At 52.5% G+C, this 57671-nt stretch carries 47 protein-coding genes (1 of these 47 running past the window's edge); 26 read left to right on the top strand and 21 right to left on the bottom strand.

Annotation, left to right across the window (positions count from 1 at the left end):
- From infB to pnp, 5 genes are all read left to right on the top strand, one after another.
- Positions 1-1478 carry the 3' portion of a translation initiation factor IF-2 gene (gene infB, locus MWU62_RS04960; protein ID WP_247113823.1) on the top strand. Its footprint begins 1078 nt before the window's first position, so 1478 of the gene's 2556 nt are visible here — the last part of the coding sequence; its start codon lies off the left edge, out of view; it ends in the stop codon at positions 1476-1478.
- On the top strand, positions 1478-1912 hold the full coding sequence (gene rbfA / locus MWU62_RS04955) for a 30S ribosome-binding factor RbfA (protein ID WP_247113822.1): 435 nt from the start codon (positions 1478-1480) through the stop codon (positions 1910-1912). The genes infB and rbfA overlap by 1 nt, the downstream gene beginning before the upstream one ends.
- Positions 1909-2838 carry a tRNA pseudouridine(55) synthase TruB gene (gene truB / locus MWU62_RS04950; RefSeq protein ID WP_247113821.1) on the top strand — a complete coding sequence of 310 codons (930 nt, stop codon included), beginning with the start codon at positions 1909-1911 and terminating at the stop codon, positions 2836-2838. The genes rbfA and truB overlap by 4 nt, the downstream gene beginning before the upstream one ends.
- Before the next feature lie 78 nt (positions 2839-2916).
- Positions 2917-3186 (top strand): 30S ribosomal protein S15, encoded by a 270-nt coding sequence (rpsO, locus tag MWU62_RS04945; protein WP_200362048.1) that lies wholly within the window; start codon positions 2917-2919, stop codon positions 3184-3186.
- 307 nt (positions 3187-3493) lie between these two features.
- Entirely contained in the window at positions 3494-5608 is a 2115-nt protein-coding gene (gene pnp / locus MWU62_RS04940; protein WP_227714139.1) for a polyribonucleotide nucleotidyltransferase, read from the top strand.
- Between the two features lie 247 nt (positions 5609-5855).
- Here the strand turns inward: pnp and MWU62_RS04935 are convergent, their stop codons facing one another.
- The 8 genes from MWU62_RS04935 to MWU62_RS04900 form a co-directional block, all read right to left on the bottom strand.
- The gene (locus MWU62_RS04935; protein WP_247113820.1) at positions 5856-6734 is read right to left on the bottom strand and encodes an alpha/beta hydrolase; all 879 of its coding nucleotides are present in this window, start codon (positions 6732-6734) and stop codon (positions 5856-5858) included.
- Positions 6704-8569: a DUF4105 domain-containing protein gene (locus MWU62_RS04930; RefSeq protein ID WP_247113819.1), complete on the bottom strand. Its 1866-nt coding sequence runs from the start codon at positions 8567-8569 to the stop codon at positions 6704-6706. The genes MWU62_RS04935 and MWU62_RS04930 overlap by 31 nt, the downstream gene beginning before the upstream one ends.
- Before the next feature lie 85 nt (positions 8570-8654).
- The gene (locus MWU62_RS04925) at positions 8655-9119 is read right to left on the bottom strand and encodes a DUF3015 domain-containing protein (RefSeq protein WP_247113818.1); all 465 of its coding nucleotides are present in this window, start codon (positions 9117-9119) and stop codon (positions 8655-8657) included.
- A gap of 268 nt (positions 9120-9387) precedes the next feature.
- A complete protein-coding gene (locus MWU62_RS04920) occupies positions 9388-10089 on the bottom strand; it encodes an ABC transporter ATP-binding protein (protein WP_247114119.1) in 702 nt (233 codons plus the stop codon).
- An 8-nt stretch (positions 10090-10097) separates the two neighbouring features.
- Positions 10098-10853: a high-affinity branched-chain amino acid ABC transporter ATP-binding protein LivG gene (gene livG / locus MWU62_RS04915; protein WP_247113817.1), complete on the bottom strand. Its 756-nt coding sequence runs from the start codon at positions 10851-10853 to the stop codon at positions 10098-10100.
- Positions 10854-10859: 6 nt separating this feature from the next.
- Positions 10860-12131: a high-affinity branched-chain amino acid ABC transporter permease LivM gene (livM, locus tag MWU62_RS04910; RefSeq protein WP_200362042.1), complete on the bottom strand. Its 1272-nt coding sequence runs from the start codon at positions 12129-12131 to the stop codon at positions 10860-10862.
- The gene (gene livH, locus MWU62_RS04905) at positions 12131-13054 is read right to left on the bottom strand and encodes a high-affinity branched-chain amino acid ABC transporter permease LivH (RefSeq protein ID WP_247113816.1); all 924 of its coding nucleotides are present in this window, start codon (positions 13052-13054) and stop codon (positions 12131-12133) included. Before livH ends, livM begins: the two co-directional genes overlap by 1 nt.
- Before the next feature lie 159 nt (positions 13055-13213).
- Complete coding sequence (locus MWU62_RS04900; RefSeq protein WP_281494806.1) at positions 13214-14326, bottom strand: branched-chain amino acid ABC transporter substrate-binding protein; 1113 nt, start codon at positions 14324-14326, stop codon at positions 13214-13216.
- Between the two features lie 335 nt (positions 14327-14661).
- Between MWU62_RS04900 and MWU62_RS04895 the strand changes: the two genes are divergently transcribed.
- Positions 14662-15156, top strand: coding sequence for a MarR family transcriptional regulator (locus MWU62_RS04895; protein ID WP_200362039.1), 495 nt, complete (start codon positions 14662-14664; stop codon positions 15154-15156).
- A 19-nt stretch (positions 15157-15175) separates the two neighbouring features.
- Here the strand turns inward: MWU62_RS04895 and lon are convergent, their stop codons facing one another.
- A complete protein-coding gene (lon, locus tag MWU62_RS04890) occupies positions 15176-17626 on the bottom strand; it encodes an endopeptidase La (protein ID WP_247113815.1) in 2451 nt (816 codons plus the stop codon).
- A gap of 164 nt (positions 17627-17790) precedes the next feature.
- Here lon and trxA point away from each other — a divergent pair, with 164 nt between their 5' ends.
- Positions 17791-18654 carry a thioredoxin gene (gene trxA, locus MWU62_RS04885; RefSeq protein ID WP_247113814.1) on the top strand — a complete coding sequence of 288 codons (864 nt, stop codon included), beginning with the start codon at positions 17791-17793 and terminating at the stop codon, positions 18652-18654.
- 81 nt (positions 18655-18735) lie between these two features.
- Here trxA and MWU62_RS04880 read toward each other — a convergent pair whose 3' ends face one another.
- Positions 18736-20100 (bottom strand): lysine 2,3-aminomutase, encoded by a 1365-nt coding sequence (locus MWU62_RS04880; protein WP_247113813.1) that lies wholly within the window; start codon positions 20098-20100, stop codon positions 18736-18738.
- 680 nt (positions 20101-20780) lie between these two features.
- On the opposite strand from MWU62_RS04880, the gene aceE reads away from it, so the two are divergent.
- From aceE to astB, 10 genes are all read left to right on the top strand, one after another.
- Entirely contained in the window at positions 20781-23444 is a 2664-nt protein-coding gene (gene aceE / locus MWU62_RS04875; protein ID WP_247113812.1) for a pyruvate dehydrogenase (acetyl-transferring), homodimeric type, read from the top strand.
- 10 nt (positions 23445-23454) lie between these two features.
- On the top strand, positions 23455-25122 hold the full coding sequence (gene aceF / locus MWU62_RS04870) for a dihydrolipoyllysine-residue acetyltransferase (protein ID WP_247113811.1): 1668 nt from the start codon (positions 23455-23457) through the stop codon (positions 25120-25122).
- 273 nt (positions 25123-25395) lie between these two features.
- Entirely contained in the window at positions 25396-26655 is a 1260-nt protein-coding gene (locus tag MWU62_RS04865) for an NADH:flavin oxidoreductase/NADH oxidase family protein (protein WP_247113810.1), read from the top strand.
- A gap of 33 nt (positions 26656-26688) precedes the next feature.
- Positions 26689-27207: a DUF2478 domain-containing protein gene (locus tag MWU62_RS04860; protein WP_247113809.1), complete on the top strand. Its 519-nt coding sequence runs from the start codon at positions 26689-26691 to the stop codon at positions 27205-27207.
- Positions 27208-27268: 61 nt separating this feature from the next.
- Positions 27269-28732: an exonuclease domain-containing protein gene (locus tag MWU62_RS04855; protein WP_247113808.1), complete on the top strand. Its 1464-nt coding sequence runs from the start codon at positions 27269-27271 to the stop codon at positions 28730-28732.
- A gap of 99 nt (positions 28733-28831) precedes the next feature.
- Positions 28832-30046, top strand: a complete 1215-nt coding sequence (locus MWU62_RS04850; RefSeq protein ID WP_247113807.1) for an aspartate aminotransferase family protein — start codon at positions 28832-28834, stop codon at positions 30044-30046.
- An 8-nt stretch (positions 30047-30054) separates the two neighbouring features.
- Positions 30055-31107 carry an arginine N-succinyltransferase gene (locus MWU62_RS04845; RefSeq protein WP_247113806.1) on the top strand — a complete coding sequence of 351 codons (1053 nt, stop codon included), beginning with the start codon at positions 30055-30057 and terminating at the stop codon, positions 31105-31107.
- Positions 31101-32165 (top strand): arginine N-succinyltransferase, encoded by a 1065-nt coding sequence (gene astA / locus MWU62_RS04840; protein ID WP_247113805.1) that lies wholly within the window; start codon positions 31101-31103, stop codon positions 32163-32165. Before MWU62_RS04845 ends, astA begins: the two co-directional genes overlap by 7 nt.
- 36 nt (positions 32166-32201) lie before the next feature.
- Positions 32202-33680, top strand: coding sequence for a succinylglutamate-semialdehyde dehydrogenase (gene astD, locus MWU62_RS04835; RefSeq protein ID WP_247113804.1), 1479 nt, complete (start codon positions 32202-32204; stop codon positions 33678-33680).
- Between the two features lie 52 nt (positions 33681-33732).
- Entirely contained in the window at positions 33733-35073 is a 1341-nt protein-coding gene (gene astB / locus MWU62_RS04830) for an N-succinylarginine dihydrolase (protein ID WP_247113803.1), read from the top strand.
- 15 nt (positions 35074-35088) lie between these two features.
- Here astB and MWU62_RS04825 read toward each other — a convergent pair whose 3' ends face one another.
- Positions 35089-35730, bottom strand: coding sequence for a TetR/AcrR family transcriptional regulator (locus MWU62_RS04825; protein ID WP_247113802.1), 642 nt, complete (start codon positions 35728-35730; stop codon positions 35089-35091).
- Positions 35731-35911: 181 nt separating this feature from the next.
- Here MWU62_RS04825 and MWU62_RS04820 point away from each other — a divergent pair, with 181 nt between their 5' ends.
- A complete protein-coding gene (locus tag MWU62_RS04820) occupies positions 35912-36997 on the top strand; it encodes an efflux RND transporter periplasmic adaptor subunit (protein ID WP_247113801.1) in 1086 nt (361 codons plus the stop codon).
- The gene (locus MWU62_RS04815) at positions 36997-40023 is read left to right on the top strand and encodes an efflux RND transporter permease subunit (RefSeq protein ID WP_247113800.1); all 3027 of its coding nucleotides are present in this window, start codon (positions 36997-36999) and stop codon (positions 40021-40023) included. The genes MWU62_RS04820 and MWU62_RS04815 overlap by 1 nt, the downstream gene beginning before the upstream one ends.
- Before the next feature lie 22 nt (positions 40024-40045).
- On the opposite strand, the gene MWU62_RS04810 is transcribed toward MWU62_RS04815, so the two are convergent.
- The 5 genes from MWU62_RS04810 to MWU62_RS04790 form a co-directional block, all read right to left on the bottom strand.
- Positions 40046-41083 carry a succinylglutamate desuccinylase gene (locus MWU62_RS04810; RefSeq protein WP_247113799.1) on the bottom strand — a complete coding sequence of 346 codons (1038 nt, stop codon included), beginning with the start codon at positions 41081-41083 and terminating at the stop codon, positions 40046-40048.
- Positions 41084-41252: 169 nt separating this feature from the next.
- Positions 41253-41978, bottom strand: a complete 726-nt coding sequence (locus MWU62_RS04805; protein WP_247113798.1) for an ABC transporter permease — start codon at positions 41976-41978, stop codon at positions 41253-41255.
- Between the two features lie 2 nt (positions 41979-41980).
- Positions 41981-42685 carry an ABC transporter permease gene (locus tag MWU62_RS04800; RefSeq protein WP_247113797.1) on the bottom strand — a complete coding sequence of 235 codons (705 nt, stop codon included), beginning with the start codon at positions 42683-42685 and terminating at the stop codon, positions 41981-41983.
- 69 nt (positions 42686-42754) lie between these two features.
- Positions 42755-43507 (bottom strand): transporter substrate-binding domain-containing protein, encoded by a 753-nt coding sequence (locus MWU62_RS04795; protein WP_247113796.1) that lies wholly within the window; start codon positions 43505-43507, stop codon positions 42755-42757.
- An 84-nt stretch (positions 43508-43591) separates the two neighbouring features.
- The gene (locus MWU62_RS04790) at positions 43592-44362 is read right to left on the bottom strand and encodes an ABC transporter ATP-binding protein (protein ID WP_247113795.1); all 771 of its coding nucleotides are present in this window, start codon (positions 44360-44362) and stop codon (positions 43592-43594) included.
- Positions 44363-44591: 229 nt separating this feature from the next.
- Between MWU62_RS04790 and MWU62_RS04785 the strand changes: the two genes are divergently transcribed.
- On the top strand, positions 44592-45035 hold the full coding sequence (locus MWU62_RS04785) for a DUF4124 domain-containing protein (RefSeq protein ID WP_247113794.1): 444 nt from the start codon (positions 44592-44594) through the stop codon (positions 45033-45035).
- A gap of 71 nt (positions 45036-45106) precedes the next feature.
- On the top strand, positions 45107-46336 hold the full coding sequence (locus tag MWU62_RS04780) for a multidrug effflux MFS transporter (RefSeq protein WP_348645626.1): 1230 nt from the start codon (positions 45107-45109) through the stop codon (positions 46334-46336).
- Positions 46337-46358: 22 nt separating this feature from the next.
- Here the strand turns inward: MWU62_RS04780 and sulP are convergent, their stop codons facing one another.
- The 3 genes from sulP to MWU62_RS04765 form a co-directional block, all read right to left on the bottom strand.
- Positions 46359-48104 carry a sulfate permease gene (gene sulP / locus MWU62_RS04775; protein ID WP_247113792.1) on the bottom strand — a complete coding sequence of 582 codons (1746 nt, stop codon included), beginning with the start codon at positions 48102-48104 and terminating at the stop codon, positions 46359-46361.
- Positions 48105-48184: 80 nt separating this feature from the next.
- A complete protein-coding gene (locus tag MWU62_RS04770; RefSeq protein ID WP_247113791.1) occupies positions 48185-48577 on the bottom strand; it encodes a globin in 393 nt (130 codons plus the stop codon).
- Between the two features lie 127 nt (positions 48578-48704).
- Entirely contained in the window at positions 48705-49820 is a 1116-nt protein-coding gene (locus MWU62_RS04765) for a sterol desaturase family protein (RefSeq protein WP_247113790.1), read from the bottom strand.
- Positions 49821-50033: 213 nt separating this feature from the next.
- Here MWU62_RS04765 and MWU62_RS04760 point away from each other — a divergent pair, with 213 nt between their 5' ends.
- The 5 genes from MWU62_RS04760 to MWU62_RS04740 all read left to right on the top strand — a co-directional run bounded on the left by MWU62_RS04760 (position 50034) and on the right by MWU62_RS04740 (position 55459).
- A complete protein-coding gene (locus MWU62_RS04760) occupies positions 50034-50474 on the top strand; it encodes a universal stress protein (protein WP_247113789.1) in 441 nt (146 codons plus the stop codon).
- A 1027-nt stretch (positions 50475-51501) separates the two neighbouring features.
- Entirely contained in the window at positions 51502-51954 is a 453-nt protein-coding gene (locus MWU62_RS04755; protein ID WP_247113788.1) for a helix-turn-helix domain-containing protein, read from the top strand.
- Between the two features lie 6 nt (positions 51955-51960).
- Positions 51961-52473, top strand: coding sequence for a PIN domain-containing protein (locus MWU62_RS04750; RefSeq protein WP_247113787.1), 513 nt, complete (start codon positions 51961-51963; stop codon positions 52471-52473).
- A gap of 313 nt (positions 52474-52786) precedes the next feature.
- Entirely contained in the window at positions 52787-54502 is a 1716-nt protein-coding gene (locus MWU62_RS04745) for a diguanylate cyclase (protein WP_247113786.1), read from the top strand.
- Positions 54503-54760: 258 nt separating this feature from the next.
- Positions 54761-55459, top strand: coding sequence for an integrase arm-type DNA-binding domain-containing protein (locus MWU62_RS04740; RefSeq protein ID WP_247113785.1), 699 nt, complete (start codon positions 54761-54763; stop codon positions 55457-55459).
- Between the two features lie 12 nt (positions 55460-55471).
- Here MWU62_RS04740 and MWU62_RS04735 read toward each other — a convergent pair whose 3' ends face one another.
- Entirely contained in the window at positions 55472-57100 is a 1629-nt protein-coding gene (locus tag MWU62_RS04735; RefSeq protein ID WP_247113784.1) for an IS66 family transposase, read from the bottom strand.
- Between the two features lie 42 nt (positions 57101-57142).
- On the bottom strand, positions 57143-57499 hold the full coding sequence (gene tnpB, locus MWU62_RS04730) for an IS66 family insertion sequence element accessory protein TnpB (protein ID WP_247113783.1): 357 nt from the start codon (positions 57497-57499) through the stop codon (positions 57143-57145).
- Positions 57500-57671 lie beyond the last annotated feature (172 nt).

Raw genomic sequence — 57671 nt, 5'->3', positions numbered from 1 at the left:
ACGGTAAAACGTCACTGTTGGACTACATTCGCCGTACAAAAGTTGCTTCCGGCGAGTCTGGTGGTATTACCCAGCATATTGGTGCCTACCATGTAGAAACCGATCAGGGCATGATTTCTTTCTTGGATACACCGGGCCACGCGGCGTTCACCGCAATGCGTGCTCGTGGTGCCCAATGCACCGATATCGTTATTCTGGTTGTTGCATCCGACGACGGTGTGATGCCACAAACCAAAGAAGCCGTGCAACACGCCCGCTCTGCAGGTGTTCCTATCGTGGTGGCAATCACCAAGATGGATAAGGAGCAGGCCGATCCGGACCGCGTGAAGAACGAATTGGCAGCGATCGAAGTTATTCCGGAAGATTGGGGTGGCGACGTTCAGTTTGTGCCCATTTCTGCGCACTCTGGTGAAGGCGTTGATACATTGCTTGAAGCGGTTCTGCTGCAAGCCGAGATCCTTGAGCTTCAGGCCTCGCCTGATGCACCGGCCAACGGCGTTGTGGTTGAGTCCAGTCTCGAGCGTGGCCGTGGCTCTGTTGCCACTGTTCTGGTTCAGAACGGTACTCTGCGTCAGGGTGATATGGTTGTTGCAGGCTCCTTCTTCGGTAAAGTTCGTGCAATGACCGATGAGGCTGGCAAACAAGTTAAAGAAGCAGGCCCGTCTATTCCGGTCGAGATTCTTGGCTTGAATGGAACGCCAAACGCTGGTGACGAGTTCTTTGCAGTAGCTGATGAGCGTAAGGCCAAAGAACTTGCAGAATTCCGACACATTCGTGAGCGTGAACAGCGTTTGCAGCGTGCACAAGCAGCTAAGCTTGAGAACCTGTTTGAGAATATGGGCAAAGATGAGGTTAAAACCCTCAATGTTGTTCTGAAAACCGACGTTCGTGGCTCTCTGGAAGCAATAACCAAGTCGCTGCAAGATCTGGGTAACGACGAAGTTCAGGTGAAAATCGTCTCGTCCGGCGTTGGTGGTATTGCCGAGACAGATGTGAGCCTTGCAATGGCAACCAGCGCTGTTATTTTCGGCTTCAACGTGCGTGCCGATACAGCATCCAAACGTCTTGTTGAGCAAGAAGGCCTCGACCTACGCTACTACAGCATCATCTATAACCTGCTTGATGATGTGAAAGGCGCCCTGACAGGCATGTTGGCACCGGAATTCCGCGAAGACATAGTTGGTATTGCCGATGTTCGCGACGTATTCCGCTCACCGAAGTTTGGTCAGGTTGCTGGCTGTATGGTGACTGAAGGTAACGTATACCGGAACAAGCCGATTCGTGTACTGCGCGACAACGTGGTTATTTTTGAAGGCGAGCTGGAATCACTGCGTCGCTTTAAGGATGACGTACCCGAAGTTCGCAACGGTATGGAGTGTGGTATCGGTGTTAAAGGCTACGACGTGAAGGTCGGTGACCAGATCGAAGTCTTCGATCGGATTAGAGTCGAGCGTAAACTCGAATCTACGGGGGCCTAATGCCTAGAGAGTTCAGTCGTATTGATCGCATTGGCGATCAGATGCAGCGTGAGCTTGCCCAGCTGATTCAGCGTGAGGTCAAGGATCCGCGTCTAGGCATGGTAACGGTGAACGCAGTCAAGGTTAGTCGTGACCTTGGCTACGCCGATATCTATGTCTCTCTGTTGACCACTGAGGAGCTCACTGCTGATTCTCCCGAAGTAAAAGATTCGATTTCGGTATTGAATCGAGCGGCCGGGTTCCTTCGCGGTCAAGTGGGAAGGGCAATGAAGCTACGGGTTATACCTCAGCTTCGCTTCCACTTTGATGCGCTTCAAGGCTACAGCCGTAGAATGGACAGTTTGATCCGTGAAGCGGTTGGTGATAAGCCGGCCGTCGAACGGAGCGGCGATAGCCCGAATGATGATGGAAATGATCCGGAGTCAAACGCTTGAGCCGCAGACGCAAAGGCCGTGATGTTAATGGCATTCTGGTCATCGATAAGCCGTTGGGTATAACCTCCAACGGCATTTTGCAGGAGGTCAAGCGCCTCTATGGCGCAGCGAAGGCTGGTCATACCGGTGCTCTCGACCCCCTAGCAACCGGAGTGCTTCCCTTGTGTTTCGGCGAAGCCACAAAATTCTCCCAAATGATGCTGGATAGCGATAAGGCCTACATTGCCACTGCACGACTCGGTGAGCGCACCGAAACCGGTGACAGTGAGGGAGCTATAGTCGCCACTAAACCAGTGCCAAACGACCTTACACCGGAAGTGCTTGAGCCAGTGCTTGAACAGTTCCGTGGCAATATCCAACAAGTCCCCTCTATGTACTCCGCGCTTAAGCACAACGGACGACCGCTTTATGAATATGCGCGTGAAGGCATAGAAGTTGAGCGGCCTGCGCGCCCGGTAACCATCTACGAGCTTCAGCTTCTGGATATACGTGAAAATGAGCTGGATATCGCCGTAAAGTGCACCAAAGGTACGTACATTCGCTCACTCGTTGAGGATATCGGCGAGGTGCTTGGGTGTGGTGCTCATGTGGTTGAGCTTCGACGCACACTGGCTGCCGGGTTCACTTTGGCGGATGTGCATGCAGTGCCTGATCTAGAGGCAATGCGCGAGCGCGGTGAAAGTCTCGATGGCCTTTTAGTGGCACCCGATGCGGCGCTTTCCATGTTCCCTGAGCACCGCTTATCGGGCCAACCTCTGGTGTCGATATTGAACGGACAACCGGTTAGAATACCGGGCCGAGCATATGATGGCTTCGTTCGAGTTTATGGCAACGAAGGCTTTGTAGGTTTGGCAGAAGCATTGCCAGAAGGCGAGGAAACCAAATTGGTTCCCCGTCGATTGGTGAGTGACAGCGGTAAGCGTTAGGCAAGCCGCTGTCTAGCCGGGCTGTAGAGATGCGCGGTTCGGCCGGATTTGACAGCATCGCAAACATTGAGGTGAGTTATGGCATTGTCTGCCAATGAAAAAGCACAGATCGTTAAGGACTACCAGCAAGCTGAAGGTGATACCGGCTCCCCGGAAGTGCAAGTTGCACTACTGAGTGCCAACATCAACAAGCTGCAGGATCACTTCAAGGCCAACAAGCAGGATCACCATTCCCGCCGTGGTCTTATTCGGATGGTAAACCAGCGTCGTAAGCTGCTGGACTACCTTCGTAAGAAGAATGGCGATCGTTATCTAGAGCTGATCAAGCGTCTGGGTCTGCGTCGCTAAATCTGGTCTTACGACCTGAGGGCTACACCGGTTATTTCGGCTGTAGCCAACAGCCGGTGGGTTCCTTACGGGGCCTGCCGGTTGTGCTTTTCATAACTACCATGAATACGTTAGTGAATCTGAGCTTTTCTGTCGTATTGGAAAGCTGAAATTGATAGCAGGTTGTTGAAAGCCCGGGCGTTACGCATTAGCAGCGTATCGATTATCTGGCCGGGGTTTTACAACAGCCTGTTAGCTTTCAGGCAGAGTGTCTTCAGAATCACGTTACAATCATTCTGAACAGATAACGCAGGAGTTCGTTGTGGATCTGCAACCGCGTAAAAAATCATTTGAGCTGGGCGGCGAAACCGTCACTCTGGAAACGGGTCGTATTGCCCGTCAGGCTACGGGTTCCGTTCTTGTCACTATTGGTGATATTTCGGTTCTAGGCACCGTTGTTGGTGCCAAAGAAGCCAAGCCGGGTCAGCCGTTTTTCCCGCTGACCGTTAACTATTTCGAAAAAACCTATGCCGTGGGAAAAATCCCCGGCGGTTTCTTCAAGCGTGAAGGTCGTCCTTCCGAGAAAGAAACCCTGACATCCCGTTTGATCGACCGTCCGATTCGTCCGCTCTTCCCGAATGGCTACATGAACGAGACGCAGGTTATCTGTACGGTTATGTCTTCAAGCAAGCAGCAGGATCCGGATATCGCCGCTATGCTGGCTGCTTCAGCCGCTTTGTCAATTTCCGGAATTCCTTTCGCTGGCCCAATCGGCGCGAGCCGGGTTGGCTACACCAACGAAAGAGGCTACTTCCTTAACCCGAGCTTTGAAGATCTGGAAACCTCCTTGTTAGATATGGTGGTCGCCGGTACCGAAGACGCGGTTCTGATGGTTGAATCCGAAGCTAAAGGCCTGAGCGAAGATCAGATGCTCGGTGGCGTTCTGTACGCGCATCAGGAAATGCAGGCTGCTGTAACAGCTATCAAAGAGTTTGCTGCCGAGCATGGCAAGCCCCGTTGGGACTGGCAGCCAGCTGCTGAAAACACCGAGTTGCTGGATGCGATCAAGGCGGAGTTTGCTGGCGCCATTGGTGAGGCCTATGGCATTCACGACAAGATGGCTCGTTATGAGCGCCTTGGTGAAATCAAAACTGCGGCCGTTGAAAAGCTTGCAGGCGAAGAGGAAGGTCAGCCTTCTGCAGACGATGTTAAAAAGTACTTCGGCAAAGTTGAAAAGACCGTTGTTCGCCAGCAGGTAATCGAAGGCAAGCCGCGTATCGATGGCCGTGATAACAAAACGGTTCGTCCGATTGAGATCGAAGTGGGTATTCTGCCAAGTGTGCATGGTTCTGCACTGTTTACCCGTGGTGAAACTCAGGCGATTGTTACCACTACACTGGGTACCTCCCGCGACGTGCAGACGATTGATGCACTGGAAGGCGAGCGCAAGGATCCGTTCCTGTTCCACTACAACTTCCCTCCGTACTCCGTAGGTGAGGCTGGTCGTGTTGGTACGCCGGGTCGTCGTGAAGTGGGCCATGGTCGTTTGGCTAAGCGCGGTGTAATGGCCGTTATGCCGACTATGGAAGAGTTCCCGTATGCTATTCGTGCAGTGTCCGAGATTACTGAATCTAACGGCTCCAGCTCTATGGCGTCTGTTTGTGGTTCAAGTCTGGCGCTGATGGATGCGGGTGTTCCCTTGAAGGCTCCAGTAGCTGGTATTGCCATGGGTCTGGTTAAGGAAGGCGACAAGTTTGCCATCTTGACTGACATTCTGGGTGACGAGGATCATCTGGGCGACATGGACTTCAAGGTTGCTGGTACTAAAGACGGTATTACTGCTCTGCAGATGGACATCAAGATTCAGGGTATTACTGATGAAATCATGGAGCTTGCGCTTGAGCAGGCTCACGGTGCTCGTCAGCACATTCTGGTTGAGATGAACAAGGTTATTTCTGAGTCGCGCACCGAGCTGTCTCCGCGCGCTCCGAGCATTACTGCGATCAAGATCAATCCTGAGAAAATCCGTGACGTGATCGGCAAGGGCGGTTCTATGATCCGTTCTATCTGTGAAGAGACTGGCGCTTCTATTGATCTGGATGACGACGGTAACGTTAAGATCTATGCAGATAATCAGGAAGCGGCCCAAGCGGCGGTTAACCGGGTTAAGGAGATCACTGCTGAGATCGAGGTTAATGCTATCTACAAGGGGCGCGTTGAGCGCATTGTGGACTTTGGTGCTTTTGTTAACATTCTGCCTGGCAAGGATGGTCTGGTGCACATTTCCCAGATTTCTGATCGCCGGATCGAGAACGTGACTGACGAGTTGAGCGAAGGTCAGGAAGTTCTGGTTAAGGTTTTGGATGTGGACAATCGTGGCCGTGTGAAGCTGTCTATGAAGGAAGTTAAGGAAGGCGAGCAGCCGACTGACTTTTCTGATTAATAGTTAGCAGCTAGTAAAAACCCGCCTTTCTTCTGGATTGGCGGGTTTTTTCGTTTCTGGCTTTGGTGCTGGTACTCGTCGGGCAAGGCTTTTCAAAACACGCTACGAGCACATCCATGTGCGCTTGTTTCGGGCCATCCTTGGCCCTCTACAGTTTTGAAAAGCCTTGCCCGACGAATGCTCCTACATCTCAGTGGTTTGCAAGAAAAAGTGCCAGAAGTGATATCGAAACATGTCAGTGAGCATTTCAGCTCCCTTCCAAAAATTCCAGTACCGCATTTTTATAAGCCGGGATGATGAACGTCGCTGCGTGGCCTGTGTCTGTCTGCAGGAATTGCTTTGGTTCATCCGCGGCTTCGTAGAGGTCTTGGCCGTGGTGGAAGGGGATGATGCCGTCGCGAACGCTGTGGATGATCATAACTGGTACGGGGCTGACGTTGGCTATCTGGTCTACGCCTTCGTATTCGTTCGGGATGGTCCAGCTGAGGGGTATCTGAAACGGCCAAGTTAGCCAGAAGTTGGAGAGTTTTTCTCTGGCTATGCCACGAAAGCCGGAGAAGGTGCCGTCGAGGATGATGCCGGTGAGTTCCGGGGTTTCGTTGCGTTGTACCCATTCGCTGGCTAGGGTGAGGCCAAGGGCGCCGCCTAGGCTTTGGCCGAGAAGAAAGGTTGGTATGTTATGGGTGTCGGATCTGGTTGCGAGCCAGCGTAGGCCGATTTCGGAGTCGTGGAGGGCGCCTTCTATGTCGGGTGCGCCGGTGGACTTGCCGTAGCCCCGGTAGTCGATAGTGAAGACGTTGTAGCCCTCTGCGGGCAGCCAGGCGATGTTGAGGAGGTGGCTGCTGATGTTCTGGGCATTTCCATGTAGAAAGTAAACCGTGCCTTTGGGTTGGCCTCGGGCGGGCAGCCACCAGCCGTGGAGGATTTCTTCATCTGCGGTTTTCAGGAAGATGTTTTCATAGGTTAGGTTGAGGCGATCGGGGGTTATGTAGGTGTTCCTGTCCGGAAAGAAGAACAGGCTGCTGCAGCCGCTTTGCATTAGTGCTGCGGCTGAGAGTAGCAGGGCCAGTAAGGGTGTTTTTATACGGTTTGATTTTAGAAGTACGCGTGGAGTCCGGCTTGCCATGTGCTCTGGTACCTGTCGTAGTGTTCTTCGCGGGTAAATTCGGCGAATAGGCTGAATTCCCGGCCGATGTGCCAGTTGCCTTTGGCGTACACCTGATCCTGCCGATGTTGGCTGCTGACGATCCAGGCTTTGGTTTTAGCCCCAGCGGTCAGGCTGAAGTAATCGTTTTGGTGGAGTAAACCGATGTCTGCCCCAGGGGCGGCGTCGTAGCCGCGACGTAGGTCGTCGTCGATTTCCAAGTCGGCAGTGGCAATGGCGAAGGCTTGTGTTTGCTTACCTAAACTCCAGCTTCCGCCGGTTCCGCCTTCCAAGTAGGGCGTAAGAACCCGTTTATAGCCGGTATCGGTGCGTCGACCGCCAAAGCTAACTTGCCATGAGAGCGGTGAGAAAAATGCGTTTCGGGGGCTTAGGGAGCGAATCTCTACGCCGATGAGTTGTTCGAGTTGTAGTTCGTCGTTGTCGGTGTAATAGCGCGCATCCATACGCAAAAATTGCAATTGGGCGCCGCTTCGATACCCAGCGGGTGGGTCGAGAATGTCGTGATAAGCCGGTCGGAAGGTGAGCTGGGTAAACTCGCGATGAGCAAGTTGCCCAGCACTTAAGCTTATACGGAATGTATCATGACCCTGATCATCTCTAACCTCCGGTTCCGGCGGTTGTTCTAGTGGGTCTACACCGTCGATTTTGCTGCGTTCACGCAACAGGCTGTGGGAGAGTGGTGCAGCGAATTCTCTTGGCCAATTGTCTGCCTCGCTCTTGTAGCGCACGTAATCGTATGTGGCATCAAGCAAGTGGGCTCTTTCCTGTGAAGGTAAAGCAAGCACCTCGTTGCTGTTTGGCGCCACGTAGCCATTTGCGATGGCGGCAGCCAGGGTTTGATTGGGTGTTGGTAGCGCAGATAGGCTATGGGCTACATTCGTTGCTGCCGAAGGGCGATAGTGCACGTCAGCAACAAGATTTTTGTCGATTACCCAGCGTACGGTATCCGACGGTATGGCATGAGTGCTGACTTCGCCCAGTAGATCGGTGCCAGGGCGGGCAATGTCGATGAGTGCCAGCAGGCGGTAGGCGCAGTTTTCGTCAAAAAAATAGTAATCAAAATTGCGCTCCCGGATTTCCCAAGCGTGAGCCAGCATAAAGTCGACCTCTTGCTGGTTCAGGTTCAGTTTGTATTCCCAAAGATCTCGATGCTCGATGTCGGAATAGAGGCGGATTTTTTCGTAATAAGGCTGCACCGTTGTGATGCCAGGATAGCCGCCAAAGATGCCGCGGTAGGCGAACATTATTTCGCTATCATGGGCGGCTGCATCTGCTGCATAGGAAATCGTACTCGCGAGCAGTAAGTTGGTTTTCTCGTCTTCCTGTGGCGGGTCCAGCCTAAGGAAGGTATGCCCGAACATTGATGAGGGGCTGTTTAGGTAAGAAGCAGCAAATACTAGAGTAACGCTTTCTGTGTTTAGCGTGTTCTTCCATTCTTGATAATCCGGGCATTTAATAGCTTCTGCTGGTAAATCAAGGCGTTCACGAAGCAAAAGATCCCGTGCAGGAAAGCGACAACGGGCGTGGTCTGCGCCACCGCCGGGCTGTTGTATGGCCTTCAGCGTCGCTTCAAGTTCTGCCTTTGGGGAAGTTTTGCCATTCTCACTCAAAAAAAACTCTGAATCGTCGGCTTGGCTGGTGTGGCCGTCCCCGAACTTGTCAGGCTGATAGTGAATAAGCGTAAGCCAGGCCGGGTCCAGATGAAGTGGCTCGTCCATGGCTTGAGTTTGTGCCTGCAGAGGTAAACTGATGATGAGCCAAAGCATCATTGGCCCAATGCGAAGCGTGTTGCCCATGGGTAAATGCGAGTTCCGGTCGGGAATGGTTAAACGAGGAAAGCGCGCCATCCTTGGCGCTCGGTGCATCCCTGCTGTAGAGCTATTAGGCCGCTACGTATTTGCTTAGCGACTCATTCTTTTCCAGCAGAGCAACAATTGCGTCTACTGCTTCACCAGAAGAGGTGTCGGAGCTTGGGAAGATTGCAGCGAAGTTGTCCTGCAGAAGCTGGCGGAAGTCGCCGCGGTCTGCTGCATCAACGCCTAGAAGAACCGCTAGGGTCTCCAGATTTTCACCAGTGCCGCGAGACATATCACGAGCTACTTTATCGATGTTGCTGTCCATGTACATGGCCATTGACTGAACAGACTCATTAGTCTGGCAGCCAAGTGTGCCGGTGGTCATACCGAATGTTTGGTTGCCGAGCGTACCGTTAGTTGTTGCTGCCAATACGTGGGGGGCAATACCTGATTGTCCTTTCCAAATCATCGAGCCAACACCGCAGCCCGGCTGAGCAAAAGCCATGGAAGAAGCACCCAGAAGAATTGCACCTGCGATCAGTTTTTTCATTATCCACTCCTTTGTATATTTACAGTCGTCGCAAAATCCACATAACCAGCCCTGATGCTGATTGTGGGGAACGGCCCTGACGGGCTCCTGTGGAGACAAGCATAAAGACCGTTGCCTTGAGTATAGTGCAGATTTGATTACGGCAAGTCTATACTTCTGTGACTATTTGATTTCGCCAGACTATTTCTTTTTTTGATGATATTCATGTAAGGCTGTGATACGAAAAAACCGGAGCATGCTCCGGTTTTCAGGTTAAACGAACGTGGGGTTAGCCTCCCAAATAAGCGTTTTGCACATCTGGATTGGCGAGCAAGTTTTTTCCAGTGTCGTGCAAGCGTATTTTGCCGGTTTCCAACACATAGCCGCGATCAGCAAGGTGTAGTGCCTGATGAGCGTTCTGCTCCACCAGAAACACGGTGATGCCTTCTTCCCGTAGCTGTCCGATAATCTCAAAAATTTGCTTGATGATTAGCGGTGCCAGCCCAAGTGACGGTTCGTCCAGGATGATCATGTTGGGGCGGCTCATCAGTGCCCGGCCTATCGCCAGCATCTGTTGTTCGCCACCAGACATGGTGCCAGCACGTTGGTGCTCACGCTCTTTTAGGCGCGGGAACAGCTCGTAAACGTGGGCTTGGCTTTTGCGGATCTCGGTTTTGTTATTGAAGAACCCCCCCATGTGCAGGTTTTCTTCCACCGTTAGGCCAGAGAATATGCGCCGACCTTCAGGCACTATCGCCAACCCTGAGCGCATGATCTGCGCTGTGGGCTCATTGGTGATGTCCCGACCCTCCAGAAAGATACGGCCCGAGCTGGCCTGAGGCATTCCGCATACAGTCATTAGCAGGGTAGTTTTGCCAGCGCCGTTGGCCCCGATCAGCGAGACTATTTCGCCTTTGTTTACCTCAACAGAGACTCCATGCAGGGCCTCAATCTTGCCGTAATGGGTGTGGACGTCTTCTAGTACAAGCATGCTCATGTTTAGGCCTCGCCCAGATAGGCTTTGATCACATCGTCGTTATGGCGAATTTCTTCCGGTGTGCCACTGGCCAAAGGGCGGCCCTGGTTGATCACATTTATTCGGTCTGAAATATCCATTACTAGACTCATGTCGTGCTCAATTAGCACCACGGAAACGTTGTAGTCCTCTTTCAGGCTCACAATAAGCTGATTGAGTTCTTTGGTTTCCGCTGGGTTGAGACCCGCCGCAGGCTCGTCAAGCATCAGTAGCTTAGGCTCGGTCACCATGCAGCGTGCTATTTCAAGCCGCCGTTGCTGGCCGTAGGCTAAGTTGCCTGCATCCCGATTGGAGAGGTCCAGAAGACCGACGCGCTCAAGCCAATAGGCAGCGCGGTCCAAGGCACTTTGCTCCCGCTCCTTGTAGTTGGGGGTGCCAAAAAGACCTGCAAGCATATTGGTGTTGAGGTGGCGGTGTTGGGCAACAAGTAGGTTTTCCACAACGGTCATCTGAGTGAACAAACGAACGTGTTGGAAGGTTCTCACCATGCCCAGCCGGGAAATTTTGTAATCCGGTATACCCTGAACTTCCTTGCCTTCAAAAATGATCTTGCCGCCGGAAGGCTTGTAAAAACCACTCATGCAGTTGAATACAGTGGTTTTTCCTGCGCCGTTGGGCCCGATAATGGAAACGATTTCCCGTTCTTGAACGTCCAGAGAAACGCCGTCTACCGCCAACAGACCACCAAAGCGCATGGACAGATTTTTTACTTCAAGCATTGTCTGTCACCCCTGCTTATTCAGTGTGATGTGGATACGACGCATGGGTAGCAGACCCTGTGGTCGCCAAACCATCATCAGAACCATGGCAGCGCCGAAGATCAGCATGCGGTATTCGGAAAACTCCCGCGCCAGCTCTGGCAAAATGGTGACCGCAATAGCAGCCAATATGACGCCAAGTTGCGAGCCCATGCCCCCTAGAACGACAATTGCCAGAATGATGGCAGACTCTAGGAACACAAAGGATTCCGGGCTGATAAAGCCTTGTTTGGAAGCAAACACAGTACCCGCAAAGCCAGCAAAGAATGCGCCGATGGTGAACGCAGAGAGCTTGACGGCAGTGCGGCTGAGGCCGAGAGAGCGAGCTGCGATTTCATCTTCGCGCAGGGCTTCCCAGGCACGGCCTACGGGCATGCGCATGAAGCGACGGATGATCAATGCAGTGATAACGGCGAGCACCAAAGCGATCAGGTACAAAAAGATAACTTTATGTTCACCACTGTAAGCAATACCAAAGGTTTCGTGGAAGGAAGTGTTGCCTTCTTCCTTGATACGCCGGCCAAACTCCATGCCAAACAACGTCGGCTCTGGAATGCCACCGATGCCGTTGGGCCCGCCGGTAAGGGTTGTCCAATTGTTGAGCAGGATGCGGATAATCTCGCCAAAGCCCAGCGTAACAATTGCTAGATAGTCCCCCCTGAGGCGCAAAACCGGGAAGCCCAGAATCATGCCGGTTAGCCCTGCCAGTAACGCACCGATGGGCAATGCCATCCAGAACGAAATGCCGGTGTATTGGGACAGCAAAGCGAAGGTGTACGCACCCACTGCATAGAAGGCGACATAGCCTAGATCGAGCAAGCCAGCGAGGCCGACAACGACGTTGAGGCCGAGCGCGAGCATGATGTAAATCAGAACCAAAGTAGCCAGGTCCACTGAGCCCCGCGACACAACAAAGGGCCAGAACAGGGCCAGAACCACAATACCGGTGAGTACCCAGGATTCGAGCTTAACTCGCTTGGACTGCTCCATGGGCTCTCTTCCGGCCAAAGGATTGAGCTTTGGCAGTTTGCCCAATAGGCCCATGAACGAGTCACGGTAGGCCTGAAATACAAAGACCGCCACAGCCGCCAGAATAACGGCAACGATCGTTGAGGTTTTGGCTCCGGTGAGCTCGATATTGACGCCCTTGGCTTCCAAGTTGAAACCAAGGATAGGGAACGAAATAATCAGCGTGACAATGGCGCAAAAAAGCGCATGTCTGTAGTTGTTAGCAGCCATCAGATCTTCTCAACCTCCGGTTTGCCAAGCAGGCCCGTGGGTTTGAATAGCAGAATGAGGATCAGCAAGCCGAAGGACACGACATCTTTATACTCACCGCTGAGATAACCCGACGTCATGCTTTCGGAGACGCCGAGAATCAAGCCGCCGAGCATGGCGCCAGGGATGCTGCCGATGCCGCCGAGCACAGCTGCCGTGAAGGCTTTGAGACCTGCGATAAAGCCGAACAGAGGGTCGATTGAGCCGTAGTACATACCAAGAAGCAGGCCTGCAACCGCCGCCAGTGATGCCCCGATGATAAAGGTTGCAGAGATAATGCGGTTGGTATCGATGCCTAACAGGCTGGCCATGCCAAGATCTTGTGAGACCGCTCGGCAGGCGCGGCCTGTGCGGGAGCGCGAGATGAATAGCGAAAGCGCAGTCATACAAACCAATGTGGTCACGAAAATCGTGATCTGCATGTAAGACAGAGACATTTCGAACGTGCCATCAGCGCTAAAGTTGAAACCACCTTCAATTAACGCAGGAAAACCGATGTTGCGGGAGCCCTGAGCCAAGTGAACATAGTTCTGTAAGAAGATAGACATACCGATTGCGGAAATCAGTGGAATCAGACGATGCCTGCCACGCACAGGGCGATAGGCAACACGTTCCACGGCCCAGCCCATAGAGCTGGATACGATCATGGCGCACAACAGCGCAACAATCAGAATCAAGGGTAGCCAGGCAAGACCAAGGGCAGTCAGGCCGGTAATAGCGATAAGCGCAGTGTATGCGCCAATCATATAGATTTCACCATGGGCAAAGTTGATCATGCCAATGATGCCATAAACCATCGTATAACCGATGGCGATCAGGGCATAAGCGCTCCCGATCGTAAGCCCATTAATGAGCTGTTGAGAAAAGTATAGGAGGTCTTGCATTATTGTTTGACTCCGGAGGCCTGCCCCCTCCTCTGCAAACGCCAAACACAGGATAACTGTGAAGAACGAGTGACAGACTCAGCAGGGGCCTAGAAAAACACCTTCTCCCGGATCGCGGTGAGAAGGTGCTCTCATGATTACCGTTTATTAACGATTGGCTTAGTTTACCGGAGTTTTGCTGCCATCTGAATGCCATTCGTACACAACAAACTCAAATGACTTCATGTCGCCAGCCTTGTCATATTGCACATTGCCGATAGGCGTTTCAAAGCTGCCGCTGCGGAGGGCTGCAGCAACGTCGAACGGGTCTTTGGAATCCGCGGCTTCAATACCTTGGGCAACCAGCTGAACTGCAGCATAGGAGGTCAGTACGAACGGTCCGGAAGGATCTTCGCCTTTGTCTTCAAAGGCTTTAACCAGACTCTTGTTTTCAGCTTTTTGGTCAAAGCTTGGTGGCAAAGTTACCAGCAGGCCTTCAGATGCTTCACCAGCAATGGTGTTGATATCTTTGTTGCCAACACCTTCAGGGCCCATGAACTTCGCATCAAGGTCTGCTTGACGTGCTTGGCGAAGAATTAGCCCTAGCTCTGGGTGATAGCCGCCAAAATACACGTAATCCACATCGGCTTGCTTGAGCTTGGTGACTAGCGAGGAAAAATCCTTGTCGCCAGCAGTAACACCTTCAAACATGGCAATTTCAACGCCTTTGTCTTTTAGCGTGTCGCGCACTGCGGTGGCGATACCTTCGCCGTACTGCTGTTTGTCGTGGACAACTGCAACTCGTTTAGGGTTTTGGCTCGCAATGTAGTTACCAGCCACGGGCCCTTGCATGCTATCTAGGCCAATGGTGCGGAAAACCAGCTCATACCCACGCTCTGTGATTTCAGGGCTGGTAGATGCAGGCGTAACCATCAGAATGCCTTCGTCCTCATAAATATCGGACGCGGGCTGGGTAGAGCTTGAGCAAAGATGGCCTATGACATATTGAACGCCATCGTTTACCAGGCGGTTTGCCACAGTAACGGCTTGCTTGGGATCGCACACATCGTCGTATTCAACTGCGACGAGCTTTTCGCCCATCACGCCGCCATTAGCGTTGATCTGCTGGATAGCCATGCGCGCGCCGGAGAACTGCATGTCACCATACTGGGCAACGGGGCCAGTCATTGGGCCTGCAATACCAATCTGGATATCCGCTGCGGCGTGGCCGGCACCCATAAGGGCGACAGAGGTGCTGATGGCGGTTACGATTTTTTTCAGTGAAGTTGTCATTGAGTCTGTCCTGTTAGGTTCAGGGTTATTCTTATGTTCTCAGAAAGCTAAACAAACACTACACATCCAGCCTTGTCAAGCTAGCCCGAGGTTTCTTTGATCATTTAACATTGTCGACACAACCGTCGCAGATGTCGGGATGATCTATGGGGGTTAGTGTGCGGAAGCTTTTGTTGGCGTGCAACTGTTCAAGAGTCAGAACGGAAAAATGTAACCTGAGTGATTCGCTACTAGGGAATACCGCTATTCGCATCTGCTTGCATTCGCGGGTGCGAAGACCTCTAATAGTTAGAGGTGTAAATACGGGGCGGTGACCCTATTGGAGTAGTCGTACAGTGAACAATTATGAGCATGTTCTGGTCGCGCTTCGGCGTGTTATCCGGGCAACAGATCTTCATTCCAAGCGTCTTAGCAAAAATGCCGGTCTTACCGGTCCGCAGCTTTTGATTATGCGAACAATCCGGGAGTTGGGCGAAGTTACTATCGGCACCATCGCTGACAAAGTAAGTTTAAGTCAGGCCACTGTGACCACTATTCTCGACCGTCTTGAGCACCGGCAGCTGGTTTACCGTGTTCGCAGCACGCAAGACAAGCGCAAGGTTCATGCGCACCTAACCGAGAGCGGTGCAGACATTCTTTCCCGTGCGCCGAACCCCCTACAAGAAGACTTTATCAAGAAGTTCCAAAGCCTCCACGAGTGGGAGCAGAACATGATTCTAGCCTCGCTTCAGCGTGTCGCCAATATGATGGACGCTGACGATATTGATGCTTCACCCGTTCTGGATGTAGGGCCGGTTTTGAAGGACGACGGCTGGAAAGAAAAGGCCTGAGCCTTTTCTTTCCTCCGTTTTAGTGCACAGACGATCCAGTTTTGGGTTTGTTGCCGAAGCACACTTGAAACACATCGTTATAATGCCGGGCGAAGTTAACTGTAAGACCTTCTTTGAGGTAATCTGGCAGCTCTTCATAGTCCCCGCGGTTTGCTTCCGGCAGAATCAGGTTGCTGATTTTTTGCCTGCGGGCTGCAATGACCTTTTCCCGTATACCTCCCACTGGTAGTACTTGCCCTGTAAGGGTTAGCTCTCCGGTCATCGCGGTATTCTGCTGAGGCGCCTCTCGACGAGCAATTGAGAGCAGTGCGGTTGCCATGGTAACGCCAGCGCTAGGGCCGTCTTTTGGAGTTGCGCCTTCCGGCACATGGAGGTGCACAAACGATTTGTCGAAAAATCCGGGGTCGCCCTTGAACCGTTTCAGGTTTGAGGAAACATAGCTGTGCGCAATCTCTGCCGACTCTTTCATCACATCACCAAGCTGGCCGGTTAGTTTGAAGCCGCGTTGGCTTGAGTGGATGCGTGAGGCCTCTATACTCAGGGTCGCACCGCCCATAGATGTCCATGCAAGTCCGGTTACTACCCCCACGCCTTTGAGAGACTTTTCTTTGCGGAATGCTGGTTGGCCCAGATATTCCTGCAAGTCAGATACGCCCACTTTTACTGGCTCGTCTGGGGATTCCAGCAGTTTTACAATGCCTTTGCGCATGACCTTATGAAGCATCTTTTCCAGATTGCGCACACCGGCTTCCCGGGCATAGCCTTCGATAATCTGGCGAATAGCGGCATCGGTAATATTGAACTGCTTTTTAAGTAGTCCGGCTCGTTTCAATAGGCGTGGCAATAGATGGTGCTTTGCAATGGCCAGCTTTTCCTCACCGATATAGCCCGACAGGCGGATAACATCCATTCGGTCCAACAGTGGGCGGGGAATGGTGTCGAGCTGGTTGGCCGTGCAAATGAACAGCACCTTGGACAAATCCATGCGCACATCGAGATAGTGATCCAGAAACTCTTTGTTCTGCTCCGGATCCAGAGTTTCCAAAAGTGCAGAGGCTGGATCGCCCTGATAGGAGGCGCCGATCTTGTCAATCTCGTCCAGCATGATCACCGGGTTTGCCACCTTGGTATCCTTAAGGGCCTGCACGAACTTGCCCGGCATGGCGCCGATGTAGGTGCGCCTGTGGCCTTTAATTTCCGCCTCGTCACGCATACCGCCAACACTAAAGCGATAGAACTTCCGCCCTAATGCGTCCGCAACTGAGTGGCCAATGGAGGTTTTACCCACGCCCGGCGGGCCCACCAAAAGCAAGATCGAGCCACTAACTTCGCCTTTGAAAGTACCTTCCGCGAGAAACTCAATGATGCGATTTTTCACATCATCAAGGCCATCGTGGTCGCGGTTTAGAATGCTGCGGGCTTTTGCCAGATCAAACTGGTCCTCTGAGTGCTGGCCCCAAGGCACCTGTGTAATCCAATCAAGATAGTTGCGGGTAACGCCGTATTCGGGCGAGCCCTGCTCAAGAATCTGTAATTTTTGCAGTTCTTCGTCAAATCGTTCCTGTACGGCCTCGGGTGGGCTCAGTTCCGCCATGCGCGCTTCAAAGCGCTCAGCATCCGCCGTTTTATCGTCTTTCGACATGCCGAGTTCGCGCTGAATAACCTTGAGTTGTTCTTTTAGGAAGAAGTCGCGTTGATGCTTCTGTACTTTCTCGTTCACCTCTTCGCTGATCTCGGATTGCAGTCGCGCTACTTCAAGCTCTTTGCGCATCAACAACAGCACCTTTTCCATGCGGCGGAGCAGGGGCACAGTATCCAGAACACCTTGCAGTTCTGGGCCGGGGGCGCTGGTCATCGAGGCACCGAAATCCGTCAGCGGGGAGCTATCTTCCGGGCCGAAGCGTGAAAGGTATTGCTTAACCTCCTCGCCATACAGGGGGTTGGTGCGCAACAGCTCTTTTATGGCGCTGATAATGGCGAGTGTATAAGCCTTGGTTTCATCTGCGTCTTCTTCAGGCTCCTGCGGGTACTCCACTTCGACCAAATAGGGTGGCTTTCGGCGCAGCCATTGCACAATACGAAAACGCTGCAGGCCTTGGGCAATAAACTGGACATTGCCGTCTTTATTTTGGGCATGGTGTACCCTCACCGCACAGCCTACGGCTGCCAATTCATCGCTCTCGGGGATGCTCTGGCCGGGTTTGTGGTCATCGACAAAACAGATGCCGAGCATCTTGTGGTCAGTCTCGCCAACGCGTTTGAGCGTTTCCTGCCATGGGTTCTGGTTGACCACAACAGGCTGCACCTGTGCCGGGAAGAATGGCCGGTTTGAAACGGGCAACACATACATTTGCTTGGGTCGAGCCTGCTCCGGTAGGGCCAGCTCTTTGCTATGTTCGTTTTTGCCAATGTATTCGGTGATGTCTTCCTCGAACTCTTCCAGCGAGTCGTTGCCGTTGTCGTGATTCATGCCGTATCTGCTTCCTGATAGGAGGAGTGTCTCACCACTACCTAGAGCCTAAAGTTATATTTTCAAGCGCTGGGGGTACTAAAGCTCTGGATAGGCACTCTTGAATTCCAGAGCTAGGACCCCATCTACGCTTCAACCAATTACGAACATTTCAGGTGCCCAACATGAGCAGCTCTCCCCATATTTTCGAAGCCACCATGGAAAACTTCCAGCAGGAGGTGATGGACGCCTCGTCATCCGCGCCCGTGCTTGTCGATGTGTGGGCGGAATGGTGTGCGCCCTGCAAACAGCTTATGCCCTTGCTGGAAAAACTGGCGAACGAATACCAGGGTGCGTTCCGCCTTGCGAAGGTCAATGCGGATGAGCAGGAGCAGCTGACTTCCAGTCTAGGCGTTCGCAGCTTGCCGACCGTTATTTTGGTGAAGGATGGCCAAGCGGTAGATGGCTTTAACGGCGCCTTGCCTGAGAGCGAAATCCGCAAGGTATTGGAGAAGCATGTGCAACTACCGGAGGAAGACCCTTACGAAAAAGCACATCGCATTTGGGATGAGGGTGATATCGACGGTGCGCTGGAAATTCTCTCGGACATGAACCAGAAAGACCCTGAGAACCTGAAAGTGCTGATCGATCTTGCCCAGCTGAAAGCTGAAAACGGCGATATCGAAACCGCTGAGCAGGTGCTCGAAAGCCTGCCGCCGGAGGAGAAATTGCAACATCAAGCAAAACAGCTGGCTGCCAGAATCAAGTTCTTGAAACAGTCTGCAGAGCTTCCCCCGGTGAAGGACTTAGAAATGGCGCTGGAGCAGGACCCGAAGGATCCTAATGCTTTGCACTTATTAGCGCTTCATAACGTCTTGCAGGAAAAAAATGCGGAAGCGATGGAGTTGCTGATTCGACTTATGCAAGTCGATAGCAAATACAAAGACGAAGTGGCTAAAACCACTTTGGTAGAGTTGTTTGAAAAGCTGGGTAATAACAACCCGGATGTGCGTACCTATCGGCGCAAGCTTTATACGCTGATGCATTGATTGGGGGCGAACACGGTTGTTTAAGGACCACTAAAAAAGCCGGGCAACCCCCGGCTTTTTTAGTGGTGAAAGAGTTAGGCGTCAGCCATTGCCCTTTTTCATTTGTTCAAACTCATCCTCAAAGAAGAATTTCTCCTCCCCGAAGGCGGGCTCTAGCTCATGCAGCCAAGTGGCTGTTTCGCTGTATTTGGCGAAGAATGGGCGTTGTACCCAGTCTGGATTGCGGCCTTGCAAAAATCGCAGCACAAACACCTTCTCGCCATTCACTTCGGTAATGCCTTGAACTTCTACCTTGCCGGGGCCGGCGCTCATGCTTGGGCCGCGGGCAGTGCGGGCCAGACCGCTGACTTTTTTCATCGCCTCGCGGTAAATGTTAAAGGCTTCTGCCAAGGGCACTTCGAAGTAGTTCTTGGCGCCGGTGTCCCGCTCTACAAACATGTAGTAGGGGATGATGCCGAGCTGAACTTCCTTCTTCCAAAGCTTGGCCCAGGCATCTGCATCGTCGTTCACGTGTTTGATCAATGGGCCTTGTGCGCGGATTTCGGCGCCGGTCGACCGGATGCGGCGTATGGCCTCTTCGGCAATACCGGTAGTGATTTCTTGCCAGTGGTTATAGTGGGCCATAATCGCAATATGTTTGCCTGCATCCACTAGCTTGGCGAACAGGTCAATCAGTTCATCGGCATCTTTGTCGGTTACAAAGCGGTATGGCCAGAAGGTGAGGGCCTTGGTGCCGATGCGAATGGTTTGAATATGGTCGAACTCTGGCTGCAATAAGGGTTCAAGATACTGAGCCAGACTCTTGGTTTTCATTACCATGGGGTCGCCACCGGTCACCAGCAAGTCGGTTACTTCGGTGTGTTCCTGCAGGTAGCCGTGTAGCTTATCTGCTTCGGTGCTCGACATTTTTAGGTCTTTGTCGCCAACAAACTGCGCCCAGCGGAAACAGAAGGTGCAATAAGAGTGGCAGGTCTGGCCCTGCGCCGGGAAGAACAGCACGGTCTCGCGATACTTGTGCTGCACGCCGTCGAGCACCTCGCCTTCCAGTTCCGGCATGTTCATTTCCATCTGGCCAGCCGGATGCGGGTTCAGTTCATCGCGGATCTCTTTGGCGACGGCTTGAATCTCCTTTTTCTCGGCACCGTTTCGATGCATCTCGGCCATGCGCTCAAAGTGTTCGTCCTTGAGCATACCTTTTTGTGGAAAAACCAACTGGTAAATGGGGTCGTTGGGCACTTTGTCCCAGTTGATCAGTTCATTGATTACATACTCGTTCACTCGAAAGGGCAGCACGCTGGCTACTACCTTCATTTCGAACAGAGTCTCTTCGGGGAGGTTCTGAATGATTTCGATTTTGTCTAGCTGGCGGTCTGTATAAACCTTGAAGCGTCGTTCCTCGAATTCGGTGGTGGGAATTCGGTTCGGAAAGGTGACGATAGAGTTCATGGTTCGCCCTCTGTAGTTGAAAGACTGAAATGGTAGGAGGGTGTTATTAACGCCGCTCCGATGGTCAAAAAATGGGCAGGCGAGTATACATAAATAATTGTTTAGTTTCAGGTCTAATTAAAAAAGTACGAAAGAAACCGAGGTGTGTTTTTGGTGCTCTAGTTAAGATATTGAAATTTATAGTGAAAATATTGGCCTGCCTAGTGGTGCATTAAGTTTGGATCATTTAGCGCGGTAACAAAATGCAGTTTTCTTGCGACTAAGACGTTGGTCGGAGTCTAGTTGTTTGGTGCTCTTAAAAAAGGCACTATTACGTAACTAATCGTAAATATTTTCGTGTTTTACTAGGTTGCTTCACATTCTGATGCGTTTTCTTAGTGAGCATGTAGTAAAAATCCTACGAGTTTTTGGTCTGAGCATAAGAGAATTGATGGCGCAGATGCGGCAAGCTGACCACGCCATGGTGGCAGGCAGTAAAAGTGCAAAAGCTGTTCTATGCTTGGTGAATTAGGTTTGGTTAATACAGCGTTGTGAACAATAGAAGGTGCCTTTGGCTAGCCGACTTTAGCGAAGGCTGCTCACATTGAAAAAGCTGTCGTTGTTGCAGCTTAACTTTTACCGCATGCGCAGATGCCAAGATCGGTACCTGCTGCATTTTTGGATGCGAAGGGGGAGGTTTGATGTACCAGGATGATGATCCCATTGAAACGAGCGAATGGCTTGATGCACTTGAGTCGCTCATGGAGCACGAGGGTATAGATCGGGTTAAATACATTCTGGAGCGCCTGTCTGAGCGCGCTAGCCGGGATGGCACCGAGTTGCCTTACTCCATAACTACACCGTTTAGAAACACCATTCCGGACACTCAGGAAGCCCGGATGCCGGGCGACCTCTTTATGGAGCGCCGGATTCGTTCGTTGATTCGTTGGAATGCCATGGCCATGGTTGTCCGCGCTAACAAGCGCCCGGGCGACTTGGGCGGTCACATTTCCACCTTTTCGTCTGCCGCCACACTCTACGATGTAGGCTTCAACTACTTTTTTCATGGTGGTGACGAAAAGCGCGAATCAGATCTGGTTTATTTTCAGGGCCATGCGTCGCCGGGTAATTACGCCCGGTCCTTTCTAGAAGGCCGGTTTACCGAAGAGCAGCTTGATAAATACCGTGAGGAAGTGGATGGCGATGGCCTTTCCTCCTACCCGCACCCTTGGTTGATGCCAGACTACTGGCAGTTCCCTACCGTATCTATGGGTCTTGGGCCGATTCAGGCCATTTATCAGGCTCACGTAATGAAGTACCTCGACAGCCGCGAACTCGTTGAAATGGGTGATCGCAAGGTCTGGTGTTTTGTCGGTGACGGCGAGACAGACGAGCCAGAAACTCTCGGCTGTATATCAAAGGCTGGCCGAGAAAATCTGGATAACCTGGTGTTCGTGGTGAACTGTAACCTGCAGCGCTTAGATGGACCGGTGCGAGGTAATGGCAAGATTATTCAGGAATTGGAAGGCTCATTCCGTGGCTCTGGCTGGAATGTTATCAAGGTAGTATGGGGACGCGTATGGGACACTCTGTTTGATCAGGACGAAAACGGGGTTATGCAGCGCGCCATGGATGAGATCTGTGATGGTGATTTGCAAAACTTTACGCACAACGGCCCAGCGTATACCCGCAAGCACTTTTTCGGGAAGTATCCCCAGCTGGCCAAGTTAGTTGAAGACTGGACTGATGAGGATATCAACAAGCTCAACCGTGGTGGTCACGACCCGTACAAAGTGTATGCCGCTTATAAGAAGGCGATGACGGAGTCGAACGGCAAGCCAACGGTGATTCTTGCTCACACCATTAAAGGCTATGGTTTTGGTGCGGCGGGCGAGTCCCAAAACACGGCCCACTCACTGAAGAAGCTGGATATTGAAACCCTCAAGGCGTTCCGTGACCGCTTCGCGATCCCATTGAAAGACGAAGAGCTCGAAGACGTTCCCTATTATCGCCCGGCACCAGACAGCCCCGAGTTGGTGTATATGAACAAGCGCCGACAGGAACTTGGCGGCTTCTACCCCCGGCGCCGAAAGGATTGTCAGCCTCTTAAGATTCCCGAGCTGGATATTTTCAAGCAGGTTCTAGAAGGTTCAAATGGCCGGGAAATCTCCACAACCATGGCCTTTGTGAGGCTGTTGGGTGCGCTCGTCAAAGATAAGCGTATTGGCAAGCGCATAGTGCCCATAGTGCCAGACGAAGCTCGCACATTCGGTATGGAAGGCATGTTCCGCCAGTTGGGTATCTATACCTCTGAGGGCCAGAAATATGTGCCTCAGGATCGTGAGCAGATCATGTATTATCGCGAGGACAAAAAGGGCCAGATTCTGCAGGAAGGCATCAATGAAGGGGGTGCTATGGCTGCGTGGATGGCTGCGGCTACCTCTTATAGCAACAACAACTTCCCGCTGATTCCCTTCTATGCCTTCTACTCCATGTTCGGCTTCCAGCGAGTGGGAGACTTGGCCTGGGCTTCAGGCGACATGCAAGCTCGTGGTTTCCTGATTGGTGGTACAGCAGGGCGTACTACGTTGAATGGCGAAGGTTTGCAGCATCAGGATGGGCACAGCCATGTACTGGCGAATACCATTCCCAACTGCAAGGCTTACGATCCGGCCTACGGCTATGAGATGGCCGTGATAATCCATCATGGTATGAAGGAGATGTTTGAAGAGAACAAAAACGTTTTCTACTACATCACCATGGAAAACGAGAACTATGAACAGCCAGCCATGCCCAAGGACAGTGAAGACTCCATTATCAAGGGGATGTACAAGTTCGAGTCTGTAGAAGTAAAAGGCGGCAAGAAAAAGCAGCGCGTACAGTTGCTGGGCGCTGGTGCAATTCTTAATGAAGTGCGAGCCGCAGCCCAGATGCTGAAAGATGACTGGGGCGTTGCCTCGGATGTGTGGAGTGTAACCAGCTTTAACGAGCTTGCCCGCGATGGCCAGCACGTTGAGCGCTGGAACCTGCTGCACCCGGATGACAAGCCCCGCAAAGCCTTCGTCACTCAGTGCTTGGAAAAACAAACGGGGCCGGTGGTTTCTTCTACAGATTACATCAAACTGCACTCAGAGCAGTTGCGGGCGTTTATCCCGAAAACCTTCCTGACTCTGGGAACCGATGGCTTTGGCCGTAGTGATACCCGGGAGAAGCTACGGAGTTTCTTCGAGATAGACCGCTATTACGTAACGGTAGCCGCCCTGTCGGCCTTGGCCAAAGATGGTGAAGTCAAGGAAGAGCAGGTTCTTGAAGCCATGCGCAAGTACGGTATCGATCGCAATAAAACGAACCCGGCGCACTGCTAAGGAGACCGTCATGAGTGAACAGGAAATCAAGGTTCCCGATCTCGGCGGGGCAGATGAAGTTGAGATAATTGATGTTTTGGTAAGTGTTGGCGACTCGGTTGAGGCGGAGGATTCGATCCTGACGGTTGAAACCGACAAAGCCTCCGTAGACTTGCCTTCCCCCGGTGCTGGCAAAATCACCAAACTTAGTGTGAAGGTGGGGGATAAAGTTAAAGAAGGTGATGTGGTGGCGATGATGGACGCTGGCGGAGCCTCGGATGATGACACCGACGATGAGCCGGAAGATAAAGCGGAGAGCGAGGCCAGTTCTGAAGCACAGCCTGAACCTGAAGAGAGCAAACCTGCACCGAAGAAAAAATCCGGCGGCTCACGTAAGGAAACTGTTCTGGTGCCGCCTCTGGACGGAATGGAAGACGTGCCGGTTATCGAGATCAATGTGGCTGAGGGCGATACCATTGAGGTTGATGGGCCTCTGGTGACGGTTGAATCCGATAAAGCCTCTATGGAAATTCCGTCGCCCTACGCTGGCAAGGTGGTCAAGATTCTGGTGGCGGAGGGCGACAAGTTGTCTGAGGGCGACAAGCTTCTGGAACTGACCGTTGCCGACGATGGCAGTGAGGAAAACGAGGAGGGCGAGGCAGAGAGTGAAGCGCCTGCTGCTGACTCTGGCGAAGATTCAAAACCGGAGCCTAAGGCGGAAAAACAGTCGCAGAAAGAGCCAGAAGCACAGTCTCAAAGTTCGACTTATGAGCCGCCTTCACCGGGCGCCAAAGTTCACGCTGGCCCTGCCGTGCGCAAGCTGGCCCGTGAGCTGGGTGCAGATATGACTCGCATCAAGGGGTCGGGCCCTAAAAGCCGGATTCTGAAAGACGATGTGAATAGTTATGTAAAACATCAGCTGCAACAGACCCAGCAAGGGAGCGTGGGGGCGACCTCTGGCTCAGGAATACCGGCGGTGAAACTACCGGACTTCAGCAAGTTTGGGGACATTGAAAAAGAGCCAATGTCGCGGATGATGGCGGTTACGGCCACCAATATGCAGCGCAGTTGGCTGAACGTGCCTCACGTTACTCAGTTTGAAGATGCGGATATCACTGACATGGAGGCGTTCCGCAAATCCCAGAAAACGGCAGGTGAGAAAAAAGGTGTGAAGATGACGCCTTTGCCGTTCATTCTGAAAGCTTGTGCAACTGTGCTGGCTGAGCTGCCGCAGTTCAATGTGTCTCTGGATCTGGAGCGCAAAGAGGTGGTTCGCAAGAAGTACATTCATATTGGTATTGCTGTGGATACGCCGAATGGGCTGATGGTTCCGGTGATTCGCGATGTGGATCAGAAGGGGCTTTGGGATTTGGCGGCAGAAAGTGCCGAGCTCGCCCAGAAAGCTCGGGACAGGGAGTTGAAGCCGGCAGACATGCAGGGTGCCTGTTTTACGATTACCAGTCTTGGTGGTATTGGGGGTACGGCATTTACGCCGATTGTGAATACACCGGAGGTGGCGATTCTTGGGGTTTCCCGGGCGGCCATGAAGCCGGTGTGGGATGGGGGTGAGTTCCAGCCTAGGCTGATGCTGCCTTTGTCTTTATCCTACGATCACCGGGCGGTGAACGGGGCTGATGCGGCGAGGTTTACCTCGTTGCTTAGTCAACTGCTTGGGGATATTCGTACCCTGCTACTTTGATAGCCGGTAGATTCGTCCCCAGCCTTTAAGGCTTGGGGCGGCGAGAGGCGGGCAATACAATTCAGGACACGCTACGAGCCCATCCATGGGGGCTTGTTTCGGGCCATCCTTGGCCCTCTACAGTCCTGAATTGTATTGCCCGCCTCTCGCGTTCTGGCCCCTCCGTTTTCGCTGTGCTTTACTGCGTTTCTAGCTTTGCGTCGCTCGGGCCATTGGCCATAGAGTCTTACCTGTTCACTATCCTGTGATGCAAAATAATCAGAGAGCACTGCCATGAACGCCGCTGAAGTATTGTCCAAACCGCTAAGCCTAAAGAACGGTAAGATTATTCCGAACCGCTTCGCCAAGTCCGCCATGAGTGAAACTCTGGGTACGATTGATAACCGGGTTACGCAAGAACTCGTGACGCTATACCGTACATGGGCGGAAGGTGGAACTGGCCTGTCGATTACCGGGAATGTGATGGTCGACCGGCGGCACATTGGTGAGCCACAGAATGTGGTGCTGGAGGATGAACAGGATATCGAGCTTTTGAAAGCTTGGGCAAAGGCGGGTAAGGCTGGTGGTAAGCAGATTTGGATGCAGCTGAATCACCCCGGTAAACAGATTCCGAAAATGCTCAACAAGGAGCCGGTGTCGCCCAGCGCGATTCCGTTCCGTAAGGAGATGCAAAGCATGTTCGGTACGCCTAGGGCGCTCACCGGGCCGGAGGTTGAGGATATTGTTGAGCGGTTTGCCCGCAGTGCCGCCATTGCCGAGAAGGCAGGGTTTGATGGTGTGCAGATTCACGGGGCCCATGGGTATCTGGTTAGCCAGTTTTTGTCGCCACACCATAATCAGCGTACGGATGAGTGGGGCGGGTCGGCAGAGAAGCGGATGAAGTTTGTGCTTGAGGTTTACCGGGCTATTCGGGCGTCTACAAATCCCGATTTTTGTGTGGGCATTAAATTGAATTCGGCTGATTTCCAGCGTGGTGGTTTCACGGAAGATGAGTCTTTGGCCGTTATCGATGCTTTGGCGAGTGAGGGTATTGATCTGGTTGAGATCTCGGGGGGTAATTACGAGAGCCCTGCCATGGCGAAGGGAACCGGCAAAGGAAGTGGTGGCGTGAAGCAGAGTACTTTGGCGCGCGAGGCTTACTTTCTGGAATTTGCGGAGAAGGTTCGTAAACGTGCGGATGTGCCTTTGATGGTTACCGGAGGATTTCGTACCAGTGAAGGGATGGCTCAGGCTATTGCGTCTGGAGCGACGGATTTGGTGGGGCTAGCTAGACCATTGGCGGTGGAGCCGGATTTACCGAACCGAATCATGTCGGGGGAAGCCTTCACAAGCCTTGTAAAGCCGATAAAAACCGGCATCAAGGCAATCGACAATATGGCTCTGATGGAAGTGAGTTGGTATGCCCGCCAACTTGGGCGTATGGGTAATGGGAAACCGCCCCGGCAGCATGATAGAGGTTTGCTGTCTTTGGTAGAGGTGCTTGGCGTGATGACCACCCGAGGCGTTAGAACCCGGTTGCGGGCAGGTGAGTGAGTTCCCCATTTAACGTTTGTAGGTATTGAACGCATGAGCAAAGAACTGAATCTCGCAGCCATTATTTATGACAACGATGAGCAGCCCGTGGATAAGTTGCTACACAAGGTGGCAGCAACACTGAATCAGCGTGGTGACAGAACTGCCGGGCTGACGATGGCATTGAATGAGCGGGGCTTGCGGCGAGAGCCTATGGCGCTCCAAGATCTGGAAACCGGCAAGGAGTATTCCATAGCCCAGAATCTGGGGAAGGAGTCGCAGTCCTGTTGTCTCGATCCTCGCGGACTGGCAGATGCCACCAACGTGCTGCGCGCTTTGGTCGAGCAGCCACCTAAGCTGGCAGTTGTGAACCGCTTTGGACAGCAGGAAATCGACGGTAAAGGATTCCGCACGGAGTTTGTTCAGATACTGGATGCAGGTATTCCGGTTTTAACGGTGGTGAAGCGTAAGTTCCTTGCGCAATGGCACGAGTTTGGCGGTGAGGATGCAGTAGATCTACCCTTTTCAGAAGACGAAGTGTTGCGGTGGTGCGACGAGCTTTTGAGCGTATAGAATTGCTTAGAGCCGCCTAGAACAAATGCTCCGCAGTGCGTAGCTGGATAGAATCAAGAGCATGACGGCCAAACACACCTACTTAAAACACACTACATTTGCGTTTCTCGATATTGAGACCACGGGCGGTAATTCATCGCACGATCGCATTACCGAAATCGGAATTCGTTTCTGGCGTTCGGGCGAGGTGATTGGTGAATGGCAAACGCTTCTGAATCCGAATGCTCGCATCTCGCCTTTTATCGAGCAGTTAACGGGCATTTCGAATGAAATGGTGTCTGATGCGCCAACGTTTGAAGCCATAGCAGATGAACTTGAAGAGCAGCTGCGAGACACGGTCTTCGTGGCCCATAACGCGCGCTTTGATTACGGTTTTATCAAATCGGAATACCGCAGGCTTGGTCGGCTATTTTCTGCGCGGGTATTGTGCACTGTGAAGCTTTCTCGGCGGCTGTACCCGGAGTTTCGCAGGCATAATATGGATGCATTGATTGAGCGCCATGGGTTGAAGCAGGTGCAGCGTCACCGGGCTATGGGGGATGTATCCGCCATGCTTGAGTTTTTTACTCATGCTTTGGCAGAAAAGGGTAATGAAGAGTTAGAAGGAGCAGTCGGCGCTCTTTTGCAACGGCCGAGTATTCCATCACACCTGCCACTGGATACCTTAAGGGATTTGCCGCGAGGGCCCGGAGTGTACCGGTTTTATGGCGAGAATGATGCGCTGTTGTATGTGGGGAAAAGCACCAATATTGCCCAGCGCGTAGCGTCGCATTTTTCGGGAGATCATAACACCAGCAAAGGAGTGCGCATTTCTGAAAGCCTGCGCCGCGTGGAGTGCACAGAAACCGCTGGTGAACTCGGAGCTTTGCTGTTGGAGCTTCGCCAGATCAAAACTCTGAATCCTCTTTTTAACCGCCGTTCCCGAGCGGCCAAAAATTTAGTGAGTATCGAGCTTGCCCCAAACGAGTCTGGCTATTTGCAGGCACGACTCGTGAGGGAGATTGAGCCGCATCGGCTTGCCAGCTATTACGGGTTGTTTCGTAGCAAGCGTGATGCAGAGCGAGCGCTGAGTGGTATTGCGGCCAAAAACGAGCTTTGCAACCAGCTGCTAGGCCTTGAGCCAGCGCACGGCGGCCCTTGTTTTCAGCGGGCTCTGGGGCGATGCAAAGGTGCTTGTGAGGGTTCTGAAGATGTTGCCCGCTACAATCTTCGAGTGCAGATCGCGTTCCACGAACTGCGCTTGCGAACTTGGCCGTGGAAGGGGCCCGTTGCGATTGTGGAGCGGCGCGCAGACTGGGTGCAGCCGGATATTCTGGTGATCTACAATTGGATGCACGTCGCCACCTTGCACGATGAGCAGGAGCTTCAGGATTTGTCACTGCGTGGCCAGTCTGTCACCTTCGATCTGGACTCCTACAAGCTGTTGATAAAGGCACTGATGGCACCGCATCGGAGCGGGAGCCATCAGGAGCATTCCGTGCTAGAACTGCCCGCAGTGGGTGAGCCGGATGTGCTTATGCCCTGAGTGGCGTAGTATAAGTTATTGGTCCGCACACATACGTACTTGTCTGCGGCGGCAACTCTACTATTTTTATAGGCTTAACTGCTTTCCTGAGAGAGATCTATGCACAAAGAACCTGTGAGTCGCGAACTGTTTGATGAAGTCATGGTGCCCAACTACTCTCCCGGTGCCATTATTCCGGTGCGAGGCGAGGGTTCCCGTATATGGGATCAAGACGACCGCGAGTTTATAGATCTTCAGGGTGGCATTGCGGTGAATTGTCTGGGGCATTCGCACCCTGGTTTGGTTGGGGCCTTGCAAGAGCAAGCAGAGAAAATCTGGCACCTTTCCAATGTTATGACCAACGAGCCGGCTCTGCGCTTGGCCAAAACCCTTTGCGACCTCACCTTTGCTGAACGAGTATTTTTTGCCAACTCCGGAGGTGAAGCTAACGAAGCTGCTTTTAAGCTTGCGCGTCGTTATGGTTGGGAGCACACAGGGCCAGAGAAGCATGAGATCATCTCTTTCAAAAACGCCTTCCACGGGCGCACCCTATTCACCGTAAGCGTTGGCGGTCAGGCAAAATACCTAGAAGGCTTTGAGCCAGCCCCGGGTGGCATCCACCACGCAGACTTCAACGACTTGGAATCGGTTAAAAAATTGATATCCAAGGCCAAGACCTGTGCTGTGGTTGTGGAGCCGATTCAGGGTGAGAGTGGCGTTGTTCCCGGGACACCGGAATTTATTGAAGGGCTGCGTAAACTCTGTGATGACAACGACGCTTTGTTGATTTTTGATGAGGTTCAATCGGGCGTAGGCCGCACAGGCCATCTTTATGCCTACCAGATGTACGGAGTCGTGCCCGACATTCTTACCAGTGCGAAAGGTTTGGGTGGTGGCTTTCCGGTAGCAGCCATGTTGACCACGGCAAAGGTTGCCGCGAGTCTTGGCGTTGGTACCCACGGCAGCACCTATGGTGGTAACGCACTGGCTTGTGCTGTTGCCCAGAAGGTTATCGATACCGTAAGCCAACCGGAAATTCTTAAAGGTGTGAAAGCTCGTTCTGATCACTTGCGCAAAGGCATGATGGATATTGGTAAGCGTTATGAGATTTTCAGTGAAGTTCGCGGTGAAGGGCTTTTATTGGGTTGTGTGTTGACCGAAAAATGGAAAGGCAAAGCGAAAGATTTCCTGAACGCAGGCTTGGATGAAGGTGTGATGGTGTTGATTGCTGGTGCCGACGTGATTCGACTGGCACCTTCGCTGATTATTCCGGATACGGATATCGATGAGGCGCTGGAGCGCTTTGAAGCTGCTGTTAAAAAACTGACTGCTTAGGAGCTGTTATGTGGCTGGTACGCCCGGCCTTGCCGAGTGATGTGAACCAGATACTTGAGATTGCGGGCACGGTCGATTCTGAGACTGCCCGCCTTTCATCCACGCTGCCAAGGCAGCGGGAAGCTCTTGCGGAAAAAATACAGCACTCACAGGCGTCTCTAGCCGGAACGACCTCTGGCGACAGCCAGCCACCAAGAATGCTTTTTGTACTGGAAGATACAGCCACGGGGCGGATCCATGGTACAGCGGGCATTGATGCGCGCGCGGGAAATGGCCAGCCTTTTTACAATTACCGCCGCGATGCGCTTATCCATGCCTCCCATGAACTTGGCATCTCCAGCCGGGTAGATGTTCTATACCCCAGTCACGGGTTAACCGACCATACTCTGCTTTGCTCGTTTTCCATCACGCCTGAGTTACGCAATACAGACGCCTTTGAGCTCTTATCCAGAGCGCGAATATTGTTTATGGCGGGTCACCGAGACTGGTTTACCCATAGGGTTGCGGTGGAGATTCAAGGCGTTCAGCTAGCCGACGGCAAAGTACCCTTCTGGGACAGCTTGGGGCGCCATTTTTTTAATATGGACTTTGATACTGCTGATCAGCATTCCGGTCTGCTTAGCAAAACCTTTATTGCTGAGTTAATGCCGCCCAACCCTGTGTATGTCACCCTGCTCTCTGAATCGGCTCAGGCGGCCCTGGGGCAGCCTCATGAGCTGACTGTGTCGAACCTTGAACTGCTTCAGCGCGAAGGTTTTCAGGCAGGCTGCTATCTGGATATTTTTGATGGCGGGCCAGTGCTTGAGGCGCGAACTGATGCCCTACACACGCTGGTGATCAGTCAGCCCAAAACGCTTCACGGAGCTATTGAGAGTGAGGTCGAGAGTGCTGGTGAAAACGGCGGAGATTTATGCCTGATTGCTGCGGGAGAGGGCGCCGGATTCCGTTGCACTCTGGCCAAAGCGGCTGGCACGCTTGAGGGAACACTCAAGGTGCCCGTGAAAGTATGGGAAGTGCTGGAAAAAACAGCCGGTGACGAAGTGAGGGTAGCGCCATGCTAGTCATCCGTCCGCTACAGGAAACCGATCTTGAAGATCTCTACGCTATGGCCCAAAAGGCCGGTAAGGGATTGACGACATTACCAGCCGACCGGGACCTATTGCAGCGCAAGATTGCTCACGCTCAGCAAACGTTCAATCAACGTTGTGCGCCAGAGGCGGGCTTATATTTGTTTGCGCTGGAAGACACGGAAGTTGGCAAAGCTGTGGGCATTAGCGGCATTCAGGCGCGGGTAGGTTTGGATGAGGTATTTTATAACTACAGGCTCAGCGTTACGGTAAATGCCTCCAAAGAGCTGGGCGTTCATGTGCGCACGCCAACGCTCCACCTCTCAAACGATATGACGGATACCAGCGAGATATGCTCGCTGCTGCTCTCTGATGATTACCATGGCGGTGGTAACGGGCTATTGCTATCACGCTGCCGCTTTATGTATCTGGACGAGTTTCGTAAACACTTCTCTGAAAAAGTATTTGCAGAAATGCGCGGCGTGTCTGATGAGCAGGGCCTGAGCCCGCTATGGGATGCGCTCGGCAGCAAGTTTTTTGATATGGAATTTACCCAAGCGGATATGCTATCGGGCCTTGGTAATAAATCCTTTATTGCAGAGTTGATGCCTAAGTATCCCATCTACTTGCCCATGCTGCCGGATTCCGCGCGCGCAGTAATTGGCCGTGTTCACGGCAACACAGCCCCAGCACTCAAGATGCTGCAGGCCGAGGGGTTCAACTTTAATGGCATGGTGGATATTTTTGACGGGGGGCCGGTGGTCGAGGCTTTTGTTAACACCATTCGCACGGTGCGCGACAGTATCAATCGCCATGCCATGATCGCCAAAAAAACCATCAACCTTGATGTTCCGGCCTCAGAGCGAGTAATGGTTTCCAATCGTTCGTTCCGTAATTACCGAGTAACCACCGTGCCGGCCAGTTGCATCAGTACCGATACCGTCAGCTTACCGCCTGCTGTAGCGGAAGCGTTGCAGATTGAGTCGGGCGATCCGGTGCGTTTGGCACCCCTAAAAGAAAGACCGAAGGCAGCAGTACACGCATTGGGCTGAATGCCCTACACATCCAGTAACGGGAGAATGAGTGATATGTCAAATATGACAGGCGAGCTGTTTATCGGTGGGCTATGGCTTCAAGGCCACGGACCCGCGTTTGAGTCGATTCAGCCCGTTACCGGCGAGAATGTTTGGGAAGGTTCTGGCGCCAGCCTTGCAGATGTGGATGCAGCCGTGCGCAGTGCTCGGGATGCTTTTCTAAAGTGGCGCCGCAAGAGCTTCGCTGAGCGTTTGGCGGTTGTTGAGGCTTTTGGTGAGTTGTTGGAGTCCAACAAAGAAGAGCTTGCCCACCAGATTGGTTTGGAAACCGGTAAGCCCCTTTGGGAGTCGCGTACGGAAGTGGCAGCCATGGCCGGTAAGATAGGTATTTCGGTGAAAGCCTATAACGAGCGTACCGGCCATACTGAATCCGAGGTGGCGGGTGGTCATGCCGTACTTCGTCACCGGCCCCACGGCGTTGTTGCCGTGTTTGGCCCCTACAATTTCCCCGGCCATCTTCCGAATGGTCATATTGTGCCTGCGCTGCTTGCGGGCAACACAGTTGTTTTTAAGCCCAGTGAGCTTACTCCCGGTGTGGCAGAGCTCACAGTTAAGCTATGGGAAAAAGCGGGCTTGCCCGATGGTGTTATCAATCTGGTTCAGGGTGCAGCGGACACCGGAAAATCGCTTGCAGGCCACCCGATGATTGACGGCATTTTCTTCACAGGCAGTTCAACTGTAGGCCATAAGTTGCATGAGCAGCTTGGCGGCCAGCCTGACAAAATTCTTGCCTTGGAAATGGGCGGCAACAACCCGCTGATTGTGCAGGATGTTGCAGATATTGATGGCGCAGTTCACCACGCGCTGCAGTCTGCATTTTTGTCGGCGGGCCAGCGTTGTACATGTGCCCGCAGATTACTGGTTCCCAAGGGCAAAAAGGGCGATGAGTTTCTAGATCGTTTAGTTGCAGTGTCTGCGCGTATTCAGGTGGGAGAGTTTGATGATAAGCCGCAGCCGTTTATGGGCTCGGTTATTTCTGCGCGAGCAGCAGAAAAGCTGTTGGCTGCGCAGGCGAGCATGCTGGAGCAGGGCGCAACGTCTTTATTGGAAATGAAGCAGATCAAACCAAACACAGGCCTTCTTTCCCCCGGTATCGTTGATGTAACGGGGTTGGAGCTGCCAGATGAAGAGTTCTTTGGGCCGCTGTTGACAGTCTATCGTTACAAGAGTTTTGACGATGCTTTGGAGTTGGCTAACAACACCCGCTACGGGCTTTCTGCAGGCCTGCTTTCTGATGACAGAAAGCTCTACGAGCGATTGCTGGAAGAGGCGCGTGCAGGCATCGTCAATTGGAACCGACCTTTAACGGGCGCCAGCAGCGCTGCGCCGTTTGGTGGCGTGGGAGCCAGTGGAAACCATCGCGCCAGTGCCTACTACGCAGCGGACTACTGCGCTTCGCCTATGGCCTCTCTTGAGGCTGGCAAAAGCGAGATGCCAGACAGTCTGGCACCCGGCCTTAATTTTGATTCCTAAAGATCAGTTTTGAGCCCTATTTTCTGCATCCGGATGGACGGAACTATAAACCATGGTTAAGCATGCGGTAGAAGCAAATTTTGATGGTCTGGTTGGCCCAACCCACAATTACGCAGGCCTGTCCTGGGGTAATGTGGCATCAAAGTCTAATGTGAACGCGGTGTCTAACCCCCGTGAGGCTGCTCTCCAAGGGCTAGCCAAAATGAAGCGTTTAGCGGATCGTGGTTATGTTCAGGGTATTCTTCCCCCCCATGAACGGCCTCATATTTCGTCCCTAAAATCGCTTGGGTTTAGCGGTACTGATGCACAGGTTCTGGAGCAAGTCGCAACTACTAGTCCGTCGATTCTGGCCGCGGTGTCGTCGGCTTCTTCCATGTGGACGGCAAATGCCGCCACTGTGTCGCCAAGTGCCGATACCAGCGATCACCGGGTGCATTTTACGCCAGCGAACCTGAGCGCTAAGTTTCATCGCTCTATCGAACACACCGTGACCGGGCGCACTCTGAAATCTATCTTTGCAGATGAAGGCTATTTTGCCCACCACCCCGCACTGCCTTCGGTCAGCCATTTTGGCGATGAAGGCGCAGCCAACCATACTCGGTTGTGTGGCCACTACGGTGAGCCGGGAGTCGAGTTGTTCGTGTATGGTCAGGCGGCTTTTAACGAGCAGGCGCCAGCGCCGAAAAAATATCCGGCTCGACAAACCCTTGAAGCATCACAGGCCATTGCCCGGCTTCATGGGTTGAAAGATAGCCGTGTGGTATTTGCCCAGCAGAATCCGGCAGCCATAGATGCCGGTGTGTTCCATAACGACGTTATCGCGGTGGGCAATGGCAATACTCTGTTTTATCACGATATGGCTTTTCTTAATGAAGAGCAGGTGCTGACAGATATCCGTGCCCGCCTTACCGGTGCTGAACTTGAGGCTGTTCGTGTTAGCAATGCAGATGTACCCCTTGAGGATGCGGTGGCCTCATACCTGTTCAACAGTCAATTGCTGAATACACCAGACGGCATGCTGTTGGCTGTGCCGGGCGAGTGCAGGGAAGTGGCATCGGTGAGCAAGTATTTGGATAAATTGCAGGCCGCTGGCGGACCCATAACGGCGGTGGAAGTGTTTGATGTGAAGCAGTCCATGCGTAATGGCGGCGGCCCCGCCTGCCTGCGTTTGCGTGTGGTTCTGAATGATGACGAACTTCAAGCGATGCATCGTGGGGTGCTTCTGACCGATGCCTTGTACGAGCGCTTGACTACTTGGGTCGAAGCCCACTACCGCAGTGAGCTTACGCATGATGAATTGGCCGACCCTATGTTGCTGGATGAAGTGCGCAAAGCACTGGATGAACTAACCGGAATTCTGGGGCTGGGGTCTATCTACGACTTCCAGATGTAGCCGCGCTTTAAGATCTCACGAGGAAGCGGCTATTGAAGAGGTCAGCATATCCATGGTGTGCCGGATAAGGCTCTCGGCAGGAAAGTTGCCGTTACTCTCGCTGGCTTCCGACTGGCACAGCAAAATGGTGCCATGCAAGGCGCCCCTTAGGTAGAGAGCCGTCTGTTCGGGGCTATGAATGCGCTGGCGGTTCATAGTTCCGTCTTTCAGGCCCAACTCGATGGCCTCTGTCATCAAGCCCATCAGTTCAGATTTAGAACAGAGCATTTCCTCTGCTTGAGCTTCGTCGGCCTCCGCCATGGCGGTTGAGGCTTTGGTGAGCGCTGAGAAGTAATCCGGCTCTTCCATATAGAAGCGGTAATAAGACTCTCCCATCGCTCGTATCTGCTCCAGCCCCGTATCAGCCGTTTGCCTAGCATTTCGGAAACGGTCAGACAGGCTGTGCCCCGCCCGCAACATAATCCCGCGCTGAATGGCGGCCTTGTCCTTGAAGTACACATACAACAGTGCCCGGCTTAGGCTTGCTGTGCGTGCGATGTCGTCCATGGATGTACGCTCATACCCCTTCTCCGAAAAGACCCTCTCTGCGGCATCCAGAATAGTGTCATAACGGGCCTGCTTCTCCCGTTCCCGGCGTGTCTTAAGCTGTTCAGTCATTCGGTTCTCTCATTGGGGTCTTCTTCAGGCTAGTTAGCCCAGTCGAAATGGCAATACATTTAATGAATGAAAGCTGATTATTGACATAATGTCAAAGAATGACATTATGTCGCAATCACAAACCGAATTTCCGCAGGAAGCGGTATCGACACTAACTTGAGCACGGACGAAAGGATACTTTATGACCCTACTTCGCACCCCTGTTGCCCTTATTTTTCTTGCAGCCTGTGGCTTATTACTTCTCTCCGGTTGCAAGGCTGATGATATGCCGCCTGAGTCATCTGGCAAGCATGTGGTATCGGTGCGTGTTTCGGAAGTTACCGGGGGCGAGGCTCAGGAAATAACCCTGCGTTTTTCAGGCATTGTGCGCTCAACCCAGCGAGCAACACTGACGTTTCAGGTTAGCGGTACCCTGAAAGAACGTGCAGTGGAACTGGGTCAAACGGTTGCCGCGGGTGATGTGCTAGCCCGGGCTTACAACCCTGCGCTGGAGCCAGCGCGCGATTCGGCGCAAGCGAAATTGGATGAGTTGAACACCCGTTACGATCAGGCCAAGCGTGAGTGGGAACGCTCCAGCCGTTTGCATGAGCGCGGTGTGGTTTCCGAGCAGAATCTTGAACAAATTGCTGCCCGCCGGGACTCCCTAAAAGCCAGTGTAGCCACTGCTCAAGCAGCTCTGGCGGAAGCTACTCAGCTTTTACAGGAAAGCACGTTGCGAGCGCCGTTTGCGGGGCGTGTTGAAGCGCTGTTGGTACAGCGAGACGAGTTTGTGGCAGCGGGCCAGCCGGTTATGCGCTTATCCTCACCCGAGGGGAAGGAAGTAGAAGTACGGGTGCCTGCCTACCTGTTGGCCCATGTGTCGCTCGATCAGGAGTTGCCTGTTTGGTCTGTGCAGAATCGCAGTGCAGCGCCGGTGACCGGGTCTGTTGTTGAAATTGCTCAAGCCGGAGCCATCCGTGGTGAGCTGCATCCGGTTCTGGTCAGCTTACCCATTAACACTCTGGATACTGGCGAGCCAGTTGAAGTGGGCATTACTCCGATTCGCGAGTCTGCGATCACGGTTCCGCTTTTGTCGGTGGTCCGCAGTGCCGATGGCATGATGGTGTTTCGCGTGCGTGATGGCGTGGCCCGGCGTGTGCCTATCGAAGTTGAACGTGTAGTCGGTGAGCGTGTTGTGGTGCGCACCGGAGAGCTAGAGCCCGGAGATCAAGTGGTATACGCAGGTATGACTCGCCTCGCCGACGGTGATGCCGTGGAGGTGCGCTAATGACGCGCCGATTACTCAATTTCCAACGCCTATTGGGCATGGTGGTTACCATGCTTTGCCTCCTGGGTATTGCGGCGTACAGCACCATGCCGCGCCAGGAAGATCCTTCTTTTCCCTACCGTGCGGGTCTGGTTTCAGTAAGCTACCCCGGCGCTAGTGCCGATGCCGTTGAACGGTTGGTTTTAAGGCCACTCACTGATGAATTGCGCCAAGTGGAAGAGGTTTACGTTTCCCAGGGCACTGCTCGTACCGGCGTAGCGCTTGTTCGGCTGCGGCTTAATGATAATATTTATGACACAGATCCGGCGTGGGATCGTGTGCGCCAAGCGATGGAGCGTGCAAAGCAGGATTTCCCAGACGACGTTGGCCAGATGGTTCTGGACGACCGGTTGATCGACAACCCTGCCATCGTGCTTGCCATTGGTGGCGCACCTTCGGTGAGTGAACTCTCAGATGTCGCCGAACGGCTTAAACAGAACCTATCTGATCTTAGCGGCGTTTCCCGCATAGAGCTGGAGGGGGACGCTGATGAACAGATTACGTTGGCACTGGACGATGCCGCGCTTTATCGGCTGGGTATTTCGCCCGCGCGAATTCTAGAAACCCTAGCTCAACGTAACCAAACAACCCCTGGTGGCTTTGTCGTTGTAGACGGCCGTCGCTTATCCGTGCTTCCCAACACTGAATTTGCCGACATTGATGCCATCCGTGCAACTCCCATTGAGCTTCCTGACGGTTCGCAGGTGCCATTGGCCGCTGCTGCTGATGTATGGCGTGGCCCCGCTGAACCGCGCCAGCCTGAAACATGGTTTGATGGCGAGCGCGTTGTATTGCTCTCGTTGATTATGGAAGAGGGCACCACCGATGCGATTCGGTTTGGTGAAAGAGTACGTGAGCGGCTAGCCGAGGTGCGGCCTGATTTCGAACCTTATGAAATCCGCGAGATGTTTTTCCAGCCAGACAAGGTCTCGGAGCGCTTGGATAATCTAGCGTGGAGTCTGGTGCTTTCGGTGTTGATTATCGTGGCGGTGGTGTTTACCGGCATGGGCATTCGCATGGGGCTGCTGGTGGCGTCTATTCTACCGATGGTGGCGTTGATCAGTGTTGGACTTTACGATCTCGGCGGCGGTGTTCTGCACCAAATCGCGGTGATCGGCATGGTGATCTCCTTAGGCATTCTGATCGACAACGCCATAGTGATTGTCGAAAACATTCAGGGACATCTGGACGAAGGCATGCGTCGTTTGGACGCCCTGCGCAAAGCCGTCGGTGAGCTTGCTGGCCCGCTCGGAGCTTCCACGGGCACCACGCTTGCGGCCTTTGCACCACTTTTACTGGCCAAAGGCGGTGCGGCAGACTTCACTCGGGGCGTGCCGGTGATGATTATGCTCACACTGTCTGTTAGTTATTTGCTGGCGATTTCGGTGGTTCCACTGCTGGCGGCAAGATTCCTCAAGCCTCGCCGCAACGCCGAGGCTGATCGCTTGATTGGCTTGGCGCGCTTTCTTGGTGGTTTGGTATACCGGCATCCTAAACGGCTGATTGCCGCCGGTGCTTTGTTGGTTGTGATCAGCCTGACTATGACCACGTTTATGGCACAGCAGTTCTTTCCCAATGCCGATCGGCCTCAGGTAATTGTTGAGTTGTTCATGCCAGAGGGCACAGATCAGCAACGCACTGCTGAAGCCGCTGCTAATTTAGAACACGCCATACGCTCACAGCCCAAAGCGCTGCAAATCCATCGTTTTGTTGGTTTTACAGGCCCAGCCTTCTATTACAACCTTCAGCGTGCACCTCAGGCACCAAACAGGGGGCGGCTCGTGGTAGCGACGCCAGCACTTGAAGACACGACAGAAATGATTCGCTGGATTCGTGCCCATGTGGATGAGCAAATGCCCGAGCTAGACGTAAGTGTTGGCGTGCTCGGCCAAGGCCCCCCAAGTATTGCACCGGTAGAAGTGCGCGTATATCACGCCGACGACAGGGAGCGCACCCACGCGGTTGAGCAGCTGTTTAGTGCGTTACGTCAGGTGGAAGGTACTGTAGATGTTCGCCATGATTTGGATATTGGCGTACCTAGCATTGCCATCAACGTAGACGACGCCACCGCAGCCAGATACGGGCTTACTCGCGCCGACGTTGCTCAAAGTCTCTATGGCCAGAGCTTCGGGGTTGTTGCCGAGCGCTACCGGCAAGAAAAAGACCCGATACCGCTGGTGCTGCGCTCGCAGGAAGGTACATCGCTGCCATTGGCAAGGCTTCTGTCGGTAAACATCTACAATAGCCGCGGTGAAGCAGTTCCGCTGTCTGCCGTTGCTAGTGTTGAAACCACTTGGGAGCCCGCCGCACGCTATTCGCGTAACGGAACCCGGCTAAACACGGTAACGGCTAACCTACTCAACGGGTATAGTTTTAGTCAGGCGTTGAGTGGTCTGGAGTTGGCGCTGCAAGATAACCCACTGCCTAAAGGCACTCGCTTGGAAATGGGTGGCGATGCAGAAGGCTCCGGCGATGCCAATGGCGCGCTGTTAACCGCTGCGCCAATCGGCATACTCTTACTGCTGTTCTTCCTGCTGCTGCAGTTCAACTCATTCCGGCGGGTTGGTATCATCTTGCTGACAGTGCCCTTGGCCACCGTGGGCATATTCCCTGGCCTAGTTCTCTCCGGCTCACCCTTCGGGTTCCAGTCGCTGTTGGGTGTTATCGCACTGGTAGGCATTGTAGTGAACAACGCCATAGTGCTCCTTGATGTGATGGACCGAGAGTTGGAAAACGGCGAGAACATCCACGAAGCCATGCGCAAAGCGGTCGTACAAAGAACCCGCCCCATTCTACTGACCACGGCAACCACAGTAGCTGGCCTGCTCCCATTGGCCTTCTCCAGCTCCACACTCTGGCCCCCGATGGCATGGGCCATTATCTCCGGACTTCTGGCCTCGACCGTATTGACCCTATTGGTTATACCCGCAGTGTGTACTCAGTTGATCAAAGTGAAAGTTGCGGAACCGGAAAATGCTCCGGCTTAGGCTAGGCGCGATATTGGCGGGTTTACCGGGGCTTGATAAGAAGCCCCACCCGCTGGCCCACGGGTACATTCCGATTTGGAAAAACAATTGCCTCTGGTGTAGCACCAACTCTGTAGCAGGTATCGTCATCCTCCCAGATCACGGTGCCTGATGCGTACTCGGTAAAGTTGGCCACATCGTCCGGAACATGAAATCGGAAGTTTTTCCCGGTATTCAGAATCTCGTGCACCACTTCGAAAACCGTGAGGTGGTCAAAAGGTGACTGTTTGACTGGGGTAGGGTTGCCACAAAAACGCCGCCGAAGTGCCTTCTTGATCCCTTCAAAACGAGAAAGGTCATTCATTCCGAATGGATGAACCTTACCGAGCTCCACAGTAAAGCTCTCAGAATTCAGCACGGATGAAGAAAATGATGAAAACGTAGTTCCCACCTTATGTTGCAGCAACAAAGTTTGCACCTCTGCCTCAAGCAGAAAATCACACTGACTCTCTGGCACCTGCCGACCCTCAACAAACGGATAAAGCGCAAACTTCTCCCGCTGGGATGGCCTTATAGCGGTGTGTAAATCGTAGTGGGAAAGCGCTTGTGGATGCGCCATCGCAAACTGACGACACATCTCCTCAAGAAACTGCGCCCGCGCTGCTTCTGGCAGTCCTTTATATTCTGGCTTGCTATAGGCACCGTTGAACAACCGATTAAGATTCACATCCAAAAACCGCTCCCCGGCCACCATAGCTGGCGGGTTCCCCAAAATCAGTAGCAGCGGACAAGCCAACAGCCACTCGCCGTTCAACAGCTCGCTGATTAGCGCGTTTAGAACCTCAAAAGGAGCGGTTTCGTTGCCGTGAATACCGGCTGAGATAATCACTGCCTCCTGATTCGGATTGGCACGATCGGGGGGCGGCGTGATATGCAAAACACCAACGGCTTTACGGGTTACGCGGGTGCCATCTGAGAGGGTGGTTTTGGTTTCGGGAAGATCAGCTGTGGCGTTGGCAAGTGTGTGGGCTAGCCAATCAGGGTTGGCATCAAATAAGTGTATTTGTGCAGTTGCTGTCATGAGGGCTCCCCGAAGAGTTTGGAGGGCAGGCGGTTACGATCCTTCCGGGAGTGTCTGAAGCCATGGATGGCTTCAGTCAAGCGCACATGGATGTGCTCGTAGCGTCTCCCGGAAGGATCGTGACCGCCTGCCCAAGCACATTGTTTCAGGCAGTGCTTTTAATCATTGATCACGAACCCGCAGGCCGCTGATGCCGCAACAAATGATTCTCAATCTTGCGGAATACGAACACCAAAATAAACGTCAACACCATGTAGCAAAGCGCCACAAAGATAAACGCATCAAAGGGCGCATAAAACCGCGAGTAAATATTCCGCGCCGCCCCCGTAAGATCCACAATCGTTACCACACTCGCAATCGCACTCGAGTGCAGCATGAAAATAACCTCATTGGAATACGCCTGAACAGCCCGCCGCGCCGCGCTGGGTAACACAATACGCCGCATCCGCATAAACCAATTCATGCCGTAAGCCTTCGCCGCCTCAATCTCACCATGAGGAGTCGAAATAATCGCACCACGAATAATCTCAGTGGTATAGGCACAGGTGTTCAACGTAAACGCCAGCAGGGCAGGGTAAAACGGCTCCCTGAAAATCTCCCACCAGAATGTTTCCTGAATACCGGGAATTTGAGCAACGCCATAGTAGATAATATAGAGCTGAATCAGCAGCGGGGTGCCGCGGAAAATATAGGTGTAAAGCCAAACAGGGCCAGACACAAACGGATTTTTAACCGTGCGAAGAATCGCCAGCGGAACCGCAAACGCAAGCCCTATAATCAGACACAGAAACACCAGTTGAACGGTCGTAACCATTCCATCCCAGTATTCCATGATGGTCATGGCTGTAAAAATCTCGTTCCTGTTAAGCCAGGCAGCGATAAAATCGGGTGGCATTATCAGCTCTCCTGAATCACGCCGGCGTTAGCTCGTTTATCGAGCCACTTGATGAAAAGCTCCGAGCCTGCCGTGAGGGCGAGGTACACAAAGGCCACAGGAATGAAAAAGTGGAACGGCATACGTTCCGCTTTTGCGGCTTCCTCTGCCACACGCACCATATCCGTGAGCCCGATAATAGAAACCAGCGCCGTGGTTTTCAGCAATACCTGCCAGTTGTTGCCGATACCGGGAAGCGCATGACGCAGCATTTGCGGAACCATCACCCGGCGAAACGTGTGCCAGGTGCTAAATCCGTAGGCGCGGGCCGCTTCAATCTGCCCTGTTTCAACCGCCAGAAAGGCACCGCGAAAGGTCTCTGTCATATAGGCACCAAAAATGAGCCCGATGGTAATAACGCCAGAAATGAATGGATTGAACTGGAAGAAAAAGTCGACTTCGTAGGTGTCCCAAATGTAGTCGGAGAGCATGTTCACACACACCTGTCCGCCATAGTAAAACAGCAGCATCATAACCAGATCGGGAACGCCGCGAATCAAGGTGGTATAGGTGGTTGCTACGCCCACAGCTACACGGCTATTTGAAAGCTTTGCTGCCGCGCCAATGAGCCCCAGCACCAGTGCCAAGGCAAGAGACAGGAAGGCAAGTTCAATGGTGACAACTGCTCCGCTCAGCAGTTCCGGGCCATAGCCTTTCAGATCAAACATGGGAATGTCCGGTGGTCAGGGGCAGCCCTAATGGCCACCCCTGAGGCTGGTAGTATTAGATTCTGACGGTCAGACCTTCACGTCGTAGGCGAAGTACTTCTTCATTATGGCGTTGTAGGTGCCATCTTCCTTCAGCTTGCGCAGAGCTTTGTTTACTTCTTCAGCAACGTCTTTGTCACGTTTACGCATAGCAACGCCTACACCTTCACCCAGCTTTACGGCTTCGCCGACTTCCTTGAAACCGTCTTTGGTTAAAACGGTCTGCTCGCCAACCGGATAGTCGACAAACACGACATCCAAACGCTGGCCTTCAAGATCAAGAACCATGTCATCGGCAGTGGTGTAACGCTTAATGGTTACTACGCCACTCATTTCTTCAGTAACAAAAGTGTCCATAGTGGTGCCGCGCTGAACGCCAACGGTTTTACCTTTCATGGCGCTCATATCAGTCACGTCGGCGTTAAAGCTGTCTGGTCCAAACCATCCGCCTGGGGTGTTGTAGTATGGCTCGGAGAACAGAACACGCTCTGCGCGCTCTGGGGTGATCGACATGGATGACATGATCAGGTCGAATTTACGGGCCAGCAGGCCAGGGATCATGCCGTCCCAGGCTTGAATAACGAATTCGCAGTCTGCCTTCATTTCTTCACACATGGCGGCAGCCAGGTCCACTTCAAAGCCGGTCAGGTCACCATTTTCATCTTTGTATTCGAACGGCTCATAAGGTACGTCGAAAGCAATGCGCAGGTTACGCTCGTCTGCATGGGCACCGCTGGCAAGCATGGCCAGTGCGCAACTCGCTGCAATCATCAGTTTTTTCATGTGTCACTTCTCCAGTATGTCGCCTTGTGGGCGTTATTTTTTTGGAATTTAACTATCCAACAGCGATAAAGATAGCACCGCATGTTAGAACTTGGGAGCCAGAAACTGTTTCATGCGTTCTGAGTCTGGGTTATCAAACACCTTTTGGGGTGTACCCTGTTCCTCTATAACGCCCTGATGTAGAAACAGCACCTGAGTCGACACATCCTTTGCAAATGCCATTTCGTGAGTTACTACGATCATGGTTCGGCCTTCCTCGGCCAGACTTTGCATAACCTTTAATACTTCTCCGACCAACTCGGGGTCTAACGCCGAGGTAGGCTCATCAAAAAGCATTACCTCCGGCTCCATAGCTAAGGCCCGGGCAATGGCAGCACGTTGCTGCTGGCCACCAGACATTTGAGCCGGATAATAGTCTTTGCGCTCGTATATGCCGACCTTGTTGAGATATGCTTCTGCGCGCTCGATGGCTTCTTTTTTAGGGATCTTGAGTACATTGATTGGCGCTTCAATAATATTCTCCAGCACAGTCATATGTGACCAGAGGTTGAAGCCTTGAAATACCATGGAGAGCTTGGCTCGAATCAGCTCCACCTGCTTGTTGTCTGCCGGAATCCGCTCGCCCTTGCGGTTTGTGGTAAACCTTATAGGGTCGCCGTGAACAATAATGTCGCCGGAGGTTGGGGTTTCTAAAAGGTTGATGCAGCGCAAGAAGGTACTTTTGCCCGAACCAGAACTGCCGATTAGGGACACTACATCGCCTTTGCGGGTCTCAAGTGAAATACCTTTGAGCACTTCCAGCTCGGCAAAAGTCTTGTGTATGTCCTTGCAGATCAAAGGCGCTTGGTCCGCCATGGATGGCTCCTGAGGCTGTCATTCAAAGGCGTTTGTTTTACGGACTGTTGCAGTGGAAATCAATACCTTCCACACACAGCTTTACGATTTTTTTGCGACGTTTTTTTGCGACTTATTGTGGCGCAACGAGTGTTTAATGCAAGCATTTAAATCAGGGCCCGCCATACACTATCAGCGGTAAGCGTTATACTGCGAATACATTGGATGACACCACAGGGAGTGGACTATTATGCCAAGGATATTGGCTTTCGCGATTTTGATCGTTATTTTTTCGTCACCAACAACTGCCGAAATCTATAGATGGACAGACGCCAGTGGTGCGGTTCATTTCACCGACACTCCGCCATCAAACAAAAAACACCAATCCGTTGATGTGACTGAACCAGTCACCGTGCCCATGTCGGAAAACCTTGAGCAGCATCGACGTACCTCGGGTATTCGCAAGCAAGTGCGAGGAATGCTCTCGTCTGATCGCAAAGGGAGCTCAGGGCGCGCCAAGTCGAGCGCCAAAGCGATTGCCAAGCAGGAGAAAGCTTGTGCCAGCTACCGGCGCAAGCTGGCGAAGGTGCAATCGCAGCTTCGGGCGGGCTATGGTGTCAATAAAGGTAACAGCCTGCGCCGCAAGCGTCGTAGTTTGAATCGATCGCTTAGTTGGGAGTGTATCTTGCGTTGATGCTGTAGACTGCCCCTTAGTAAGCACGCTAACAATACAAGGTTTTCTATGTACCGTTTGGCTATGACGTTTTGGGGGCAGATTTGAATACGACACCCTTATCTCATCTCCAACTTGCAGTTTTGTTGGGGATGACCGTTGCATTAGGTCCATTGGCACTCGATGCCTACCTGCCCGCTTTTCCGGAAATCGCTGATGAGCTTGGTATTGGGCACGGTGGAGTGGGGTTGACACTGAGCGCCTATGTGGGTGCTTTGGGCCTTGCGCAATTGTTGGGTGGTCCGCTTTCCGACCGCTATGGTCGACAGCAAATTTTGTTTGCCGGGCTTACGATTTTTGCCTTTGCGGCGTTTATGGTGGCCCAGTCAGAAACGCTACCGAATATGTTGGGCTGGCGTATTGTGCAGGGTATTGGTGGTGCTTTTTGTGCGGTGTCTGTTCCGGCCATTGTCCGCGATCAGACCAGCGGGCAGGATGCAGCTCGCCTGTTTGGTTTAATAGGCTTGGTTATGTTTGTTGCGCCTGCCGCAGCGCCGTCTATCGGTTCTGCATTGCTGTATTTCAGCGAATGGCATGTGATCTTCCTGATGCTTGCAGGTTATGCCGCTCTGCTGGCGATTGTTCTGCATTTTGTTCTGTTTAGGCGTCTACCGCCTCGGCGAACGGAGCACACACCTGTTTCCACACTGCTTACCAACTATGGGCTGGTGCTTCGCCATACTGTCACCATGCGGTTTGTTGGTTTGCAAGCCTTATGCTTCAGTTCCATGCTTGTGTTTATTACGCACGCATCGTTCATTTACCAAGAGTGGTTTGGGCTCTCAAACTCGATGTTCTCGGCGTTGTTCGCCGCTAACATTGTGGCTATGGCTAGCCTGAACTTGCTTAATCGGCGCCTGCTCAATAAGTATCAATCGGTGCGGATTTTACGGGTGTGCGTATTTTTGCAGGCCATTGCTGTTAGTGCGCTGGTAATCTGCGCTTGGGCTGGTGCGCCATACTGGGTTATAGCTGCTTGCATCATTGTCGCCGTTGGGTTTATGGGGGCTATTATTCCCAACAATATGGCCAATGCGCTGGAGTTCTTTCCCCACCTCGGGGGAACGGCTGCGGCAATGCTGGGGGCCGCACAGTTCACAATCGCGGGTGCTATAAGCGCGCTTTCTGCGACTCTCGCAGGCGGCACCTTGTTACCTGTCGTGTTGGTTATGGCTATCTGTGTGTTCGGCGCAGCCATTCTTGCTGCTGGCGGTCCAGCTGCTATTGAACGGCAGGCACGGCTTAGTTCGGAGCAAGCTTAACTCTTCTTCTGTCTACTAGCCTCTAGCCCTTAGAGCGGCGTGTCTTCGCTGTATTGCTCTGTTTTGCGATGGACGCGCGGGAGCTGATGCCCTGATCGATATAAAGCACTGCGTCCGTTATCTGAGGGAACATGTGCTCGTCCAGCACATACTCACGCAACGCGGCAGAATGCGTGAGAGTGTCGCGCACAGGGCCTATCAGGCTAACCATATAGAACTGAATGCCCTGTTCCCGTAGGTTTTCGATTACGCTTTCCAACATGATCAGGGAGGTGCTGTCGATACTGTTTACAGATTGGGCGTCCAGTATCACCGCCTTCAGCGCCCCCTCGGGCCGCTGCTTGATAAGGCTGTATAGGCGTGTTTTAAAATAATCCTTATTGGCAAAATACAGCGGCGCGTCAAAGCGGAAAATCAGCAAGTCTTTCCGCACGCTAATGCTTTCGAATCGATGAATGTTGCGGTATAGGTCTTCACCGTCAAGCTTTCCTAGCTCGGTCATGTGTGGCGTTGTGCTGTTGTAAATTACCAGCATCAGCGATACTGCAACGCCCACCAGTAAGCCCTGCTGAACGCCTAGTAACAGCGTGATCACAAAAGTGACCAGCAGTATCAGAAATTCCTTTCTGTCTTGCTTAAAAAGAACCTTCATTTCCCTATATTTGAACAACCCCAGTACAGACATAACGATAATCGCTGCCAGAACGGCCTTCGGTAAGGGGTAGTCAGTAAACAAAGGTGTAAGAAATAGCACTGTAACGGCAATTAGGCCGGAGGAAATAATCGCTGATACTTGGGTGAGTGCGCCAGCTTCTCGCAGCGCAGCACTGCGAGAAAAGCTGGCGGAAACCGGAAAGCTGCGGAACATGGCACCCAGAGCATTCGCTAAACCGAGAGCAACCAGCTCCTGGTTTGGCTGAACATTGCGTTTGTCTTTGGGGGACTCCTGAGATTTACAGATCGACATGGTGCCCACAAAGCCCATCAAGGCTACGGTAAACGCCACCGGCAGCAGCTCGCCAAATTTGTCAAAGTCCAGATTAGGGAACTGAAAAGCGGGGAAGCCACTGGGCACGGAATTGATCACTTCTACACCTGCCTGCCCGGCATGGAACAGCCCTGAAAGCATCATGGTGCCAACCAGCAAAATCAGAGCGTTGGGCACCTTTGGCATACGGCGTTTACAAGTAAAGATAAACAAAAGGCTTGCTACTGAGATTCCTACCGTAATGCCGTGCCAGCTGCTGATGTTGAGTAAAAGCTGATAGCAGAGGTCCAGTACATTGGCGCTATCTACGTGAACGCCTGTTAGGTTCTGGAGTTGGCTGCCAATGATGATAACGGCAGCAGCCGAGGTATAACCAACCACAACGGGGTAGGAGAGGAAGTTGACGATAAAGCCAAACCTCAGCAGCCCGAATAAAAACTGAATCAAGCCAACCAGTAGCGTGAGCTCAATCGCAAGCTGAAGATACTGGTCTGAACCTGGCTCCGCGAGCACGCTGAGACCGGAAAGAATAAGAATGGCATCCAATGCCACCGGGCCAATCGATATCTTGTTGGAGGTTCCCAGTAACGCGTACAGTAGCGGCGGGAAGATTGAAGCATACAGCCCGAACTCAGGTGGCAAGCCAGCGAGAACTGCGTAGCCCATGCTTTGTGGGATCAGCATAACGCCAATAGCCAAGCCAGATACCACGTCTCGCTTTAACGTGTGGGTGGTATATCCCTGCAACCAGAGCAAGCCAGGCAGTAATTTGTAGAGCATAAGCGCAGTTTATCGCTTCGGGGCTGGGCTTCAAGTGTGTGGAAATCAACAGGCCGAATCAAGAAGTATCCGTTAGGCTTCTAATAGGCTCCACGGATAAGATCAATTCCCGGTGTCAGTACTTCTCGCCAGGCTTTTTCAAGCTTGGGGGTGCACTCAGGGTCATGAAGGCGCACGGTCTTCATCAGGGCATCCAACCAAAGCGAATACCATTCCGGGTTGATGTTGAAGTGGTTTCGGTTGTGGCTCTCGCCAAGCGCCCTAAGTTTGCGGTCTGGCATGCCGCGTGCGGTGAGAATAAGCTGCATAACGCCATTCCGAAGCAGGTGACGCTGTGCAGGCATATCTGTGTTCACAAAGCGCTTTTTGATGGCATCCGAGCTCGACATGAAGTGGTCGTAAAAATCTACAAAAAACTGGTCACTGTTGCAGCATCTTCCATAACTTTGGAAAACCAGATCAGTGTCTTTCATAAGCGTTGGGTATCCCTTTGAAGAGGCGGGGGGGGTTAATAGGGCGCTAAGGATAGTGGTTGCGCGCGGCCTCTTCTGTTGAGATTTGTTAACGCTAGGTATAAGCCCGTACTCGGTTTTTCTGGCTTTATGAAATTCCTTTGCTCTCGCTCGCTTCGGGCGTTGCTTCAAACGTCTGGCGCTTTCTACCTTTAAGCAGGTACGCACAGGCATAGAGGCAAAATAGTATTACTGCGGCTAGGCCCATTTTTTTCCACAGTGGTAGATTAAACTGCTCGAATAGCAGGTGGCTGATTATGGGAAGTGTCGCCGTAAACAATACGACTGAAGCGGCCTTTTGCCAGAGATTGACTTCGGGATCGTACTTTTTGTAGTTCTCGATGTCATAGGGCTGCCAAGGATCGCTTTTGGTGACATCTGCCGGGCGCCAGCCCGTGGGCATAAACCAAAGTTTGATCTTGTCTGTGCAACTTTGCGTGTTCACCGCGTCTTTCCATAGCCTTGACCACCAATCAACGTGCGCAGATATCGGGTCCCAGCTTCGATAAGGTTTGCGCACACCATAAACACAAGGCTCCTCTGCTTTTTCTTCAGACCAGGTGCCAAAAAGCTTGTCCCAAAACATGACCACCCCGCCGTAGTTCTTGTCTACGTATCGGGTATTCACCGCGTGATGAACTCTGTGGGCCGAGGGCGTGTTCAAAATGCCTTCGATAACCGGTACGCGACCAATGGCGCGTGTATGTATCCAGAACTGGAAAAACTTATTCAATAGCAGAACGGTTGCAAACACTTCGATCGGGCAGCCCATAAGCGCCATTGGAATAAACACGGGAAACATCAATGTGTCTTGAAATGCACCCTGCCGCAGTGCGACCGTGAAATTATATTCCTCGCTTTGATGGTGGGGCAGGTGGCCGCTCCACATAAAGTTCACGGTATGAGACAGGCGATGCCCCCAGTAGTAGAAAAAGTCATAAACGAAGAAGAACAGAATCCAAGTGAATGCAGAGCCCATATTCCACTCAAACAGACCAAACCTGTTTGACAGAAAAGCAAAAATCAGAAAAAGCCCGCCCTTGGTAAATAGCTCAAAAATCAGCGTAACAATGCCGCAGCTCATGTTGGTGAGGCTATCGTTCAGCCGCAACGATGTGCGGTTTTTCCGCCAGAAATAGAACGATTCCAAGGCGATAAACAACAGAAAAAATGGAATTGAAAATGCCACGTAATGATCGGCCATTGCTGCCCTCATTATTTTATTTGTACTTCGACATTACATCGGCAGCGGGCCAATAGCTTGCGTTAATGCGACATTCTTTTGCTTTTAAGCGCTGATTCGCATGCCTAGATAACAGCGCCATATCCGAACAAGCCGGTGCAGGCAGTGCCAGCGAAAGTCTGTGCTAAGGTATTAGAAAGGTGTTCTTAAAGCAGATACAGGTGGAGGTGTGCTATGCCAAAAGTTACGTCCGGCTTTGTAGTAGCTTGCGACGGTTCAAACCACTCGGTAGAAGCTGCGAGGATGGCAGCCGGGCTGGCAAAAGCTACGGGCCAATCGCTTAAGCTGTTATCTGTTTTTCCAAGCGCGCGTTTGGAACGACTCATTATCGGTGGCGTAACGCCAGAAAACATCGATGCAGAGGTAGAAAGCTTCGGGCGCGAAGCGTTTGACGCTGTTAAGGAGGCTGTGAGAGGAACAACCGACCCGGCCGAAGAAATCCTTCTGAGGGGCGATCCCGCCAAAGAGATACTTGAATATCTGGAAGCCAACGCGGGTGCGCATCTGGTATTAGGCCGCCGAGGTCATTCGTTGGTGCGTAGCCTTACCCTTGGAAGCATTAGCGAAAAAGTCGTTCGCCATGCGACGGGACCGGTTACGGTTGTGAATGGGTAGCTTTTGGGCTTTTGACGGGCCAGCTTGTGTGAGGGAAGTTGGCCTGCAATTGTAATTGTGCTGCATGCAGGTTACAGAGTCGTGCTTGATACGCTAGTGCAACAGACAGAAAGAAAAGATGGCGAAGATAAAGTTATTTGAAAAAGGGTTCACTCCAATTCGGTATATTCATCATCTCCTGTGTGTGGCCTGGATGCAGTTGCGGCAACTGTTACCAAGCTTCACGAGAGTCGATCAGACTTGGATCTCAGGGATGACGATAGCCCTGAAAGCTTTTATCTGCGGAACTTCTCTTTTGAGCGGTGCGAGCGAGAGCTGAAAAATGTAAGAGCTTTCCGGAAGAACGGTGTTCCAGCACCCTAGGGAGTGTTGACGCGTTGTTGTATCGACTGGCAAGTGACCATGATTGCTCCCTTCTAAGGTTAACAAGAGTGTCGATACCCCCTTCCCATAGTCAGGCAATGGCGGATCCTAACAGTGCCGGCAATAATCTTTTTGACGTACCGAGGAGTCTCAGTCTATCCATTATCGGTGCCTGTGGGGGAAACCAAGGTCGCAGCTACCTCTTCCTCGTATCTTGTGTCGTCCGGATAGTTCTTGTGTGGCAAACCCTCAGCATATGGGGTCAGGATCTCTCGATTTTCCACACGCGCAGGCCCTGTCCCCGTACGCTAAGTTAGTTTTAACCATGTTCAGATCATGGCTCCGGGCCTCCGCTAGCGCTGCTGCAAGCGCGATTGATTTTTCCTCACAAACCGGCAATACCATTTCTGGTCGGGGCGGGCTTCACGCAGGCAGCATGACTTGTGAGGTATGGGCACCACATTTAGTGGTAGGGGTGGGATGAGAACAAAAGTTGGGTGTTGGCGGTGATGACGCATAGCTGTTTATCGGGGGGATATGGCTACAGCTTGAACGTACTTATAGCAAAATCGTCTGTTTCGGTTGTTTCGGTTGTTTCGTTTATTTTGTTTGGTCGGCATAATGGGTGGCCAGACAGTTGTCATTTGCATATCAGGAGGACGCTATGTCTGCTCAAAAAATTGTGCATTTGCCAACGGCGACAGAGGTTGAACAGGCCAAGGTTTCCAGCCGCACCTTGTCCAAGTACACGGATGTGGACCGGGTACAGCTCTCGCTGCGTGGCAGCAACGGCGAGGCAGATGAGTTGGTGTTGCCGGGGCATGTGCTGCATATACTGTTGGACGTGCTAGCGGAAGTGTCGCAGGGTAATGCTATCAGTCTTATCCCCTATCATCAGGAAATCAGCACACAGGACGCGGCAAGCCTATTGAATGTTAGTCGCCCCTTCCTCGTGAAGTTGCTGGAAGCAGGAGATATTCCGTTTCGAAAGGTGGGTGCTCACCGGCGAGTAAAGTTGCAAGACGTATTGAGCTACAAGGAACAGGTAGACCGCGAGCGGCACTCAGCGCTGGACGAATTGGCGGAACTTTCCCAGAACGAAGGAATGGGGTACTAACAGGAAATGAGCAAGTTTGCCGTCGTTTACGATGCCTGTGTCTTGTATCCCGCGCCCTTGCGAGATGCGCTGATGCGTCTGGCATTGACGGACCTGTTCAAGGCGCACTGGACGGATCATATCCATGATGAATGGATTAATGCGCTGCTGAGAGCCAAAAAGCATTCGCCGGAAAGCTTGTTGCGAGCGAGGGAGCTGATGGACCGGCATGTGCGCGATGCAAAAGTATATGGGTACGAGCCCCTTATAGAGGGGCTGGAACTTCCGGACCCAGATGATCGCCACGTGCTGGCAGCGGCCATCCGTTGTAACGCTAACGCTATTGTTACCTTCAACCAGAAAGATTTTCCCGCAGCAGCGCTTCGCCAGTACGATATTGAAGTGATTCACCCGGACGACTTTATTCTTTACCAGATCGACATGGCACCTACATCGTGTCTCCGCGCTTTTCAGGCGCAGCGTTCAGCGCTTAAGAATCCGCCGCTTACTGTTGATACGTTTTTGGTAACGCTGCAATAGCAGCAGTTGCCTCAAACGGTTTCGAAGCTTCGGGAGTTTGCGGATTTCCTTTAACCATGAGTTCCAAAACGGAACATCTGCGCCACTTGGTTTGAACTATCCATGGTCAGGGGCTTCGGAGCTATTCAGCACCTTGCGTCAGTTCTTTGTTCAGGTCGGTGTATATCAGTTCTTATTTGATTTTTTCAAGCGGCCAGAAGCTGACCTATAGCTGCCTCCAAAAATGTTGAAGCTGTCACGACAATGACTAAAAATTGCAGTTAAAAACCGGAGTGGTCAATATCCGGTATGTGTATGCACAAGGATAGCTCCCATGTACCTCCCGATTATCTCCCCCAGTGCGGCGCCATGCAGACTGATTCTGTACATTTTTCTGTTGTGGCTTGTGAGTGTCGCAGCATACGCAGTGCCAGCTCAGGATGTGGGCGGTAACGATGTTCGGTTGGCAGATTTTCCTGTCGGCTACTTTATAGATAGCTCAGAGTCGTTGACGTACGAAGCTGCTCGGAGTCAGAGTTTCGAAACCACAAACAGCACAGCAACACTCGGCACTGGCGCATCGGTAACTTGGCACCGGATTACGCTTGATAACTCTGGGCCAGAGGCAAAGGCGTTGTTTCTGCACTTGCCAGCGGCCTTTCAGGTGCGAGCATTAGAGATATACGAGGAGCGCTCTCAGAGTTTGGTGGGTCAGGCAAGAGTGGATCTTAACAGTGCTAGCAATAACCCTTTGATGTACCGAGGAACCGTAGTTTACCCATTCTCAGTGCCCGCGGGGGAAACAACGGTTTTGTTTGTACGCAGCCATCTCTACTCGCATCAGTGGTTTGCTGCGGAAATCTATGACGATCAGCATTCGCGAAAGGCATTGGTGGGTGGGCATTTAGACATCGCATTACTGGTGGGAATGATGCTGGCATTGGTGTTTTATAATGGCCTGCTTTACTTCGCCACCAGCAAAAAAGAGAACATCCTTTACTCCCTATACCTCATATCTGGCGTTGTCTGGATAGCCCTGTCTTACGGTTTGATTGCCGAAGCGTTCAATATATACGGAGACGCCGTTTTCATACTGAACCTATCGGTCTTTACCATGCCGATTTTCCTCGTGCTGTTCATGATGTCGATTTTTGAAACCCGCGAGTTTTACGTTACCGAACACAGAATTCTGAGCGTATTGCTGGTCTTGCTTGTCGGAGGCTTCTGTTATGGGCTGTTCGATATTGAAGCCGCTCTAATACCTGCGAGTAGCCTTGCGGCACTGATGATGCTGGTTACTTTCTCAGTAAGCCTCTCCATGTGGCGGAAGGGCAATCCTTTAGCGAAATTTTTTCTCGTAGGGCATAGCTTCTTTGTTGTTTTCAACGGGTTCGCAGTGTTGTTTTACAAGGGAGCAATTGAGCCCAATTACCTCAACAGCCACGGCGTCGGAATTGGCATAGTGCTGGAAGCGATAACGCTGGCGTTCATCATTTCATATCGAATTAAAGTGTTGGAAGATATCCGCGCCCAGCAAGGTGAGCTCAAGCGTCAGGCGGCCACTGATCCGCTTACCCAGCTTTATAATCGCCGGTATTTTATGACAGAAGGCGAGAGCCTGATTGAGAAGGCGAGGGCTTTAGGGGAGCCCGTGTCTGTTGTCACCTTGGATATCGATTATTTCAAAAAGGTGAACGACACATACGGGCATCATGCAGGCGATCTGGTTTTGAAAGGTGTGGCAGTTAATCTCCAGAAATTCAGCCGCGATAGGGATCTGATTGCCCGTTTTGGAGGTGAGGAGTTTATGGTCCTGCTACCCGGTGCCGATCGTGCAGAAGCAAAAGGCTGTGCTGAGCGTATTAGGCAGGGTATTGAAAAACATTCCGTTCAGGTTGGTGATGATGTGAGTATTCGGGTCACGGTAAGTCTGGGTGTTGCGCAAATTAATAGTGCCACAGAGCCCCTCGAAGCCGCCGCCAACCGAGCTGACAAAGCGCTGTATGACGCGAAAACTGGAGGGAGGAACCGCGTGTGCTGTGCGGCTTGAGCGTTGTTGTCAGCCACCGGTGTATAAAAACGATAAAGCCCGCACGAAGCGGGTTTTATCTGAATTCTAATGGTGCCCGGAGGCGGCACCATTTTTACGTTGCATGCTGTCTCGCCATGTCTCTAAGTGTCTGATCTGTATTATTAAATCTTCCTGATCGTTCAAATTCTAGTATCGTCTTGTCCTATCAAATCGCGCTCAGTTGCGCGGCTAATGATGGGACAGATGATGGGGCATTGAGCTTCGGGAGGTTAGAAAATGCCTAAAATTGCACAAGAACTGGGGGCTCTCCAGGTTAAAAGGCTGACCCACGGGACAGTTAAAAAAGCGGGTAAGGGAAAACAAGTCGGTGACCCAATCCCGGCGCTGCATGCGGTGGGTGGTGTGAAGGGGTTGTGTTTGCATTGTCGCCCACCAAGGGGGCCAGAGGCGATCGGCGCACGCTCCTGGATATTAAGGATGATGGTCGGTGACAAACGCACAGATTTGGGGTTGGGGTCTTATCCCGAAGTGCCGCTCGCAATGGCTCGGGAAAAAGCCCGGAAGCTCAGATATCGGGTCCAGTTTGACGGCTACGACCCGATTGCGGGAAAAAGAGCAGCAAAATCAGCGTTGATAGCTGAAAGAGCGCAACAGAGAACATTCGGCGATGTTGCTCAACAATACTTCGACAAAAAGTGCCTTGAGTTTTCAGGGAAAAATCCAGAAAAACAGAGGCGCAGACTGGAGCAGCACCTTGAGGACTACTGCCTACCTGAGCTTGGCAATATCTTGATGTCGGACCTTGAACCGCGGCATGTTGTTCAGGCGTTAAACCCGATCTGGATAGAGAAAACGCCAACGGCAGAGAGGGTTCGAATCACGATTTATAATGTATGTGAAATGGTTCGGCATGACGGGATACTTCGCAACGGGCTGAACCCGGCCCATTGGCGCGGCAACCTGGGAAATTTGTAAGCGCTCCACGAACTACACCGGAATGGTTTCCCCCTGATTCCAAGGCAGTAACCGGTCGAGTTCATCGTCGGTCGTCAATGATGGCAGTTTGGTAAGCACTTCTACCATATAAGTATAGGGCTCAATGCCATTGGCTCGGGCGGTTTCGATCAGGCTGTAGAGTCTGGCGCTGGCATGCGCACCCTTTGGTGTCTGGCTGAAGAGCCAGTTTTTTCGACCAATGACGAACGGGCGTATGGCATTTTCCGCCGGGTTATTATCCAGCGGGATCCGACCATCCGTCAGGAAGACGGTTAGCTTGGGCCACTGTCGGTTCAGGTAGATCAGCGCTTTGCCAATGGCCGTTTTCGGCGGCACTTGATTCAAGGATTTCGTTAGCCAGACTTCCAGTTTTTCGATGAGTGCACGGCTTTGAGTGTCTCGCAAGGCCAGCCTTTCCTCCGCGCTCATCGTTTTGGCCTTTTGCTCTACGGCATACAGGCTGCGGATCAGACTCAAGGCCTGATCGGCACGGCCGACCTTGCCTTTAGGTTGTACTTTCTGGGCCTCCACGAACTTGCGGCGGGCATGCGCCCAGCAACCCACATGGGTCAGCTGATTGATCCGAACCACTTGGGCGTACCCTTCATAACCATCGGTCACCAGAATGCCCTGATAGTTTTCCAGCAGTCGCGTTGGTACCTGACCGGAACGGCTGGCGTCGTAATCGTAGAGCACTACTTGTTGCCCGGGCGGCCCACCTCGTTGTACCCACATGTACGAAGGACTGCTGGCCTTGCGATCCGGTTCGGTATTCACTTGCAGCGTAGTTTCATCCATGTGGATGACTGCACTCGCGTGCAGATGCTGTCGGCACTGTTCAATGAGGGGCTCGATCAATTCACTGGTCTGGATCATCCAGCGAGCCAAGGTATTTCTGGGCAGATCAATGCCCAACCGCTTGAACGCCCGTTCCTGCCGGTAAAGCGGCAAGGCGTCCACGTATTTGGCGATGACAGAATAAGCCAAGAGGTTGGGGCTGGCATTGCTCTTGGGTAAGGGTTGCGACGGCATGGGTGCGGTGACGACACCGTCTTCGCAGGTCTTGCAGGCATACTTGCGTCGAATGTGACGGATCACTTGGATCTTGGCGGGAATGATGTCGAGCTGCTCGCTGATCTCTTCACCGATGCAGACCAATTCGGTTCCGTCGTTATGGCAGTGCTTCTGACCGTCCGTCACGTCGTGGACAATATCCACTCGCGGCAGTTCCGGTGGCAGCGCCAGACGGCCACCGCGAGTGCGGGACTTGGCAGAGTCTGGCTTGGTCGGTGTGTCCGCGATGTCTTCTGGAACGTCGTCACTGTCTGACGCCGGTTCGCTCTCTACCAGCGCTTCGGCTTCGTCGAAGAACAAGTCTTCCTGAGGGATGTTGTACTTCTCGGTGGAAGGCCCAAAGCGGTTTTCAATCAGCAGGCGCAGTTGTTCGAACAGTTCCCGCTTCGCGGCTTCCAGAGATTGAGCCTTGCGTTCCAGAGACTCATTCTCGCGTTCCAGCGACCGGCTTTGTTTTTTTAGGCGAGTAATATCCGCCGCTTGAACACGGAGCTTTTGCTCCAGTTCAGCGATGATTTTCTGTGAGTCGGAAGCGGCGCTTGGCATGAAACTATTGTATCAAAACGCCTACAAATCAGCACCTTGAAATCAACCAGCGGCGTCAAAAAATAAGGGTTTATGAGGCTGCATCTGGGCAATGTCGTAACCGTCCAGAAGCCAGTTCAGTTGTTGGCCTGACAGGGTCATAACATCGTCACCCACTGTGTCGGGCCACTTAAATCGTTCCCGTTCCAGACGCTTATACCAGAGTACAAAGCCATTCCGCTCCCAAGCCAGAATCTTGACCTTGTCGCGTTGGCGATTGCAGAATACGAAGACCGCTTCATCGAAGGGATTCAGTTCCATCGCCTCCTGAACCAGCAGCGATAGCCCGTCGATGGATTTACGCATGTCGACCGGCTCCCGGCATAGGTAAACCGACATCGTCAGTTCTGGACGCATCATGAGACCACCGCCACACTGACAAAGCGATTGGGGCGGTGCATGTCGGGAACAACAATCTTCTGGATCATCAGTCGCTGCCGCCAGACCATCAGATCGGCGAAGCTCAATCCTTGTTCATGAGCATAACGACTCAGTGACTGGCCCAATGAAAACGCGTGGTGCAGGTGCCCCA

This window comes from Marinobacter sp. S6332 (genome assembly GCF_023016045.1).
GTDB lineage: Bacteria > Pseudomonadota > Gammaproteobacteria > Pseudomonadales > Oleiphilaceae > Marinobacter.
This window is presented reverse-complemented; position numbering and strand designations above follow the sequence as displayed.

What these genes read in the sequence shown, in the direction of transcription:
- rbfA (WP_247113822.1), top strand. Translation starts at nt 1,478, where the DNA reads ATGCCTAGAGAGTTCAGTCGTATTGATCGCATTGGCGATCAGATGCAG.
- rpsO (WP_200362048.1), top strand. Translation starts at nt 2,917, where the DNA reads ATGGCATTGTCTGCCAATGAAAAAGCACAGATCGTTAAGGACTACCAG.
- MWU62_RS04935 (WP_247113820.1), bottom strand. Translation starts at nt 6,734, where the DNA reads ATGGCAAGCCGGACTCCACGCGTACTTCTAAAATCAAACCGTATAAAA.
- MWU62_RS04930 (WP_247113819.1), bottom strand. Translation starts at nt 8,569, where the DNA reads ATGGGCAACACGCTTCGCATTGGGCCAATGATGCTTTGGCTCATCATC.
- MWU62_RS04925 (WP_247113818.1), bottom strand. Translation starts at nt 9,119, where the DNA reads ATGAAAAAACTGATCGCAGGTGCAATTCTTCTGGGTGCTTCTTCCATG.
- MWU62_RS04920 (WP_247114119.1), bottom strand. Translation starts at nt 10,089, where the DNA reads ATGCTTGTACTAGAAGACGTCCACACCCATTACGGCAAGATTGAGGCC.
- livG (WP_247113817.1), bottom strand. Translation starts at nt 10,853, where the DNA reads ATGCTTGAAGTAAAAAATCTGTCCATGCGCTTTGGTGGTCTGTTGGCG.
- livM (WP_200362042.1), bottom strand. Translation starts at nt 12,131, where the DNA reads ATGGCTGCTAACAACTACAGACATGCGCTTTTTTGCGCCATTGTCACG.
- livH (WP_247113816.1), bottom strand. Translation starts at nt 13,054, where the DNA reads ATGCAAGACCTCCTATACTTTTCTCAACAGCTCATTAATGGGCTTACG.
- MWU62_RS04900 (WP_281494806.1), bottom strand. Translation starts at nt 14,326, where the DNA reads ATGACAACTTCACTGAAAAAAATCGTAACCGCCATCAGCACCTCTGTC.
- lon (WP_247113815.1), bottom strand. Translation starts at nt 17,626, where the DNA reads ATGAATCACGACAACGGCAACGACTCGCTGGAAGAGTTCGAGGAAGAC.
- trxA (WP_247113814.1), top strand. Translation starts at nt 17,791, where the DNA reads ATGAGCAGCTCTCCCCATATTTTCGAAGCCACCATGGAAAACTTCCAG.
- MWU62_RS04880 (WP_247113813.1), bottom strand. Translation starts at nt 20,100, where the DNA reads ATGAACTCTATCGTCACCTTTCCGAACCGAATTCCCACCACCGAATTC.
- aceE (WP_247113812.1), top strand. Translation starts at nt 20,781, where the DNA reads ATGTACCAGGATGATGATCCCATTGAAACGAGCGAATGGCTTGATGCA.
- aceF (WP_247113811.1), top strand. Translation starts at nt 23,455, where the DNA reads ATGAGTGAACAGGAAATCAAGGTTCCCGATCTCGGCGGGGCAGATGAA.
- MWU62_RS04865 (WP_247113810.1), top strand. Translation starts at nt 25,396, where the DNA reads ATGAACGCCGCTGAAGTATTGTCCAAACCGCTAAGCCTAAAGAACGGT.
- MWU62_RS04860 (WP_247113809.1), top strand. Translation starts at nt 26,689, where the DNA reads ATGAGCAAAGAACTGAATCTCGCAGCCATTATTTATGACAACGATGAG.
- MWU62_RS04855 (WP_247113808.1), top strand. Translation starts at nt 27,269, where the DNA reads ATGACGGCCAAACACACCTACTTAAAACACACTACATTTGCGTTTCTC.
- MWU62_RS04850 (WP_247113807.1), top strand. Translation starts at nt 28,832, where the DNA reads ATGCACAAAGAACCTGTGAGTCGCGAACTGTTTGATGAAGTCATGGTG.
- MWU62_RS04845 (WP_247113806.1), top strand. Translation starts at nt 30,055, where the DNA reads ATGTGGCTGGTACGCCCGGCCTTGCCGAGTGATGTGAACCAGATACTT.
- astA (WP_247113805.1), top strand. Translation starts at nt 31,101, where the DNA reads ATGCTAGTCATCCGTCCGCTACAGGAAACCGATCTTGAAGATCTCTAC.
- astD (WP_247113804.1), top strand. Translation starts at nt 32,202, where the DNA reads ATGTCAAATATGACAGGCGAGCTGTTTATCGGTGGGCTATGGCTTCAA.
- astB (WP_247113803.1), top strand. Translation starts at nt 33,733, where the DNA reads ATGGTTAAGCATGCGGTAGAAGCAAATTTTGATGGTCTGGTTGGCCCA.
- MWU62_RS04825 (WP_247113802.1), bottom strand. Translation starts at nt 35,730, where the DNA reads ATGACTGAACAGCTTAAGACACGCCGGGAACGGGAGAAGCAGGCCCGT.
- MWU62_RS04820 (WP_247113801.1), top strand. Translation starts at nt 35,912, where the DNA reads ATGACCCTACTTCGCACCCCTGTTGCCCTTATTTTTCTTGCAGCCTGT.
- MWU62_RS04815 (WP_247113800.1), top strand. Translation starts at nt 36,997, where the DNA reads ATGACGCGCCGATTACTCAATTTCCAACGCCTATTGGGCATGGTGGTT.
- MWU62_RS04810 (WP_247113799.1), bottom strand. Translation starts at nt 41,083, where the DNA reads ATGACAGCAACTGCACAAATACACTTATTTGATGCCAACCCTGATTGG.
- MWU62_RS04805 (WP_247113798.1), bottom strand. Translation starts at nt 41,978, where the DNA reads ATGCCACCCGATTTTATCGCTGCCTGGCTTAACAGGAACGAGATTTTT.
- MWU62_RS04800 (WP_247113797.1), bottom strand. Translation starts at nt 42,685, where the DNA reads ATGTTTGATCTGAAAGGCTATGGCCCGGAACTGCTGAGCGGAGCAGTT.
- MWU62_RS04795 (WP_247113796.1), bottom strand. Translation starts at nt 43,507, where the DNA reads ATGAAAAAACTGATGATTGCAGCGAGTTGCGCACTGGCCATGCTTGCC.
- MWU62_RS04790 (WP_247113795.1), bottom strand. Translation starts at nt 44,362, where the DNA reads ATGGCGGACCAAGCGCCTTTGATCTGCAAGGACATACACAAGACTTTT.
- MWU62_RS04785 (WP_247113794.1), top strand. Translation starts at nt 44,592, where the DNA reads ATGCCAAGGATATTGGCTTTCGCGATTTTGATCGTTATTTTTTCGTCA.
- sulP (WP_247113792.1), bottom strand. Translation starts at nt 48,104, where the DNA reads ATGCTCTACAAATTACTGCCTGGCTTGCTCTGGTTGCAGGGATATACC.
- MWU62_RS04770 (WP_247113791.1), bottom strand. Translation starts at nt 48,577, where the DNA reads ATGAAAGACACTGATCTGGTTTTCCAAAGTTATGGAAGATGCTGCAAC.
- MWU62_RS04765 (WP_247113790.1), bottom strand. Translation starts at nt 49,820, where the DNA reads ATGGCCGATCATTACGTGGCATTTTCAATTCCATTTTTTCTGTTGTTT.
- MWU62_RS04760 (WP_247113789.1), top strand. Translation starts at nt 50,034, where the DNA reads ATGCCAAAAGTTACGTCCGGCTTTGTAGTAGCTTGCGACGGTTCAAAC.
- MWU62_RS04755 (WP_247113788.1), top strand. Translation starts at nt 51,502, where the DNA reads ATGTCTGCTCAAAAAATTGTGCATTTGCCAACGGCGACAGAGGTTGAA.
- MWU62_RS04750 (WP_247113787.1), top strand. Translation starts at nt 51,961, where the DNA reads ATGAGCAAGTTTGCCGTCGTTTACGATGCCTGTGTCTTGTATCCCGCG.
- MWU62_RS04745 (WP_247113786.1), top strand. Translation starts at nt 52,787, where the DNA reads ATGTACCTCCCGATTATCTCCCCCAGTGCGGCGCCATGCAGACTGATT.
- MWU62_RS04740 (WP_247113785.1), top strand. Translation starts at nt 54,761, where the DNA reads ATGCCTAAAATTGCACAAGAACTGGGGGCTCTCCAGGTTAAAAGGCTG.
- MWU62_RS04735 (WP_247113784.1), bottom strand. Translation starts at nt 57,100, where the DNA reads ATGCCAAGCGCCGCTTCCGACTCACAGAAAATCATCGCTGAACTGGAG.
- tnpB (WP_247113783.1), bottom strand. Translation starts at nt 57,499, where the DNA reads ATGATGCGTCCAGAACTGACGATGTCGGTTTACCTATGCCGGGAGCCG.